Origin of the sequence: Arthrobacter oryzae (assembly GCF_037911235.1) — a bacterium.
In the GTDB taxonomy this organism is placed as follows: domain Bacteria; phylum Actinomycetota; class Actinomycetes; order Actinomycetales; family Micrococcaceae; genus Arthrobacter; species Arthrobacter oryzae_E.
The window spans coordinates 55,432-113,102 of sequence record NZ_JBBLYW010000021.1 but is presented as its reverse complement, the minus strand read 5'-3'; the positions used below and the strand labels follow the sequence as shown (position 1 = coordinate 113,102).

The following is a 57,671-nucleotide window of genomic DNA, read 5'->3' as shown; positions in this document are numbered from 1 at the left end:
GTTGTCAGATATGAAAAGACCAAGAAAGTCCCGGGGCGCCCCTCCAAAGAACGCTGCCCGGGCTCACTATGATCAGCTGATGAAGCGGGGAATGGGCAATTCCGAAGCGTGCCGGATCGTAGGAATCAGCCGTAGTTCGGGCACTCGCTGGCGGCACGGCCACACGGTCGTTCTGAAGTCCGGAGACATCAAGAAGTACGCTCCCATCTCCCATCAGAGGCCGGCCGTGATCTCCGCCCGATTTCTCTCCGAGTCGGAACGGATAACAATCGCGGACCTGTTGCATGACCGGCGCAGCATCCGTGCCATTGCCCTGGAGCTGGGGCGTAGTCTGTCTACCGTGAGCAGGGAGATCCGCCGGAACATCCACGAACTCTCTGGCAGCTACCGTCCGCGGACGGCCCAGCGCAATGCCGAGCGCAGACGGAGCCGTCACCGAAACGGGAAGATCGCGAGCAACCCGGAGCTGCGGGAGTTCGTGCGCGAACACTGAAACAACGCTGGAGCCCCCGCCAGATCAGCAACCGACTACGCACCGACTTCCCGGGACAACCAGAAATGCACATCGTGCCTGAGACGGTCTACCAAGCCCTCTACGGGCGCGGAAGCCTGGACCTAGCGGTGGATCCGGCCGTCTCCCTGCGCAGCGGACGGACCGGTCGCCGGCCACGCCGCCGGAAGGAACACCGGACCAGGCGCTTCCCCGACATGGTCATGATCCGGGACAGACCTGCAGAAGTGATTGGCAGATTGGTACCAGGGCATTGGGAAGGTGACTTAATCATTGGAAAGGGCAGCCGCTCGGCCATCGCCACGCTGGTCGAACGGACCGCGCGCTTCATCATCCTCGTGCATCTGGCGGGAAACCGCGGTGCTGAGAACCTGCGCGACCGGCTGGCAGAAACGATGATCCCGCTCCCGGCCCATCTGCGTCGTTCCCTTACTTGGGATCAGGGCACTGAAATGGCTTGCCGCCAGGATTTTACGCGGCAAACGCTGATCCCGGTGTACTTCTGTGACCCCGCCAGCCCCTGGCAGCGCGGTTCAAACGAGAACACCAATGGCCTACTCCGGCAGTACTTCCCGAAAGGCACCGACCTGGGCGCCCACAGCCCCGAACACCTCGCCAGGGTCGCCGCTGAACTCAACCGGCGACCCCGGGAAATCCTAGGTTGGCAGAGTCCCATGGAGCACCTGGCTAGACTGGCTTCACCCTCGACGGAACCATAAACCGTTGCAACGACCGCTGAATTCCGCCCCCACGAAACGGCTCAGTTTTCGACCATCGCTGACACGCACCACAGGTGGAGCCCACCGAAGCCAATATTCAGGCAGCGGGCAGCATCCCGTCGGGTTGCTCAGAGAGGAGGGTCAGAATTTGGGCGGTGAACGGGCTCTTGGGTTCTGAACATAGTAAATAGTTTCACGCCGCAGAGTTGGAGCCCGTCCGACGGCATCGCAAAGCGGTCATGAATCGCGCCGGTGTACTCCAACCCGCAGGTTTCTGATCTCCCGAGAGGGGAAGCTGCTGGAGCGCGCGCTAACCACTTTCTTCAGCCTGCTCGGGACATACTCGGCCATTTCGCTTTCCGCCCCGTCGACTTGACTTCCCGACGCCGTTGCCGAATCATGGCCGATTCGACGCTGTTGTCACGCACCTCAGCTGGAAAAGGTCGCTCAGTTTCGTCCTGTGACCGCACCAGAGGCCCCGCATGCAGCGCCACCGCGCCTATTGTGCAACGATCCGGAACCGTGCACGGGCCTCCTCAAGAACGTCGTCGAAAAAGCCTGGGCACGTCTGGTCGCCCACCAGAAGCTTGCGGTCCAGAAACACATTCCCGGTTTCGCATGAAGTTTCGGACACGAGTGAGCAGCCGTGGCATGCAGCTAGGTTGAGAGCGTTCATGCCCTGGCCCCGGCTCTCTCGGCAGACGGGATCATTGGAGCAGAGGTCCGCGCTCTCGATCGACTTGAGGAGGATTCGGCCAAGAGAATCCTTATTGGCGAGCCGGACCAGTCCCCCGAGTGTTCCCTGCGAGTCCCCAGACGCCGTGTAGATCAAGAGCCCGGCCTGCGGGTCAGCTGTTCCAGGGAGGGCATAGATTCGTTCGCGCAGGGATGCTGCAGAGTAGCCACTTGAGAATTCCAGCTGTCTCATGAGTAGGTGAGCCAGCGTATGAAGCAGAATGTACCGCGTAGATGCTTCGGGCCGGCGAGGTTTCAAACTCAGGTTCAGAGACCGTCGGGAGATCTGTGCCACCCGGCTGACGACGCGAGAGTCACTTTCCCACGCCGCAATGTGCTCTTCATTGAAGGTGATGAAGATTCCTTCGCCGAACTGCTCGATGGCTGGGTACCAGTCAAGGGCCGGGATTTTGCCGAGATCAACTCTAACGATCGTTGATTCCTGTTTATAGCGCCTGAAACCCCTCATCGCTCTGACTTCTCGGAGCCGTCGCGCACCCGCCACGTGTTCGATTCTGGCTGTTAACGCCGAGGTCGCTTCAAAGCTGTTGGCAAACTCCTCATTTACGACGTCGAAGTCAGGATGGGGTTCGTGCCCGTGGTCCAGGATGGCGTTTTCGAACGCCGCCCATTCGCCGACGAGTAGGTTTGCGGTAGCCTCTTGGAGGGTGGGGTTTGCCCCTTCGCGGCTCAACGAAAGGACCAGTGCCTTCGTTGCACCGGTGGCCTCGGCGATCAAAGTCGCGATGTGTTCTTCTGCAGGTCCGCCGTCGAGTCCAGCGAGAGAAGCGAACATAGGATGCTCACGGACCTGGTCCCTTGTTTGCTCCGACCGAGATGCTTCTTCAGGGATATCAAGTGCGGTGACAATCTCCGGTACGTGAAGGCTCGTGGAACCTCGCTGAACTGCCCGAAGTTCCTCAGAGCAAAACGTGTCATCGGTGGAGTACTCCCAGGGCTGTGTTCCCCGGCATCTGTAGCCCTCATTAACGAGGGCCTTCTCGCCTGAGAGCAGGCCGAGGTCTCGTTCAGCCCCGCAGGCCTGACATGAAATGTGGGTCTGACTTAGCGATTCGCCACGTCCAGACGAGGTCTTGAAGTAGAGCCTCTTTTTGTCCCGGCATTGCTTTTGCTCATCCGTTTTCGCGCGTCGATGGGTCCACGAGCGCCATTCCACGTCTTGAACATGGCCTCCCGTCGCGCACACAGCCACGAAACGCATCGGGACCATCCCTTTGCCGCATGATTGACAGGTATTCCGGGCGATCCCTTGCACCCAGTTCATCGAATCGCTCATCAGCAGGCACGACTGGCAGAACCGCCACTTGGGGAAGCGCCAATAGTCCAGGGACGGTGCTTGTTTGCCGATCCCCGAAGGTTGCACGGGTGCTGTCCTGAAGCCGCGGACGCCCAGCTCCCGTTCGAGGCGGATGCACCTGAGAGGCTGAGAACCTACCTTGGGCCAATTGGTGATGTCAGGGGCTATGAATGATTCGCCCAAGATATCAACAATGGCGCCAGGGCCGAATGGGTAAATCGTCTCGTGGAGACGCAGCACTCTATCTTTGTCTCTCACTGTGCTTCCTTCTCTCTGGCCACCGTTATTCGAACTGCACTATCGACGTTCCGCATCGAGTTGATAATTGGCCATCCCACTCGGTCCTCGCCGAAAGATTTGGTGAGCGACGGGGCTTCCTTATCCGCGTAATGCAACTCATCGGCAGCAGCACGATCGGAGACAGCACGCTCCTCCCATTCGCGGGTCAGCAGCGACAGCATTGCTTTGGTCTCTTTGGCTTCGCTGCTGTCAGCCTTGCGAACAACTTCCAGGATGCTCTCCACAGCACGCTGTACCGGGACATAGTCTCTGCGGAACTCGGCAGCTGATTCGTTGGCTTGCAGCCGAGTTGCCTGCCTCACGAACGCCACGAGCACGCTTGGCAAGGTGCGTTTGCGCGACGACAGCGACCACGGAGTAACGCTGGTCGGTTCGACATGGCGGTACAGGGCTTGGTGATAGGCACGAAAGCTCTCGTAGTGGGAGCGATCTCGAGGCTTCCCAGCCCGGTACAGCGTAACGATGATTCCTGGGACATCGCCTCGACCCACCCTGCTGGTGGCCTGGATATACTCGGACGTGGTCTTCGGCTGACCATTCATGAACATCGACGCCAGCCGCGGTACGTCGATCCCTACAGAAAGCATGTTAGTACTCGCAACGACGTCGACCGCATCGGGCCGGTCGTAGGGCAGCGCAAGTCTGGACAAGGATTTCGGTAGATCATCTGCCGCGACTTGGCCGGTTAGTTCTGCCAGACCATCGCTTCTTAAAGCCCGGGTGGCCGCTAGAGATGAGGAGCGAGCCTTAAGGAGCGATTGAATGTCATCTCGCACTATGGTGACTGTGCGCCCCAATTCCCGCAAGCTGTTGTGGTAGGCCACAACAGTCCAATACGCATCCAGATCCCGGTCGTCTGCAGAGGACAAGGCATAGGGGGCTTCCAAGAGAGGCGTCATGCCTCGTACCGTCGACGTGGCCTGCGTAAAAGCCTGCGGCATCAGCCCGAGGTATATGCGCCCTGGACTTTCCTTATTGGGGACAGCGAAATAGCTGTTGTCCTCGTTGATGCCCGAGGGCGGGAACAATTGTACGTCTCGCGCCATCAGTCCCTTAACTTGATCTTCCGCAGCCCGAATCGTTGCCGTTGATGCGACAATTTTGGGCGTCGCACCGGTGGATTCGATGATTCCCATCACGGCAGCATCGAAAATGCCCACGGTTGTTCCCAGCGGGCCCGAGAGCAGATGCAGCTCGTCCTGAATGATGAGGGATGGGGCGTCATAGGCGCCCCTGCCTAAGAGCACGCCTGCTTCGGGAACTGCCGCCAGACGGGCGAGTTTGTCCACAGTGGCAAGAAGAATCGTTGGCGGATTCCGGTAAATTCTTTCATCAATGACTTCGACTGGAAGTTCAACGCTGAACGGGCATTCCGGGGAGGGGCACCGCAGCAGAATCGCCCCTGCAGAGACGCTGACTCCGTAGTCGGATTTTCGAGCAGATTTTCGAGCTGGCATGATCCTGTGACCACACCAGGGGCATGACTCGAGCTGGAAAGGATTATCGGGATATTGCTTGGTAAGCGTTTCCTCAAACCGAGAGATCGCGACCTTTTCCGTGCCAGGGGTTGTTTCGTTGCCGACCCACAGCCCGATTGAAAAAGGTGCCATGCCCCTTACCCTCGGGTCGTCGCGTCGCATCAGCTCCATGGCGCAGACTAACGTCGCAGCGCGCTGAAACTGTTGCGTCGTGAGAAGGCGAAGCGTATATCGCGTCAGAACAGCTGTGCCAGCACCCTTGTAACTGCGCGTGATTCTACGCCAGAAGATCTCAATCGCTGCGAGCCCTAGGTAGGCTTCTGTCTTTCCGCCACCTGTCGGGAACCAGATCAGGTCGACGAGCTTGCGCTCTTGAGGGCTGTTTTCAATAAGTGACTTGACACATAGAAGGATGAAGCCCAACTGGAACGGACGCCAGCTAGGCTCCTTTTGGGCTTCAACGCTCTCAGGCTCCCACGAACGCGCTTGCACCGACGTGGATTGGAGCATTTGGCCGCGCATGGCAACCATGGCGAGCGAGAAGGCCCGTTGGAGATCAGGGTTACATGCCAAGAGTTCGACGCCTTCCCGCATGCGTTTAACGGCGATGCCCTGTCGTTCAAGGAGCCGGGCGGCAGCATCCTTATGTCTGTTTTCTAGCCCCGTCGCACTTTCCTCCTGCCACCTAGTCCACGATTCATAGTCTTCGACAAACTGCGCCAGTCCTTGAATAACCGTGGTCGGTTCCTCCTCCAATCGTGCGAGGGTTCCCAACTTGAAAATCGCGGCATTTGATTTTCGTGCATCCAGCACGGGCACCGTAAATGCCGGCAACGGATCCATGCGAATGGTGACAGGGCCGGCAGCAGGATTGGTCCAATCCACGGAGATGCCGTGTCCGACCGCAAATATTTCCTTGTCCCTGTACCGGAGGGCCAGTTCTTCCTCCTCTTCGTTCAAGTTAAGTTCCGCAGTCGATTCATACGGCAGAATTGACCCATTGAGTGCCGCTACATCACAAGCAACCTGATACACGGCATCTTCGGTCTTGGTGGCATCGCTCAGATCCCGACCGATTTTCGCGTTGGACACCGACAAAGTAACCAGCCATTTCCCGCCCAAGTGCCTCCAGCGCGACGAGACGCGAACAGTGTAGTCGGAGCTGCTAGGTGCGCTCCAGGTGGATTTAGTGCTCCCAAGGGGAAACGTAAATGGGCCATGCTGGGTGCGTCGCCATGAGCGAGACTCCGAGCCCTCGTCCTTTGCTTCAGTCGCATAGGTGCCGAAGGAGATAGTGCATTCGACGCCGTCACCGTCATGGATAAACGACAAGGAAGCCGACGATGGTTTCCACGAATTCGAAGTCTCAATCGTCGGGTCGTCAGGATCGTCCAACTCGAGCTCGTCGATCGGACCCGTAGAGGCATCAGGAGCCAAGATTGCAGGATCGCTGGTCGGGTAGAGAGTCCCGACCAGATAAGTCCGGTCTGGCCGCGACGAGGTTACTTCTGCTGGGCCATCAAAAGGCCCAACGTAACTCTTCTTCAGGAATTCGACTACAAGTTGTTGCCGATTAGTTGCATCCATCATTTTACTATCCTCGATATCTGTTCAACTGCCGTGGACTGCATGACGTCCCAAGCTTTGTTTCCAACAGCAACCCAAAGAGAAACGCTTGCCCGGGTTAGGGCGACGTAAGCCCGAGCAACCGCCTCGGACGAGTCCAAAGCGTCAAGGTCAACTACGAGTACGTGCTTTGCTTCCAGGCCCTTAATCTGGAGTGGCGTCGCAACAGTAATAGGTCCGATCCGTGAATTAAAGGCGACGGTGGATCCCTTAAACGAGAACTGCAAAGCACTCTGTTGGGGGCAAGCAGCGCAAGTGATGATCAGCATGTTTTCGTTGGTGACCCCTTCACGGCTCAAATACTTCAGCCGTTCTTCGACCGCGTGGGCCGTCCGTGCGTCATCATTGGAGCGGACACGAATACTCGTGACCTTTGGCCCCGCGCCGATACGAGCAGTGCCGAGGTCGGACCCCAAGTGGAGCTGCACCCATCCAATAATTGGACCGGTATTACGCACGTTGTCGCGTAACTTCGCAGATACAGGTGCCCATTCCCGCAGAATCGAGTACGAGTCGACGTCAAAAGAACCGTCAACATGGGCCTGATTGTTGTTGTCGAGGAACATCCACCAAGTTCCACCCTCTAGACCGCCTCTAAGCCCCTCGTCCAGGAAGCCGAGATCGTCTGAATTGACCAAATCCTGTCCTTCATCAATGACCAGTGCATCGAACGGTCCCTCTTCAGACAGTCGTTCGGGTGCAAGAACAAAGACCTTCGACTCTAAAAGCGATCGCGCCGCATAGTCCCTGAGTTTTGACGACTTACACGTGAATGCCGTTCGATGGCCGGAATCGGAAAAGCGGCGTGCCCACTCGATGCCCAACAACGTCTTCCCGGTACCCGCTCCGCCTTCGACGCGCACACGCTGATGCTCGGAGAGCATTTCCATCGTCCGGGCTTGGTCCCCGAAAAGCTCTGCCATTTCGTTCCCTATGCGGCCTTCTTCGTCGATGAGCCTCCGCATCCTGTCGAAATCGCGTCGCAGAACAGTCCGAATTCCGTCCAGCCTCCGCTCTGGATGCAGGTGACCGTCGCGCGGATTCGTTCGAGCTCTCAGGGCTGATCGATCCAGTACGCGCCTGAAGGATTCGGGGGTCTTGACATCACCCGGCCCTGCCCACTCCCAGCTGCCCCACTCTGGATCGCTGTGCATTTCCTGGTCCGGCGTCACCACCAATGCAATGTCATTTACGAAGTCATCCACGTGCTCGGTGATGGTCTTACGCAGGGCAAACATGGCCCCCTGGGCCTGCTGCCACGGCGATTCGGGCTTCTCGTTTGTCTCTCCGAATCTGTTAGTGTGGCGCCACACACCATTCTCGCGGCTGACACGGCCTCCTTTTACTTCGAGGACGATAACAGCGCCTTTCCATAGGACCACGAAGTCTGCTTCCGCCATCCGTTTGGTCTCGTGCTCTGGGAGGTGAACAGAGTGGTAAGCAACTGCGTCATCGTTTGGAATCTTGTCCAGCAACTCCGCGATGCGCCGCTCAGCTCTGCTGTTCCTGGGATTGATGAACTCTAACGGAGGAATTAGTCGCATTAGGACACCCCGTCCCAAAACTGCTCATAGTCACGGTAGGCGAGACTCCGACCCAAGTTTGTGATGCTGTCCTGAAGATCCACGATGAGGCACTCCTCAGAACCGCCATTGCGGGGACCTCTGAGCCCGCGACCGACCATCTGCATATAGGCTCCAGGGCTGAGCGTCGGACGCGCGATGTAGAGGGCCCTCACTGACGGCGCATCAAATCCCTGGGAGAGGACATCGCAATTAACAAGAACCCGGAGGCCTCCCTGTTTGAAGCTGTTAATGATCCTTCGGCGCTCATGTCGTCGGGTTGTCCCGCTGATCGATGCCGCAGGGACGTTCATAGACCTCAGCAATGCTGCGACAATTTGTGCGGAAAGCACCGAAGACGTAAAGATCAGGACCGGCCAGTCGGCTGGAAGCTGTAGTACGTGGTCAATGATGCGCTTGGTTCGCTGCTCATCTGTGGCAATGCGTGTCAATACGGTTGCTGACAGGCGATTGAACTTATCCGCCTCATTCAGCTCGTTTTGATCCAGTTCAACGCTTGTTCCATCAAGCACTTCGCGGGTGACGCGGGCGAGAACGTCTCGCTTTTGCAGCTCCGCGATGGGGTCTGCACCCAGAGAGTTGACTAGATTACGACCGAACCGTGCGGCCAGCGTCTCTGTGGCAACGGCGCTGCGGCCTTTAAACGGGGTCGCCGACAGCCCTAAGAGCGGACGCTCGTTATGGCGGCCATCAACTCCAAGCCAGTTGAAGATTCTCGTGTAGCGCCGGGAAACGGCGGCAACGTGTGCCTCGTCCACCACAACCGCTGTGGGATTCGACAACCATTCGTAGTTGGGGCTACCGATTATTGATGTATCCAGCTTCGCGTCCGTTGCAACGATGACGCTTAGGTCGGTATCGGGCTCGCTGAGTTCGTGCTTGTTCCACAGCCGGCCAATAAGAAGCGCACGCTCATCTGAAAATTCCCTCCAAACCTCGTTCCAGGACTGGACAGCTTGCTCGCAGAGTTCTTCGGACTGGGCGATCCATAAAACCGGGCCCTCGATCTCGTCGGCGAGGAAGGACCTGACGATTGATTCGACTGCGACACGAGTCTTGCCAGCACCTGTGGGAAGTTCAATCATGGCCTTACCGGCCACACCACGCGCGGAGAGGAGTACCTTTCGGATTTCATCCGAGGCCGCCTCCTGGTAATCATGCAGGGGTTTGAGACCTGGCCGGCCCAAGACCAACTCCGAGTCGGGGATTGAAGCGGCACGTTCCCCGGCGAATCGTGAGTGGAATCCGAGGTCCTTGACGAATCTCGTTGCACCAGAAGAACCAGCCCAGTTTTGCGGGATGATCAGCGATCGGGCTGCTAGTTCGTTGGAGAGCTCCCTCAGGGAGTCAGAGCCATGCACATCCAGGAAGATCCTAGGGATCGCAGCATCACTGGTGTCTGCTCCTAGAGCATCTAGTGCAGGAAGCAGACCAGAGGGCAACTTCGCGCGTAGTTTCTTGATACCCACAAGAAGTTCAAGTTTGCCCTCATCGGAAGCACATGCGCGACAGGCTGTCTTCAGTTCGTGGACTGCCGCTTCGTCCCGCTGGCGCAGAATGTCATCAATGTCGCGAGAAGTGAGCCGAGCTTCGAACTCCAGGCCGATCGATTCGAGCACCTCGTGGTCGCTTGCTCCTTCTGCCACGTAGAGCACGCCGTTTTCGAGTGCACTACGGACGGGCTTGTCTTTGGTTCCGTCAGGAGTGATCACCCTGCGGGCAAGTCCAGCACATCGCACCAGGTCCGTCTCTAGAACGGACCTTTGCACGTAGTCTCGAAGGCCGAGAAACGCGTCACCGATAGCCTCAGGGTCGCTGGGTTCGCTGACATTCAGAGCGAATGAGATTGCCTCGCTGGCGAGGTGGCAATCCGACCGAGCCATAATCGATTCGAGGTCTTGGGGATCCAAACAGTAGATGTATGGACGTTCCCCTGCTTCCAGGTATTCAAGCTCCTCGGCCTCACGAGCGACGTAGATATCTGATGACCGACAGGGCCGAACTGCGCCACCTACGACGGCAGGTATCAACGAGGAACGTTTCCCGCTATTTGCAGCAGCCAATAAGGCCTTAGAAATCAGTTTGCATAGCGTGGCGTGTTGGCGGTCACCACTCAGCTTTACCGGATGAGCGCGCTCAAGGAACTCGAGCCATACTTCACGCGGGATATCATCCAGGTTCTCGATGAGGTCAAGCTTTCGGGCAGTGGGTTCAAGCGACACGGGCAGGTAAGCAACATACTCGTTCAGCACTGGCGACAAGGCGTCCGAAGGACGACGCGGACCCCAGCCCGTATTGACCAGTCCGTATGTCTTGGCTGCCCAGAGATGCGGAGCGAGGACCATCGCTGCCGGTGCATCGCTGGCGTAGCGAAACGGCCACTTTTCGGCGTTTGTTGCCACCTTGAGGACTCGCGCAGTCCAATCCGTGAGGGCTTCGGCATCATTAGCTGGATCGAACTCCAAAAAGATGGAGATTGGTCCAGGAGCATATTCGTAGGCAAATCGCGCCTCCAGCGACTCGGACGCCGACCTGTTGGAGAGCTGGGAACGGTACTCCGTTTCTGCCCAAGCTCGATACGCCGGGAACAGCTCTTCTTCGATTACCGGGTACTTGTTATCGACTCCAGTCACAACTCCTGCAGCCTGGGCCAGCGCGCGGCTGTGGAAGCTCGCGTCGAGTGCGCGCGCTGAGTCTCTCATGACAACGCCTGTGACTTCGGAATTCACTACGTCCTCAGCCCGCCGCCATTCGCCCGCCAGCGTCATTACTCTGATTGGGCCGCCACCGCCGACGTGGCGGCTAAGAATGTCCAGGGATTGCCGCTCGGGGACGTCCAAGAACATATCCCAAAGTTGTTCCCACTTCTCGGGAGGAGAGTCCTCTTCGCACTGGGATAGCAGTGCCCCGAGCGCGGATTCGGGGGCAATTTCATGGAAACCGAGTTTCTTCAGAACCCCAGCGTTGTCAGCGTTCTTTAGGAATTCCGGAGATACGGTCGTAATGCCATCGATTGCTGGATGGTTCGGGGAGGGCAAGAAAACGGTCTTGCTCTGCGCCACCTTCGTGAATCCCTGGTCGGTCGGGACGACCCTCGCTTCTAAGCCTCTCTGGCGAGCTGCCGTATCCGGGATGTTGCTCAGTATCCGAAGCGCATCACCGGCGTACTCCAGGTCGCCTTCTTTAGCACCAAGTTCCGTAAGCCAAGTAGCTACACCTATGAATTCGACGTCCCGGTACGTCTCACGGCTGTCCGGGTCGAGGGCGGCCGCTTCGTCCAGGAAGAGTTCACGCAGACGTAGATACCGTGTCTGAGTCTTAAAGCATGTCCAGTGTGGGACCTGCGTGTCCGTGTGGGGGGCTTTTTGCCAGATACGGTGCATCTCGGCGCTAGGATCCCGGCCCTGCCATGCTTCATCAAAGGAGAGCGCGCGCAGCGAGGAGGCGTTGACCAGGGATCCCTGACTGTTCGGAATCAGGGCGGCGCTTCGGGATCGAAACGGCACTTTTGTGGTCAATATTTGGTCACCGTAACCACGGAACTCCCGCGCGCGGCTTGGAAGGTAATCCAAATGACGGGCCGGATCTGATCCGCTGCGGAAGCGCGGAACGGCATCCAGGAAAATCTCAACGAAAACGTCCAAAATCTCTTCGTTGTACATGTTGTACAACATGCTTGTTCTGTCATCGTTGACTGCCCAAGGGGCGTTAAAGATTCCCCACGCCGTCGTCTTTTCCTCCAGCGGATAGTAAGCCCAGAAGGATCCCAGTCGGCCGGTCATTGATACATCGAGGGGCGCCGCATAGGCGATTTTGACTTGATCCCTGGCGATGGTTTCAGCAACGGCCTCGAGGGCGGCGCTGCTTGGATTGTGCATGTGTTCGACAACCAACCATCGCTCTGATTGCTTGGACGGACGATGGAGAGTGAACTCGTTGTTTTCCATCTTTTCGCAAAGATGTTCGTGCAAATACGGATCCGCCGTCGTGCGCCGGTCTTCCATAGTGAGCGCGCTGACGGTGTTGGCGAAGAGAAGAAACTCTGTTGGAAATTCTCTGATCTGATCACCCAGACGCTCATGGCCGCCTGTCAGCGGCATTTTGATGATTGTAGACGCCCAGCCAGCAAGCTCGGCAAGGACACCGTCAGCACGGATTTCTCCCGGAGCATCCACAACGGTGGGGATCCTAAACTGGGGAGAACGCTCTGCCAACGCCGAAACACGGGCGAGGGCTCGCTGCGCCTGAATGGAGTTAAATTCGAAGGAAACTGACCGACTGAAAACTTGAGCATTGCTGGTGATTGCGAGAATGGACTTAAATCCCAGCCCGAATCTCCCGATTTCGTCACCACGCTTGTCGCTAATGTAGGCGTGGGTCACTGCATCGATTCCAGCTTCGTCGAACGGCCTACCTTCGTTGGCGCAGTACAGCGCATCGTCAGTCAGGACTACTGCGACGTGTCCCCGACAATCGCCTCGCAGCAGAGCATCGGCCGCGTTCTGTACGAGTTCGAGGACTTGGCGCTTTGCATATCCGCCTGCACGAAAGGACTCTTCCTGGTTGGCATGTTCCCGGAGAAGTTTCGGGTCGGCCCTGTACGCTGAAACGGCTGCCTTGAGCTGATTTTCGATCTGTTCGACCAGCACGCTGCTGGCCTCGAGCCACTCCGTGCCGACACTCTCCCGACCATCCCCAACACCGTCAGTCAGTTCCGCGATCACAACGAATTCCCCCTTGCTCTGTCGTCCATGACAGATTCGATACTTGTGGGTATTTCTATCAGCAAGGCACGACAGTAATGGGGAGGACTCGAGAATTCGCGCGGATGTCGCAGCCTGCGGCGTTAGGAGCGCGCCTTCATGGTTTGTCGGCATGGTTCTGGGATCGCTGCCTAGGACTGAGTGGGCGCGCATGTCGATATGAGTCGCTCTCTCTGCTCACACATATCGTCCTCCGGACTTGAGATTGTCCGACGCTGCACGGCGATCGCTCTCTGCCACACCAATTAGGCAACTAGCATCTACATACTCGAGACGAGCTGGTGCCCAGCGCCCGCGGAGGCGCTTTCACCGGGCAGGTCTTGCCTCTATTTACTCCACGTGCGGGGTAGGCGTCCTGGCGTCAGTCCCTCCGGTTTACGCTGTCTGGCCAACGTCCACGAAGTGCGAGAGGCCATTCATTGAGGGCATTACGGCGAAGATGTCGCGCCGCGCTCCGCGCGCTGAACGAATATGACTGATCGGCCGGCTAGAATCGTAGCCATGACTAATCCCCTTCGCCTGATCGATCTCTTTGCTGGCGCTGGCGGAATGACCGAGGGATTCGAGTCCACTGGCCGCTTTAAGACGCTGGTCGCGGTCGAGCATGACAAGTACGCGGCGGCCACGTACTCCTTAAACCACTCCGCGGATCGCGTGTACGCGGGTGGCATCGAGGACTGGCTGGCCGAAAGTAGCGTGCCCGAAGCGGACGTAATCATTGGCGGACCTCCGTGCCAAGGATTCTCTGCGCTCGGCAAGCAGGACGTCCTCGACGAGCGCAACTTTCTCTGGAAGAAGTACGCAGAAACAATAATCGCAGCCAAGCCTAAATACTTCATTCTTGAAAACGTCCGCCAATTCCTAGCATCTCCGCAGTTCAAAGAGCTGGAACAGTGGACGCACCCAGGTGGACCTTTGGATACATACGCCCTCCAGCCATATCTTCTAAATGCCGCCGACTTCGGTTCATTCCAAGCCCGCGTCCGAACCATCGTGATCGGAAGGTTGCGAGAGCTCCCGCCGGTTCCGGAACCGGTGGGCCCTTTCCGGGACAACCACAGGACGGTAGAGCAGGCATTCGAAGGAATCGACCCTCGTACGGACGCCATCGATTTCCCACAGTCCGCTTTCGAGTTTGAGGGATCGCCGATGGCCGGTCCTTATAAAACGACGCAGCTCCACACCACACGAAACTACACGCAGCTCTCCCTGGAACGATTCGAATCAATCCCCCCTGGGGGGAATAGATTCGACATCCCATTTGACCTGCTAGCCCCATGCTGGAAGAAACACAAAACCGGCTCGGGCGATGTCATGGGACGGCTCCGCTGGGAGAAACCGTCTGTCACTATCCGGACAGAGTTCTTCAAGCCAGAAAAGGGGAGATACCTCCACCCGGAAGAAGACAGAGCGATCACCCACCGGGAAGCAGCCAGGCTGCAAGGGTTCCCGGATGACTACCTTTGGGCTGGCAACAAGACGGCCATAGCCAGGCAGATCGGAAACGCAGTGCCCGTTGAACTAGCCAAGTACCTGGCTGACCTCATTGCAGATCACAACGCGCAGACCTCAGCGCTCCCAGCATCGCTGCCGGCGGCACTCTCGCAGACCAATCCAGGATGTATTTGAAGCACAACGGTTTGAGGTTTTCAGGCGAGGGTCGCCAGTCGGAATTAGTCTGTCGCAGGAGCGGGCTACCTCAGCGCCTGCAGGCCCTCACGAATAGCGAAGAGCGCGCCCGGCGATAGCCGGACGCGCTCTTCGTGTTTACGGAACGCATGAAGTGGTTCCGATCGGCTCTTTACGGTTCGTGGTGAAACAATTCTGTATCTTGAAAGCTGAAGGACTCGTCAGCCCTGCTGTGATGGATGTTCTCTGCGCATTCATCAAGAGTCAGGAGCTACGAGCCTTGATCGAGCCTACTTCCCCGCGCCCCGATGCTGCCACCGCGACTTTTCAACCTGCCCGACTATCGCGTCACCGATTCTGAAATCCTCGCCTTCGGGCAGGGGCAGTCAGTATCGCAGCCCACCGCCTCGGCCGGCTGCCCATCGTGCGGCGTGATCAGCACCCGTGTGCATTCCCGCCGGCCCCAACGACTGCGTGACATCCCCGTCGCCGGTCCGATCGAAGTGGTCTGGGCCAAGCGGAGATTCTTCTGCAACTAGTACCTGTGCCTCCGCCAGACATTCACCGAGGAAACCCTCCAAGTCCCTCGCCAGGCACGATCCCACCCGCTAGCTCCGTGACGCCCTTGTCGCCGCAGGCTAGAACTCTGTGATTGTTAAGCACTCACCCTGATATTGCTCCTCTAACGCGGTTCCATTGTCGCCCCTTCCAATTAGTAAGTCTTGATCAATGAAGAATGCGGCCTAGCAGCCTCCATAAGGGCTCCTATGCGGCACTCCTCTTGTGAAGATTTCTAAGCCCTCAAATCGCGCCGGAGCGATATAGACCTGCTGCTGCCCATTGGGGCCGCTGGAGGAGCATAACGCTGCGCAGGTCCAGACGAGGGCAGGGTTACAACGCTTCTTCAACAGCGGCAGTGGGAACGTACTCTAATAACTACTTCTTAAGCTTCTGGTCAGCCTTTAAGATTCTCTTCTCGCGGCTATGAAGATCAACGCGCATGGCGTAGGATAGCTCAGTCATCTTTGCCGCATACTGCTTTTCCATGCTGTCAGTGGGAACACCATCGCGGATAGCTCGGGAAAAGGTCTTAGCACTCTCAAGAGCGTTTATGGCCCTCTCGCAGATGTCCTCAGGCGCAAAGAGCTGGAGACGATGAAATGCAGCCCGCTGCCTTGCGATTGCTTCTGGGGAAATCACCGATCCATCCGAAATGGAGCCGTAGTTAGCGATGCCGGTGTCCTCGGGAAAACTCGCATACGCTTTTTGTCGCTCATTGCGCCGCCATTGACGATGCTCGTTTCTGCTGCCCCAGAGAGCACCGAGGTAGCCCGCCGTGACTGCAACACTGCCTGAGATCAATGCCGTCCAGATTGCGATGTCCATGGGCCGACAATAAGGGCAATGTGCTTCCGCTACTGAGCAGACTCGCTGAGATAATCTCAGTACCCTCACCGTTCACCAAAAGGCAGCTTGTAGAGATCGATCCTCATCGCAAAGGTCATCCGGCTGACTGCCAGAGACTATCCGGCACTAAGGGTTCCAATGCCGCAGGCTTGTCTTCTCAGCTATACCGGCACGCGCGCGTGTAATCTCATCGGCTCTACTGCACAGAAGCCGAAGATAGCGCCATGAGACACACGGCTGCCACAGGGAACGGAGAACGCAAGAGTTCCCGGCGTAGCTATCGAGACCTGGGCACTTCCTTTCGGAGCGATTGCACAGCGGAGGTGAAATAATCGTTTCGTATCATCTCCGCCTCGCCTCTACAAGACATTGCAAGCGCCGCCGCGTCAAAGGCGTCGCGACCCGAAGCCGGGCTGGTCCAGCTGATCAGAGGAGACTCTGTCCGCGGCCGAAAAGTACCTTACGAGTGCCTCGCCTTGCGAAACCAATGGCAAAATGATCCCAAGAGTTGCCTCTGGTTCTATGACTTCCGGACGATCTGCAGGGCGATCGAGCTGGCCGCGGAGGCCGAGTCCTCGAACACTCCCCCGGGGTGGACCAGCTGGGTCACGTAGGACACGGTCACGAAGATGCCGCCGCCGATCAGGGCGATGAGCATGATGGCGCGGGGCATGTTCTTGCGCGGTTCGACGGTCTCCTCGGTGAGGGTGGTGACGGCGTCGAACCCGAGGAACGAGTAGGCGGCGATTGCGGCACCGGCGGAGATGGTGGCGAAGCTGGACGTGTCGTTGAAGAACGGCTGCCCGCTGGCCAGTCCCCCGGCGCCCTGCGTGGACACCACGTTGCCGATGGAGAGAACCACAAAGTACACGATGACCAGCAGCTGGAACGCCGTCAGCACGTAGTTGGCTTTGTCCGCCACCTTGATGCCCAGGATGTTCAGGAGCGTGGTGATGAGGATGAAGCCTACAATCCACACTCCAATGGGGATTCCGGGGAACTGCGCTACCTGCCCCGTCGAGTGGCGGTCAGTCAGGCCACTAACCTCCGAACACTAGGCCCTGACCCTTTCAAAGGCGGCATCCTGGATCTCTCTCGACGGACCGCACCAGACGGCAGTGATTGCTTCCCCAATAGACCTGGATCGTTCTTTGATGTGGGCTTCTGTCCAGCCGTCAGTGTGGCCGTGGACTAATCTTCTGTTGAGCACTAAAAGGCTGAAAGCTTCGAGCAGTGTTCGTTTACCTTTGCCGGGCTCACCGCCCTCAGTGAGTCCCGTAGCTTCTTCGTCTGACCAGGGGCGATTGGACAGAGAACCGTTGAGCGACTTTGTCACAAGCGTGAGATTGCCAATAGTGTTCACGAATCGGTCACGACGAGCCGCCTCTTCAGGCGTAAGTTTTGGCGACGAATCCCAGTGGGCTCGCCAGCCTTGCGGCATGACGTGCTCGATCTCCAATCCTTTAGGAAGGCCAACTGCCTCATGCATACTGCTCTGGTCGCGAAGTTGTTGTTCCACAGCACCTAGGACTACACGCAAGCGCAACTGACGGATGTTACCGTACAGCTTTAACTCGGGAAGTGCCGTCAGCATCTCCTGATCGGACGGCCAGTAGCGGGTCTCGGCCGTCTGTTCGGAAAGGAATTCTCTGATTGCAGTGCCAGCTTCATGAGACTCAACGCCCACAAGCGACTTGAGAATGGCGACCATAAAGCGGTTGACATCCTTGGCGGTCTTCCTGAGGAGCGTTCGTCGGATAACCCAGCTCTCGATGGCATCAAGGGCAATCCGGAGCTGATCGCGAGGAACCGAGTGGTTCTCGGAGAGGAGCCAGAGCAAGACGGGAGTGGTGGCTGCAAGCTCCATCGCGCCTATGACACGAGAGCGAAATCGTCCTTCGGGTGTCCCAACGTCGAGTTGGCCGAGACTCCGGTAAGTGTCGGCGTCCTGTCGCAGCTCCCTTAGCAAGGCCTCCGCACCGTCGAGGGTAGCCAGTTCCGGCTCTGCGTAATCCGCGAAAACTCGGAACACTAACTCCGCTTTAACTTCTTCCTGCAAACGCATCGTCAGCCAATATTGTAGGAAGATGTCCACACGAGACCGGATATGGCGGCCTTGGGAGAGCTCCTCCCGCCACCATTCGGCATCGAAGTCCGACCAGTGCGTCCTGGACCACTTGTCCACGTCCGCACCAACTTGCTGGCCCTTTCGGAATACCCAGTTCTTGATGAGGTCCGCCTTCAGCAGTGGCGTGCCCCTGTCGTTCAGAGTTTCAAAGATCAACTGCGAGTCTTCATGCCCCGACAAGTCGATGGCGACGACGACCAGTCGATGTTCAAGTGTTGAGCAGAGTTCGTCGGCGCGGAGCACTTCGGTACCGGGCGGGACGACCCCATCGTCATCTGGTACTCCCGATAGCCACCGCTCTACCTCGCCGCGAAAAAAATCGTGGGCCTCAACAACACGGTGCTCCCCCACCCTCGGCTCTTCTGGATCCATGGCATGGGCGAATGCGGAACGATCCGCCTGGGATGGCCAGAGCTTGAATCGCTCGACGCGGCCCTTAAAGGTTGACGCCTTGTTCAGTATCAGTTCTTCAAGCTTCTCCGCTTCCTCCTCGTGTCCACGCTCGGAAACGACTTGATGCACGGCATCAAGTAACAGCTGTAGCGTCGTCATACGCTGTTGGCCGTCGATGACGTGGTGTCGCGTCACGTCGCCGGAGGATGCTTTTTTCGACTCATAAACCACCGCGCCTAGAAAGTGGTTTGGAATGGGAGGCTTGCCACCATCAGAAAGGTGGCTTTCAGCAACGCGGACTACATCGTTCCACAGCGGTGCCCACTGGTTCTCCTCGTCCCAAACATAAGGGCGTTGGAACGCGGGAATCTCATAATGTCGCCGGCCCTCGAAAAGATCACGCGGGCTCCTGGGATGAGATTCCATTATTTGCACCTTCCGAATTCAAGATTTTTTGTATTGCGCACCATGAGCAAATTTATATAGCTAGAACGTGGGCAGCATCTGCGTGCGTTCATTGAGCAAACTGCGAATGCTTCAACACCATCATCTACTTCGACGTTATCGCTGCGGGAACAGCGCCGTGTGGTGCCTAAACGCGGCGAACGTAATGCAAGTGCACCTCTTTAGTCAGGCGCACTAGGGCCTGGAGTTTCTCATCCTCCGTTGGTTTCCTGGGCATCTTTCCGAGTTCAGCAGCAAGCTTGTAGAAACCTGCGCCCTCATCGTTTGAGCCCCTGTGGGTGACGAGCGCCGAGGGTATAACACCGTGATCCGCGTTAGTCTTGACAGAGATTTCACCCAGCATCCGTCCAATTGCTGCCCGATCCGACTCCAGCCCATAATCGAAGGGCCTCAATCCCGTTTGCTCCGAGATTGCGCGGTTCAGAGAGCTGTAGTCCGTCATGCCAGCCTTCTCTGCCACAGTGATAAGAAAGCTCTCCGCTGTATCCCGCATCTCCTCCCATTCATCTTTAGCGCGTCCGTAAAGACTGTCTACGCTGTTCACCTTGTCCCCCCATATTCATCACATTCGTGATCGTAACCTGCCCGGCGCTACGATGCTTTTCCTGACGCACCGGGAGACACCTCCCACGTCAACATCTCCAGCCGCTGCTGCCGGCCAGCAACCTTGCACCCAAACGCAGATTCCTCAAGGGCTCCCCCTCTCAAGCGGCCGGAACCGGCAGCCTCGCTACTGGTTGATTCGTGCGTGCCCACAGCGTTAGCGCAATTGGCACAAACCTAGAACGTACTAAGAGCCCGCGTCACGGCGGCAGCACAGCCTTTCCTGTCCGCTCAACAGGTGTGTCAGGTTTGCTGCAGGAAGCGCTGACCAGCAGCTGGGACGCCATCAGCACGTAGTTGGCCTGTTCGCCGCCTTGATGCCCAGGATGTTCGGCAGCGTGGTCATGACTTGAAGAGGCGCCGCCCGGGGTCTCATCGCCCGTTGCAGGATGCTGACCCTGGCTCCCAGTAAGCTCCTCGTATGGAACTGAACAGAGCCCTTGAGCAGCACATTGCAGTGTTTGGCGAGAGCGGAAGCGGCAAAACAGTCATGCTCTCCTCGTTTTACGGGGCCACTCAGGAGCCCCAGTACCTGCAGAAAAGTCTGTTTCATGTCCTACCGGGCGATATTGGTCAAGGCAACAGACTTCACAGAAATTACTTGGGCATGAGAAATTCAGCCCGGTTGCCACCGTCCGACCGTTTCGCTGCTACGTCATATTCATTCTCACTCAAATTCAAGGATGGCTCTGATGGTAATGGGCTAAATGCCAGACCGTTCGACGCCCTGCGTTTGGTCTGGCATGACTACCCGGGAGAGTGGTTCGAGGAGGATGTTAGCGGGCCCGAGGAGGCACAGCGGCGAATCGACACGTTCAAAGCCTTGTTACGTTCGGATGTGGCCCTGCTGCTGGTGGACGGTCAGCGGTTACTCGACAATGCCGGAGAGGAGGAACGTTACTTGAAGTCCTTATTCGGCAACTTCCGAAATGGGCTGCTGACGCTGAAAGATGACCTGCTCGAAGATGGAAAACCTCTTGTCGACTTTCCACGGATCTGGATAATCGCGCTGTCAAAGTCAGATCTTTTGCCGAACCTTAACGTGTTCAAGTTTCGGGATCTTCTAATCGAGAAGGCTTCCGATGACATAGACGAGCTTCGCAAGGTGATAGCTGGGTTTGTGGAGGCCAGCAACGCGCTGTCCGTCGGTGAGGACTTTGTGCTGTTCTCCTCAGCGAAGTTCGACACCGACAAGATTGAAGTGGCCGAGCGCGTTGGCCTGGACCTTGTCCTCCCTTTGGCCGCCGTACTCCCGTTCGAGCGTCATGCCCGGTGGGCCGAAGCGATGCATCTCCCGGGGAAACTGGTAGAGAATCTACTTCGCGGCGCAGGCTCTCTTGCTGCCAGCCTCCTCGGCAGGGCCCGCATGTCCGGCCCACTAGGGCTGCTGCTTAACTTTGTCGGCCCAGACGTAGTGCAAGAAGCGGCCAATATGGCTGAAGACAAACTCAAAGACATCAATGCGCAGGCAATGGCCAAACGCGACTTTATAACGGCCACATTGACCGGCTTCAGGATGGACTTAGTTAAAGGCGAAGAGGCGGAGACCCTCCTCAGGAGCCGTAGATGAAGCTCATCTGGGCCACCCGTGGCCGGATGTGGGGTTTCCGATTTCTTCATGATGGGGGATTTCCGGATCCGCTCGTGGAATACGACAAAGCTTTCTCGGGCGTTGAGGGCGAGCCGGAAGTTTGTCGCCAAGTCGGCGAGATAGTGGCATTGCGTTTCCCAGATCCTTCTGGCAGGCACGACAGGGCCGGTCGAATCATCCAACATGATTTTGTTGTCTTCCCGCCCACGGCCATTGGTGTCGGCTCGGTCGGCGACGGGATCCGCGATGTTTGGCCCCTTGTGGCCGACAAATACGAAGAAGTGTGGAATCTGCCCAAGGCTCCCCCGGCCTGACAGCGAATGGCGCAACTACAAATTTCGCCGGCCAACACCTAAGTACATGCACGGGTGGCCAGCCGACATGAATAGCGAAGGGCGCGTCCGGCCATGCCGGACGCGCCCCTCGTCTGCCCTGAACCCTCGAAGTGGTTCAAACGCCGATCTAGTCGATGAGCACCGGCTGCTTCGCCTCATCCGAAGTCTCGACAACCAGCGCAACCTTCCCGCTCCGGTGGTGCAGCCAGTTTGCCACCGCCAACAGCGCCACAAGCGCGAAGGTGCTGAGGAGCTGGGGACGGGAGTCCTCGCCGATGAAGCCCACCGTGAAGATCGCCGCGAGGATGACCAGACCAAACACCGTGAGCCACGGGAAGCCGGGCATCCGCAGGGGAAGCTCGGTCCCCTCGCGGTCGGCGCGGAGGCGCAGCGCGAGCTGGGCCAGGAGTGCGGACGTCCACACCAGCAGGCAGGTGGAACCCACAATGTTGAGCAGGACGCCAAGCACCATCTCGGGGAAAGCCAGCTCCAGCACAACCGTGACAACGCCGAAGGCGACGCTGGCCAGGACCGCGACTACCGGGACCCGGGCCTTGGACACCGAAGCGAGCAGGCGGGGTGCCTCACCCCGCTCGGCGAGGGAGTACGCCATCCGCGAGGCGCCGTAGAGGTTGGCGTTGAGGGCGGAGAGCAGCGCTGCGACGGCCACCAGGGTGATGGCAGTGGCAGCACCGGGCATGCCGGCCGCATCCAAGACCGCCGCGAACGGGCTCTTCAGCCCCGCCGAACCTACGGGAACAACAGCCGCGATCACGAAGATGGCACCGATGTAGAACACCAGGATGCGCCACAGCACAGTCCGGACTGCCTTCTTCACGCTACGGGCCGGCTCCGCGGTCTCAGCTGCCGCCACGGAGACGATCTCGGTGCCGCCGAACGCAAACGCCACCACGAACAGTGCCGTGGCAATCCCGGCGAAACCACTCGGGGCAAAGCCGTCGCCCATGAAGTTGGACAGACCCGGCGACTGCACGCCCGGCAGCCAGCCGAAGAGCAGGGCAGCGCCCACAGCCAGGAACGCCACGATTGCCGCCACCTTCAGCAGCGCGAACCAGAACTCGAACTCGCCGAAGTTCTTCACGCTGGTGAGGTTCACGGCGGTGAGCACCACGATGAACACGAAAGCCATCAGCCACACCGGCAGGACCGGGAAGATGGTGGCCAGCAGGCCCGCCGCACCCAGCGCCTCGGCCGCGATCACGACGACCAGCTGAATCCACCACAGCCAGCCCACCGTGGCACCGGCCACCGGCCCGTAGGCCTTAGCGGTATAGACGGAGAAGGCCCCGCTGTCCGGATTGGCGGCGGCCATCTCGCCGAGCGCCCACATCACCAGGATGATGAGCGTGCCGGCCACAAGGTAGGAGATCAGCACGGCGGGGCCGGCAGCCTGGATGCCCGCGCCGGAGCCGATGAACAGGCCGGCGCCGATGGCGCTTCCCAGGCCCATCATGGTGAGCTGGCGGGGTTTAAGGGCCGCGCCGAGGGCGCGGGCAGACGTCTTTGTCTGTTGTTCCATGGGAATTCCTCTGGTTGTAGGCGGAACGGGTTGGTAAAAGGTCAGTCGATTGTCGAGGCTGCGTGCGCTTCCAAAAGCCGGAGCACGCGGTCGTTGGAGGCGGGATCGGCAACGGTGATCCGCACGCCGTCGCCCTGGTACGCGCGGACCATGACGCCGGCGGCGTCAAACGCGTCCACCAGCCTTGCCAGGAGGCGGTCATCCGCACGGATCCACAGGAAATTGCCCTGGCTCGGCTGCAGTTTCCAGCCCTGGGCTTCCAGCTGCGCGGCCATCCGGGCGCGCTCCTGCCTGACGGCGGCCACCCGCGCTTCCATCTCCTCCCCCGCGTCCAGCGACGCGATGGCCGCCTTCTGGGCCAGCGCGCTCACCGAGAAGGGAAGGGCGGTCCGGCGCAGTCCCTCGGCGATGTCCGGCGCCGCCACGGCGTATCCCACGCGCAGGCCGGCGAGCCCGTAGGCCTTGGAGAAGGTGCGCAGGACGCAGACGTTCGGGTACTCGCGGTAGAGCGCCAGGGAATCGGGGCCGCTGCCCGCTTCGGCGTATTCCACGTACGCCTCGTCGATCACCACGAGGATGTCCGAGCGGACGGATTGCAGGAAGGCCTCGATGCGGTCGTGGCTGATCGGCACGCCGGTCGGGTTGTTGGGGGTGCACAGCAGGATGACCTTCGCGCGGGCAGTGACGGCCGCGGCCATGGCCTCAAGGTCGTGGCCCTCAGCGTCGTCCAGCGGAACGCGGACCGGCCGGGCGCCTGCCAGCTCAACCAGGATGGGGTAGGCCTCGAAGGAGCGCCACGCGAAGATCACTTCATCGCCGGCGTCGCACAGTCCGGTGATGATCTGCTGGAGGACGCCCACGCTGCCGGGTCCCACCGCGACCTCCCCGGCGGTGACGCCCAGGTGACCGGCGAGCCGTTCACGGAGTTCGACGGCGGCACTGTCGGGGTAGCGGTTCATCGTACCGGCCGCTGCGGCCACCGCAGCGGCGGCAGCGGGCAGAGGCTCGTAGTGGCTTTCGTTGCTGGCGAGGGCTGCGATGTCCGCGCCGGCGCTGCGCCGTCCCGGGACATAGGGCGGAAGTCCGGCCACCGCGCCACGAAGGGTGGGGAGCGCGGTGTCCGGCCTTGTCAGGAGTTGATCAGGGGTCATGAGGACCGATCATGGTTGTGACCCCGCCCACAATGCAAGATACCCTCAACCCATTGGGACTTCTGCTCAACTTCAACAGTCTGTGGTGAAAATATGACCATCCCGAACCCCCGCGCCCTGGATTCCCTCGATGGCAGGATCATCCTGGCCCTCGACAAGGATCCCGAAGCCAGCGCCCTGGCACTCTCCCGGACGCTCGGCGTCGCGCGCAACACGGTCCATGCCCGGCTGGCCCGGCTCGAGCACAGCGGCGCCCTCCGCTCCTTCAGCCGCAGGCTGGACCCCGCCGCGCTGGGCTATGACCTCATGGCCTTCCTCTCGCTGTCCATCAGCCAGACGCGGACAGGTGCGGTGGAAGACGGACTCGCCGCTATTCCGGAGGTTATCGAGGTGCACGCCACCACCGGGGACGCGGACCTCATGGCCAAGGTGGTGGCCCGCAGCACGGCCGATCTCTACCGCATCACCAACGAGATCCTGGAAATCGAAGGGATCCAACGGACCAGCACGGCCATTTCCGTCCTGGAACTCATGCCGCCCCGATACGACGGCCTCCTGAGCCGGCTCTCCGAACAGGAATCCCGCCCTTCGCACTAAGCTGGGGTGATGCGCGCCACAAGTGAGCATATTTTCACTTCTGCCTGCCAGCGGCTGCCAAATATCCCAATCAAATCCGCCCCTCTTGCCAACCTGTGAACCAGCCCACATGATTCCTGCATGACTTCACTTACCGTCTCCGGCCGCGTGGCGCAGGTTCTCAGCAGCTACCTCAGCGACGTCTTCGGCGTCATGGGCAACGGAAATGTCTACTTCCTGGACGCCGCGGAAAAGCTGGGCCTCCGCTTCTCCGCCGTCCGCCATGAAGGCGCCGCCATCGCCGCGGCCGACGCCTACTACCGGACGTCAGGACGCCTCGCAGCGGGCACCACCACCTACGGCCCCGGCTACACCAATGCACTCACCGCCCTCGCCGAAGCGGTCCAGGCGCAGATCCCCGTGGTGCTGGTCACCGGCGACGCTCCGAGCAGCGGCGCCCGGCCCCAGGACGTGGACCAGGCAGCCATCGCCGCGGGCCTCGGAGCGGCCACCTTCACCGTCACCCGCGACGCCGCGGGCTCCATCACGCAGCAGGCGGTGGAGTACGCACTCACCAAGCGCACCGCCGTCGTGATTGCCATCCCCTACGACCTTGCTGCCCTCGAGGCCGGGGACGAAGAGCTTCCGGCGCCGCTGGCAGCGGCGGTGATTGACGACGTCGACGGCGGCCTTGGTCAGGTGGCCCGCCTGCTCGCCGAGGCGAAGCGGCCGCTGATCCTGGCCGGGCGCGGTGCGCACCTCGCCGGTGCTGGCCCGGAGCTCCGCGAGCTTGCCGACCGGCTGGGCGCGCTGACCGCCGGAACCGCCCTGGCGCTCAACCTCCTCCAGGGCGAGGGATACGTCGGCGTCGCGGGCGGGTTCGGCACGGACACCGCGGCCGGGCTTATGGGTGAGGCCGATGTGGTCCTCGTGGCCGGGGCAAGCCTGAGCCCCTTCACCCTGCGCTTCGGGCACCTGCTCGGCCCGGACAGCACCGTCATCCAGATCGACACCGCCCTGCAGCCGACGCACCCCCGGGTGGACACATTCGTCAGCGCGGACGTGAAGTCTGCTGCGGGACGCATCCTCCGGATGCTGGACGGCGAGGCTTCAGCAGAAGCGTGGCGGGCGGAAGCCCGCAAGCGTCTGGCGGAGGGACCGGGCCACGAGGCAGGCTCCGCGGAGACGCCCGACGGCCGGCTGGACCCGCGCGCCCTTGCCACAGCACTGGATGCTGTGCTGCCGGAGCGCCGCACGGTGGTCCAGGACGGCGGGCACTTCCTCGGCTGGGCTCCCATGTACTGGAACATCCCGCGGCCGCAGGACCTGGTCATGGTGGGCACGGCCTTCCAGACCATCGGGCTGGGCCTTGCCAGCGCCGTCGGGGCAGCCCGCGCAGTGGAGGACGGGCGCACCCTGGTGCTGGCCTCCGGCGACGGCGGTTTCCTGATGGGCCTGTCCGACCTCGAATCGCTGATCGGTGCGGCGAGCAGCGCTGTCGTCGTGATCTACAACGATGCCGCCTACGGAGCCGAAATCCACCAGTACGGCTCCCAGGGCCTGACCGAGAAGCCCATGCTGATCCCTGAGGTGGACTTCAGCGGCGTCGCCCGTGCGCTCGGTGCCGAGTCGGCGATCATCCGCTCGCTGGCGGACCTTTCCGCGCTCCAGGAGTGGATCGACGCCGGCGCCAGGGGAACCTTTGTGGCCGACTGCCGCATCACGTCGAGCGTCCGGGCACCGTGGATGAGCGAGTGGATGGCGGCCAAGCAGGAGGCGAAGGCAGCGGTGGCGGGGTAGCTGCCCGGCTGGCACGAAAAAGGAGGCCGACGACGACACCCAGTGTCGCCGTCGGCCCCCTTTATGCCCGCGCGGTGCTGTTTTCCCGCAGGGCGCTGGACGCTAGGCCGCCGTTGGAAACGTGACGTAGCTGCCCTCGACGGCACTGGCGGCAACAACGGGAGTGCCGCCTACTGTGACATAGCTGCCACGGGTGACGGGAGGCAGGTTTCGCGCGCCATCGACGGTGACGTAACTGCCCTCAACGCCGACGGGGACGCTGCCGGCCGGGAGAGTCACGTAGCTGCCGCCGCGCACTGCGTTGTCAGCGACAGGCGTCCCAGTAGCCGCCTTGACGGTGGTTTCGGTGGTGGATGAGGAGGTTGCGGGGCGTTCGGTCAGCAAAGTCATGGGTTCTCCGTGGGGTTTCGGGGTGAGGGCCATACAGGTTCTAGTGCCGCTCAAGCAGGAGGGCGGTTGCGTTGTGTCGCTTGCCCCGCTGGCCCGGGTGTCTTCACCGGTGCGGTACTCAAGGGCTACGGCGGCCTGTACCTAACTTTACAGGCTTATCGTGAGTTACTCAGAATAAGGTGGGAAGGCTCACGTTTACGCAAGGCTCCTACGACATTGCCTGCTGCAGCGGGACCCTGCAGACGACGCCGTTGGTTCACCGTTACGGGCGGCTGAAACACGACGTCGTTCATTCGCGTTCAGGGCCTGCCGGCCCGGACCTGCATGTCCACCCACACCAGGCGGTGGTCGCTGCTGGGGAACGGATAGACGCCGGTCAACCGCGAGAGGGGTTCAGCCTGGGTGGGCCAGAACACGCCGGAATCGAGCACCCGGATCTCTCGTGAAGGCAACACGTAGTCAGCCCGCAGGTTCCCCGGCGCGGCGTCGGCGAAGTCTGCAGTGTCGTAGCGGGGGTCGCCTCCATGGGTGGCGTTGGCTCCGCCCTGCAGGGCCGCCGCCTCCACGGCACCATCGGAGGCCGGCAACGGGTCCACGATCTGCTTCGAATCAAGGAGCTGGTTGATCGCGGCATCCACGGAGTCGCCGTCGAGCGGGTCGGCGTTCTGGTCGCCCACGACGACGAACGGTTCGCTGGGCAGGAGCCCGCGCTCCTTACCTTCATCGTCCACGATGTACGCCGACTTGCCCGGGGTGACGTAGTCAGCCCAGAACCGGATCTCATCGTGGTTGCGGCGGCCGTTCCGGTCCTCAGGACCGTCAAAGGTTGGCGGTGTGGGGTGCGAGGCGAGCACGTGCACCGTTTCGCGGCCCACCTTCACCGGTACATCCCAGTGCGACTTGCTTGACAGGCGCACCACCTCGAGCTCCTCCGGGGAAAACCAGTCCGCCGGTTCGGGCGTCGCCGGGTTGTCCGGCAACAGCGCCCCTGGCATGTCTGTCCACAGGAAGTTCTGGAACGTCCTCACGTTCTCCGTGTCGATGGGGTACTTCGACAGGATGGCCATGCCGTATTGACCCTCGAATGCACCGAACCCGAAGGCGTCGTCTCCGCCTGCGACCTGGCCGTTGTTGTTGAGATCGAACCCGCTGGCGATCCCCGTGTTCGACGGCGCTACGTAGGCGTAGGGGTAGTCGACCGGATCAGCCCCGCCCTGCCCGATCGCCAGGTAATTGTCACGGAACAGATCAGCGGCACGCATGTTGGGCACGTAGTCGAACTCGTTCAGCAGGACGACGTCCGGGGTCGCACGCTGGATGACCTCGGCAACGGTGCGGGCCTGCTGGTCGTCCGGAGTGCTCAGATCGGCCTCAAGTTCGCCGGCGGTGGCCCGGTTGAGCGACAGGTTGTAGGTGGCCACCCGCAGGTCCACCGCGTGGTCCTTAGTGGGCTCGACTTTCGGCTCGGCGGCGGCCGGACCCCCGCCGAATCCAACGGCGATGCTGCCGAGAACAGCAGCGGTGACGGCAGCGGTGAATGGGCGTCTGGTGGACATGGGACTCCTTGGCAGCGAAAAAGTGGCGGAAGAACGAAATTGCGTTCAACCTAAGCCTCCAAAATGACCACCAGGCGTACCGCAGGCGAACGGAGATGGCACGGAGCTAAAGCTCCGGGAGCCCTTGCCGCTCCCAAATGAGTAGATCGCCACCGACGCCATAGGAAACCCACAGGTCCGCGGCCTAACATGGCCCACATGAAATCTGCCCGGGACGCCCGCTCTGCCGCCGTCGTCATTAACGCCGGATCACGCCGAGGGGCGGCACATGAACTTGCCGTGGACACGATGCGAAATGCAGGCGTGCCCATCTCCGCGGTGCATCCCGTGCTGTCCGGGGCAGACCTGGCTGCGACGCTTGACCTGGTGCTTGCGGACGGGCACGACCTGGTGGTTGTCGGCGGCGGCGACGGGACAGTGTCCTACGCCGCCGGCCGGGTTGCCGGCACCAACGTTGTGCTCGGTGTTCTTCCGCTGGGCACCGCCAACGACTTCGCCCGCACGCTGGAGATACCGAACAATCTGGCCGAGGCGTGCGCCACCATCGCCGAAGGCAAGGTGGTGGACATCGACCTCGGCCGGGCCAACGGTGAACCCTTCCTCAACGTCGCGTCCGTGGGCCTGTCCGTGGCTGTCACCGAGGCGCTCAGTCCCCGCCTGAAGCGGTACATCGGGCCATTGGCGTACAGCATCGCCACGCTAACGGCTTATGCCCGGCACAAGCCGTTCCGGGCCCGCCTCGAGTTCCCGGAAGGGGACCACGAGCCGCTGGAGCTCGACAACCTGCTGCAGGTAGCCGTCGGCAACGGCCGGCACTACGGCGGCGGCAACACGGTCTCCCCCACGGCAGGGATCGACGACCACACCCTGGACATCTACGCCATCCTGGCGGGGCCGCTTCGGGAGCACGTGAGCATCGCACGGCTGCTCAAGGACGGCAGCTTCATCGAACACGACAAGGTGTACCACCTGACCAGCCGGAGTGTCCGGCTGGTCACCGAACGGCCGCTGCCGGTGAACCTCGACGGCGAAATCACGACCACCACGCCCACCGACTTCACCGTCCAGCGCAACGCAGTCCACGTCGTCGTACCCCAAAGCAGCACCAGCGCGTTGTTCGACGGACCGGGCGCCGCGAACTGGCCGCCGTCGTGATTCCCGACGGCGGAAGGCTGTGACTATCGGGGAACAAGCCGCCACAGGGACGTGACCTCGGCCGTGCGCGCTTCGAACAGAGGATCGTCCCGGTCCGACGCCTTCGGATGCGTCGGCTTGGTGTCGAGCCGTTCCATCACCTTCAGCCCGGCCGCCTCGATGGCGGCCAGCAGATCCTCACGCGACCGCAGGCCAAGGTGCTCGGCCAGGTCGGAGAGGACCAGCCAGCCCTCCCCGCCCGGCTCCAGATGGTCGGCGAGGCCGTTCAGGAAGCGGAACAGCATTCTGCTTCCGGGGTCGTAGACTGCGCTGTCCAGGCTGGAATGCGGAGTGGCCGGAATCCAGGGCGGGTTGCACACGATCAGCGGCGCCCGTCCGGGCGGGAACATGTCGGTCAGGACGGCCTCAGCACGGTCCTGGACGCCGAGGTTCCGGAAATTCTCACCGGCGCAGGCGATGGCACGCGGTTCATTGTCAGTCGCCACTACGCGGTGGACGCCACGGCGCGCGAGGACGGCAGCGAGCACCCCGGTGCCGGTTCCGACGTCGAACGCCAGCGTGTCAGAGGGCAGCGCAGCGGCGGCCACGAGGTCCACATACTCACTCCGGGTGGGGAAGAACGTGCCATACTGCGGGTGGATGCGGCCCTGCAGGGCATCGACGTAGACGCCATTACGCCGCCACTCGTGGGCGCCAATGGCCCCGACAAGCTCATGCAGGGACACAACGGAGGATTCGCCGATATCACCGTACGCTTCAGCAGCGGCCTGCCGGATGTCCGGTGCGCGGCGCAGCGGCACCACCGGGCCCGGATCCAGAGGTATCAGCAGCAGGCCGAGAACGCGTGCACGGTGCGAGCGGGACTGGCGGTGCCGATAGAACTTATCGGCCGGAGTTCCTGCGATCGTCTTTCCGGCACCTATCCGCCGGTCCAGGGCGTTGAGGATCTGCCGTGCGTTGTGGAAGTCACCGTGCCAGAGCATCGCGATCCCTTGTGACGCCATCCGGTTCGCCTCATCGGCCGTGAGGGAGTCGTCGACCACTTCGACGCGCGTCGGCGCCGGTCTGCCGTTCGCCGAACGCCACCGCGCGGTGATGCTCTTACCAGCCTCAACCCAGGTCACGACGGCGGGATCATCCACCGCGACTCCGCGTGAGGGCTTGAAGACAGGCGTCGGGATTCCCACGGGAGCTGGCGTGTCGGTAGTGATAAAGGTCCATTCCAAGCGTCAGAGGAGCCGATCGGCGACTGACGACTGCGGCGGTGATCCACGACGTGGAAGGCGACGGCCCAGGATTCCGGACCGTCATCCGGCCGCGAACCGAGCGTGATTGATGGCCGCTGTAGCCATTCAACCTGCATTGTCAGGATACAGGTGTGCCGTGGCGGCTCCACCGCGGCCCGACCAAACCAGGACGGCTCCCAGGACCCCGGCTGATCCCTCGAGGTGTACTTCAGCGGCATCGCCCGTGCGCTCGGTGCCGAGTCGGCGATCATCCGGTCACTGGCGGATCTTCGGTCACCTGTGCGATGTTGTCGAAGTTCGACTGGCGCTGCAACCCGATCGCGTCAGGGACCTACCGAATCGCCCAGTAAACACGGGTCTTATCGTTGAATGACATGGACTGCTCAACGAAGATTTTGCCGCCTTCAATGGCGGCTGTCGGCACGTCCATGCAGAGCTGGTAGGAGGCGCTGCCGCCGTTCTCCAGCGTAGGGACATCCATAACCCCTTGGTCAACGGAAGCATCGCAATCGGATGCGTCGTATTGCCTGGCGTCTGTGCCGACGAAGGTTTCGGACAAATCTATCCAGGGAGTGCCTTCTTGGGTTCCGACGTAAGTGACGGTCAACCCTACGAGAACGTATTGCCCCGTTGGTGCGTCATTGAACCGATTAGCAGCCAGCACATCCGCATTGGCGTCCAACTTCACCGAAGTAACGGCGACCTGGTATTCCTTTCCTACAGTCGCAACCGTGCCGACAGCGAGCGGTTGGCTGACCGAGCCTGCGGCTGTGCTGGGAGTCGGGGCCGTTGCAGGGCCTGAGCCGGACGATGACGTCTCCACAGCCTTAGATACGTTCTCGTCGGATCCGGTGGCCGCATCCGAGACACCATCCAGCATCGAGCTGTAGAGCGCTTGGGTAGAAAGTACCCCGACAAGCGAAAAAACGCCGACAATCAGCGATGCTATAGCCATTCCCCGCATCGTCGAGCGCCCCCGAACTGTAATTACCAGAGCGATGACGGCGAGGACTACGGCGATGAAGCCTAGGAAGAACACCGCGTTATTCACGATAGGGACCCAGCAGAGAAGCAGAGCGACTCCAGCAAGAATTAGGGCGGTAATCGTGACAGCCTTTCCACGCTGCTCTGGGTGCGGGTCCTCCGGTGGCTGATCGACCCAAAATTGATGATTCGGAGGCGCGGGGCCCCAGCTGGGGTCGGGCTGCCAGTCGGGAGGCGGCTGCCATCCGGTCGGCGGAGCGGGCCAGTTACTCGGAGGGTTATAGCGCTGCATGTTTGTCCCCTATCAACCAATGCCGGTCACCGCTCCATCGCGGACGAGCCTTTTAAGTAGGAGCATATAGCTCAAGTTGGCATTTTTAGCTCAAGAATTCCCTTGGTTTTACTCAAGGTCTGCAGATTGTCCGTGCGCCCGGTTATGCTTCGGCTGTATCAGGATTCAATTCCAATAAAGAGAGAGAGTTGTCTTTCAGTTTTTCCTTCGACTATCAGAAAACTCAACGTTGAGCTTCCTACCGAGAAAACTGCAGTCTTGAGCTCACACCCGTCTCCGAGTATTGGAATAATTTCCGGCTACGCAGATTCACGTTCATTCACTGAGGCACACAAGGGGGACACCATGTCCGGTCAGCACCAAAACCCGACTTTCACGGATCAGTCAGGGACACAACAGGCGTATCAACCAACGGGTTACGCTCCACTACCACAACCGAAGCAGGGCAATGGGCTGGGTGTAGCAGCCTTGGTCGTCGGCATTGTTGCCGCAGTCCTGAGCATCATTCCTCTGATCGGCATGGCTGCTTTTTTTCTGGGACCAGTCGCGATCCTGCTCGGCGTCATTGCTTTCTTTCTGAAGAACAGGAAGAAAGGAATGGCAATTGCGGGCGCCATTCTTGGCATCATTAGCCTCATCATTGCCGGAGTCATGACAGCAGCAATAGGAGCCGGTGTGCAGGCGGTCGATGCTGAACTAAATGCAGAACACACAGTTGAATATGTCGTCACAACCTCGGGCCCTGCAAGTATCACCTACTGGACTCCCGGCGGTTCATCATCCGAAAAAATCACAGCTGACTGGACAAAATCGGTAACGTCCAAGGAATTCAATATTGCCAGTTTGAGCGTTTCGGGCGATTTCAGCGACCCGAACGCTTCTGTTAGCTGCGACATCCTTATTGACGGAAAGAGCGCGGGCAAGAACACAGGCTCTGGAGCGGGCGCGCACGCAAACTGCTCCGGCAGTACCTGGAGTAAGTAATACCCTGAGCACTGATGGCGGGGTGTGCAAGCTGATGCGCTTGGCCACCCCGCCATTCTGCTGTCCGTGCGCGTAGATGCTCCCATTGCAGACGCTTAGGCCCTAAAGTCATCAATGACTGCGTGGCGAGCGCCCGCAGCAGCCCTAATCTCCGGCGCAGCGCCGACGGTCTACCTCGACGTCGTGCGCGCGTGGTCGGTTCCCCGCTAAATCGGGCGCTGGCGGTGAGGCACGGTCCGGCGTATAGGTGACCCGTGCAGAGGAACAGCACCGAGGCCCTACGTTATCCCTAAGAAATTCTTGCAACTTTCCAGAATGCGGAGATGCGTCAATCTACTCGAAAATCCCGCGCTTTCCAGTAGCGAATCGCGTGCCAGCCTGTATCTGGCCCTTGGTCCAACCACCCACCTAAGGCGGCTGCTGCCTCGACCTGCGAATCACCCTTGGCCCGATAGACGGGGACGCGCATCAGTGACGCCGTCCTCTGCAGGGAATTCTGTGTCGACGGAATTCCCTGCAGAGATCTGCCGCTTGACCTGCTCAAGCTCATCTTTGAGCAGGTCAACGGTGGCACGGTATTCTTCGAAGTCAGCCGCCCGGCGCCTGGCCATGGCAAAACTGATGACGGCGGCGAGAACGGCAAGCGGGAACGAGAGCAGCAGGGCCCAGCCGGACACGGCAAGGAAGTCCAGCGCTACGGGAAGTGCCTGCTTGAATGCCAGGAAATCGTTCACCCCACCCACCACTCCCTGCAGAGCGGAGTCCAGGGGGCCAAGGTACTGCCCCACGATAGGCGTCTCGGAAAACGACGGAGCGCTCAACGGCGGTTCTCCCCCCGCCGACCAGCGCGAATCACGGAAAGTGTTCAGGACGTAGATCCCTGCACCCGCGTTGAGGGCCGCGAAGAGCAGAACGGCTCCAAGCGCAGTCCAATGGAGCCTGCGCCAACGCCAAAGGCCGGCCACGAGTGCGAAGACTATGGCCGCAGCCCAGGAAAAGTTGCGGAGTTCGTCGCGGCTCAGGCCGCTCAGCAGATCCAAAGTATTCCCCACCCTTTGCAGTTGATGCTTGTTCCGGTCCCAAGCAATGCCTGTTCAGGTCCCAAGGGAGCCTATCCCAGTCATCCCGAGCATGCCGCGGTAGTTACGGGCGCAGGGCAAGGCCGTTCGGCCCTATCAACCTGCGGCAACCGCCCCAAAGCTTAAAACAGATAGGCGCTGGGGCGGACGCCCGCGGGCCCCGCACCGAGCCTTGCCAGACCGCGGGCTCTGAGGACATCCGGACATGTCAATCGACAAGCCCCGGCTCCCGCTGCGCAGGCGGGCCGCGACGCAGGAAAGCCAGCGCCGTGACGTGACTCGCAAGGCCCTTCTCGCCGCAGGACCGCTGTCTTCGCTGCTGTACGTGGTTGCCACCGACGTGGTGGCAGCATCCCAATGGGACGGGTACCGCCGTTCCGAACAGATGGTGAGCGAACTCTTCGCCGTCGGCTCCCCCGGCCGGGACGTCCTGGTGCCCTTCACCTGGCTCTACACGGTGCTGTTTACAGCGTTCGGCGTAGGGGTCTGGAACTCCGTGCGCGGCAACCGCGCCCTGCGCATCGCCGGCGGCCTGCTCACCGGCTACGGGCTGTGGAACATCATGGGCGCCCTCTACCCGCTGACACTGGGGGACGATGCTTCCATTCCCATGCATATCCTCGCCACCAACATCCAGCTCGCCCTCATGGTCGCGGCCATGTGTTCTGTGGCCGCAGGGTTCCACGGCCGGATGCGCGCGTATTCGATCGTCTCGCTCGCGACTTCTGCGGTGATGGGCATGGTGGCGTTCATGGCGGCCCCGGGACCGAACCTCGTGCTGGGCATCGGCGAAAGAATCAGCATTGGTGCGTTCCTGCTCTGGGTCGCGGTCCTGGCCGTCGCGCTGTGGAAGCGGCCCGCGGCCGACAGAACGCCACAGTTTTAGGTGCCGATCCTGACTTCAGCTCCTCCGGAGGCTCCTTTCCGAGACCGGACCTAAGTCCCTGACCTGACCGCCAGCGACAGGCGTACGCTGGCCGCATGAAGCGTGTCGTCGTCGACCATTTCGGCGGTCCAGAGGTCCTGAAAGTGGTGGAGGCCGACGATCCCCGGCCGGGTCCGGGCGAGGTCCGGGTCAGGGTTCTGGCATCTGGCGTGTCATTCACCGACTCCCTACTGCGCGCCGGCACATATTTCGGCGTGCCGAAGCCGCCGTTCACTCCCGGCTACGAGCTGGTCGGCGTCGTCGACCAGTTGGGCCAGGGCTGCACCAGGCTGCGAGAGGGCCAACGCATCGGCGCACTGACAGTATGGGGCGCGAACGCGGAGCTCGTCTGCGTTCCCGAGAAGTACGCGGTGGAGGTGCCCGAGGACCTCGACGCGGCTGAGGTTGTGAGCCTCGTATTCCCTTACATGACCGCCTACCAGCTGATACACCGCGTGGCGATCGCCAAGAGCGGGGAAACTTTGCTTGTGCACGGCGCAGCTGGCAGGGTAGGCACTGCGGTCCTCGAGCTCGGAACGCTGGCCGGTCTTCGCCTCTACGGCACCGCTTCAGCCAGCGACCGCGCCGCTGTGGAGCGGCTCGGCGCAGTCGCGATCGACTACCAGAACGAGGATTTCGTCACGCGTGTGCGCGAATTGACCGGCGAAGGCGTCGATGTTGCCCTTGACGGGCTCGGCGGCGCACTGTCGCTGCGCTCCTTCCGCGCGCTGCGGCCCGGGGGAAGGCTCGTCGTGTTCGGCCACTACTCCACCCTCGTTCACGGGCGGAAGAGCTGGCGGGGGTGGGTCGAGTGGTGGGCGGCCACCGTCGGCGTCGCGCTCTGGGGGCTGCTCTCACCCCGCCGGCGGGTGCTCTCCTACCGGGTCCAGAAGCTGCGCATTCGCCACCAGGACTGGTTCCGGGAGGACTTCCGCGTCCTGCTCGAAATGCTCCGCCGCGGCGAGATCCACCCGGTCGTGGCTGAGCGTCTGCCGCTGTCCGATGCCCGTCGCGCTCACGAAATGCTCGAGTCCTCGGCTGCCACGGGAAAAATCGTGCTCGTGCCGTAAGCGCACCTGACACCTCCACCTGACACCTTCATGGAGTAGCCAACGATGCTCGAAACTGCATTTACCACCAGGACCGACGGACGCCGCGACCTGCTCACCGTACTCCTGGGCCTGTGGCTGGTGCTGGCCGTCTTCCTGGACGGCTGGGCGCACCTGAACCTTCCCAGCCTGGAGACGTTCTTCACCCCGTGGCACGCCGCCCTCTACTCCGGCATGCTGGCGACGGCGGCGTGGACCGCCGTCGTGATCTGGCGGAACCGGACACCGGGGCAGCCGCTGGTGCAGGCCATCCCGGCCGGCTACCGGGGAACCCTGGTGGGGCTCATCCTCTTTGCCATTGCCGGCGGCCTGGACCTGCTGTGGCACGAGCTCCTGGGCATCGAGGTCTCGCTGGATGCCCTGGTCAGCCCCACCCACCTGCTGCTGGGCTTCAGCCTCTTCCTCATCCTCGGCACGGCGGTCCGGAGCGCCCGGGCCAGTCATTCAGCCGGCCCCGACGATCACCCGGCCCTGACACCGGCGGCGCTGTTCGCCGTCGTACTCATGACCGGGCTGGGGGCGTTCTTCCTCATTTATGTCTCCGCCTTCGTCCGGCCGGGGCCAACGGCCCTCTTTGTTCCAACGCCGTTCGGCAGCCCCGGGCGCGTCCAATCGGAGATGCCGGTGGTCATCACCCTGGCCAGCTACCTGCTGACCACCGCGCTGATCATGGCCCCCTTGCTCTTCACGCTCTCCGCGGCGAAGCGTCCGGCCCGCGGGGTTGTCACCCTGCTGGTGGCCGCTGCAGCATGGCTGCCCGTCGCCATGCTGGGCTTCCGCACGTATTCAGTTGCGGGAGCCGCGGGCGCCACCATTGCCGCCGTCGTGGCCGACCTGCTGCTGGCCCGGATTCCGGAAATCTGGCTGGGCAGGCGGCTGCCCGCGGTCATGGGAGGAATCGCGGCTGTCCTGTGGACGGGACAGCTCGTTGCGTTCGCGGTGACAGACGCGATCCGCTGGCCCGTCTCGCTCTGGCTGGGCGCAGTGGTTCTCAGCGCCGCAGTGGCCGCGGGCCTCGCCCTCCTCGCCTCCTGGGGTCCGGCGGGTTCGGCAACCTAAGCCGGCGTGCGCACCGCCACCGACGACCGTTCGACGGCGGGGCACATCATCTTCACCGCGGCGTCGCCGGGGGCTTCGTCCAGGCCCAGCAGGATGCGGACTCCTGCCGCCCCGAGCTCGTAGTGGGGCAGGGACACTGTGGACAGCGGAGGCCGAAGGTGGGCGGCGATAACTTCCTGGTTGTCAAAGCCCACAACAGCCATGTCATCCGGAAGGGACAACCCGTTTTCCCGCAGGCCGTCGTAAAGTCCCATCGCCATCCGGTCGTTGTAGCAGAACACAGCGGTGACGTGGCGCTTGAGCAACTCTTCGGTAGCGCCGTATCCGCCTTCCTGATCCGGGTAGGCTTCCAGCACCAGCTCCGGGTCGAACGGAATTCCGGCAGCCTCCAGCGCATCCTTGTAACCCTGGAGCCGTCCATCCCTGGCGGGCGCGGGGGTGGTGGCGTTGATGAAGGCGATGCGCCGATGGCCGCCGCGGAGCAGGATTTCCGTCGCTGACCGCCCTCCCTGCTCTTCGTCGGGTACCACAGCACGGGCCGCGCCGGGCTCCGGAGAGAAGCAGTTGACCAGGACGAAGTCCGCCTCCCGCAGCGTTTCGGGGACGACAGTGGGACGGTGGAACCATGTCGAGTACAGGATGCCGCGCACCTTGTACTCCAGCATCATGGCGATCGCGTCCTTTTCCAGGTCGCGGTTTCTCTCGGTGTTGGCGATCAGCAGTGCGTAGCCGTGTTTCCAGGCTTCGTCCTGCGCTCCGTGGATGATCTGACCCGCGAACGGGGTGGTGGCTACGCCGTCTGCGACGAGGCCGATGAACTTTGAGGTGCCGCTGACCAGCGTCTTGGCCATGGCGTTGGGGCGGTACCCGAGCTGCCGGATCGCATCCTTGACGCGCTGGCGCGTCTGCTCCGCAATGCGGGCGTTCTTCTTCTTGTTGATCACCAGCGACACCGTGGCAGTGGACACACCGGCTGCTTCAGCCACTTCGCGGAGAGTCACCGGCTGGGCACGGCTTTTCCTCACAGGAACGTCGGGGGTGGCCGCGCTGCCTGAATTTTTCTCCTGCGAAATCATCTGTCCTCCATCAGGAGTATATCCATCCGCCCTGGCCGTCATCCCTTCGTCGCCCCGCTTTCCAAGCCCTGGATCATGGCCTTGTTCAGGACCAGGAAGACCAGGAGCAGGGGCGTGATGGTGACGCACACAGCAGCGAAGGTGGCAGTCCAATCCACCTTGCCCATGGCGCCGATGTAGTTCTGCAGGCCCAAGGGGATTGTTTTCAGATCCTCGGAGAGCACGAACGTGTTGGCGAAGATGAAGTCGTTCCAGATGAAGATGCTGTTGACCAGCACCACGGTGACCACCGTGTTCAGCGACAGCGGCAGCGTAATCAGTCCGAAGATCCGGTACGGGCCGGCGCCGTCCAGGGAGGCGGCTTCGTAGGTTTCCCGGGGGATGTATTCGAAGAACGAGGAGAACAGGTAGATGGACATGGGCAGTGCGAAGCCGGCCAGCGGGATGATCATCGACTGGTAGGTGTCCAGCAGGTTCACCGTTGAGTAATCGATGAACAGCGGGACCAGGGCGATCTGGACGGGAACGATGATTCCGATCAGGAAGAGCCCTCGGACAAACCTGCTCAGGCGGAAACCCAGGACCTGGATGGCGTAGGCGGCCATCATGCCAAACAGGACGATCAGCACGTTGGCACCCATGGTGACGACGAAGCTGTTCAGGATATACCTGCCGAGATCGCCCGTTTCGAACGCCCGCGCGTAGTTCTCCCACGTCAGCGAGCTCGGCAGTGCGAACGGGTCACCGGTGGCAAAGTCCTGCTCGGTGCGCAGGCTGGTCAGGAACAGCCAGGCGAGCGGGTAGACCTGGACGATCACGATCAGCATGATCAGCACCCGCGACAAGGTCCGCTGAAGGCTGGGCTTCCGGCGTCGCCTTGTGATGGCGGGCTTTGGGGGCACGACGGCGGTGGGTGGAGTGACCGGGGCTGTTTGGGTGATCATGAGTCTGCCTTCCGCTTGAGCATGAACAGGATGAGGCCGACGGCGACGAGGCACTCGATCACAATGAACACGGAGATGGTGCTGGCGTACCCGAAGTCCGTACTGGTGAATGCTGTTTTATACATGTACGTGGTGAGCAGTTCCGAGGATTGGCCGGGGCCGCCGTTGGTCATGAGGTAGGGGATGTCGAAGCCGCGCAGGCCGTAGGTGGTGGCCATGATGGTGGTGGTGATCCACACCGGCCGGATGTACGGGAAGCGGATCTTCGTGAAGAGCGTCCACTTCGAGGCGCCGTCCAGAACGGCAGCTTCTTCCAGCTCCTTGGGCACGGCTATCAGCGCGGCGTAAATGATGAGCATGTACAGACCGGTGAATCGCCAGCCCTCGGGAGCGGAGACCGCAGCAAGTACCGTGTTGACGTCGGACAGCCAGGCGCGTTCCAAGCTGCCGAGCCCGATCCAGTGCAGCAGCTGGTTGAGCAGCCCGACCGGGTCGATGGAGTAGATGCGCACGAAGAGGAACGCGATCGCCACCGTGGAGATCACGGCCGGCAGCAGGTAGAGGGTCTTGATGAGCTCCCGTCCCCGGCGGAGGGACGTGAGCAGGCTGGCCACCACCAGGGCGCCGCCGAGCTGCAGGACCAGGCAGATGGCCAGGTACAGGAGCGCGTTGAAGAACGAGCGCCAGAAGATGTCATCGGCGGTGAGCATCCGGACGTAGTTGTCCAGCCCGACGAACTCCATGTCGCTGATGCCGTTCCAGGAAAAGAAGCTGAGGAACAACGATTGAAGAATCGGGAAGAGTACGGCTGCGCAGTAGAGCAGCAAGGGTGGAAGCAGGAAAACCAGGACTGAGGTCCTCGACCTGTTGGGAAGCATGGCTGGGCCTTTCGGGCGGGGGACCTTTCGATCCCCCGCCGCTGCGGTTTACTTGAAGAACTTGGGGGCGTTCTGCTTGATGGTGTTGTCCATGGTGCTGGTGAATTGCTCAGGCGTGATGTTGCCCTGCACCAGGAGCACGAGTTCCTGCTGAAGCCTGCCGTTGGTGGTGGGGTCCAGCTGGGTGTCCCACGGCATGGCCTGCTTTGCCCCGAGGGTGTCCGCCGTTTGCAGGGCCTTCTTGTACAGCGGGGTGGCGTTGGCCGGGACCGTGGTCTCCACGTTGGTGGTGGGTGAGAGGGCACCGGTGGCCGCGTACTCGGCAGGGTACTTCTCCAGGGCAAACTTCAGGAAGTCACTCACCAACGGATCGTAGGTCTTGGAGTTGACTGCCATTCCGATGCCCGACGGCGAGACGAACTCGTTGGCCGACGTCACCGAACCAGCTGTCATTGGCAGGGTGAAGAAATCGATGTCGTCCCGGACCTCGGAATTCAGTTTGTCCGTGGCCAGGCTGGGCAGCTCCCACGTGCCGATGTTGTACATCGCCGCCTGGCCGGACGTGAACTGGTTCTGCGCGTCGGAGTAGCCCTGGGCGGAGAAGCCGTCCTGGAAGCACTTGGCCTTGCCGAGCTCGGCCATCCATTCAACGGTCTTCTGCCCTGCAGGATCGGCGAACGTGGCCTCGCCCTTCTTCAGCTTCTGGACGAACTCCGGGCCGGCTTCCCGGAACGGCTGATAGGCCACATAGCGTTCCAGGGGCCACTGGTCCTGGCCGTCGATGGCGATCGGGGTGATCCCCGCACTGCGCAGCGCCGTGCACATCGCCGGGATGTCATCGAGGGACTTCGGCACCGTGACGCCGGCCTTTTCCAGCAGTGCCTTGTTGTACCAGAAATATTCCAGCTCGAACTGGAACGGGATCATGTACAACGAGCCGTCGTCAAAGCGCTGGTAGTCCAGCGCCCCGGGCCGGTAGTCATCGTAGATGTCCAGAGACTTCAGGAGCTTCCCGGCGTCGACCATTTTGCCCTGCTTTGCCAGCTGCTGGGCGAAGGGCGTGGCGTCCGTGTCGAAGAGCTCAGGGAGCTTGTTGGCCGCCGCCAGGGTCTCCAGCTTCTGGATGTAGGAGGGGCGGTCCGGGGTGGTGATGAGGTTCAGTTCGAAGCCCGGGTGGTCCTTGGCATAGTCGTCAGCGAGCTTCTTCATGATGTTGATGACTGCACCGTCGGCCGGACGGGATAGCAGCCACGAAATTTCACGGGGTTTGATCTCCCCGGTGGGGCTGACGTTGGCCGGGTCGCTGGAAGCTCCTACGCCACCGCAGGCCGACAAAGCCAGGGCTGCGGCGGCTGCGACGGCGGCAGCACGGAATAGTTTTTTCATTGCGGCAATCTCCCTTGATTGGAACAGAGGTTGGGGTGGGGACGTTCAGTTTTCGGTGCGCGTGCGTATCTCAAGTTCGGTGACGGTGGCGGATCCTTCACCGCTAAAAAGGCCGATCCGTCCCGCGGTCAGGTCGTAGATCCGGGTGCTGAGCGCCACCTGCCGGTCGACGACGGCGACGCACAGGTCGCCGTCGACGATCACTTCCAAAGTGTGTGGGCCGGGGGCGAGCTCGCAGGGGCGCTCCAGTTCGACGTCGTATGGGACGTCCCCGGACACGTGCCATTGGGCATCTCCGGTGATAGCCCGTGGCCAGCGGTCGAAGACGAGCCGGCCACGCTTCGGTTCCAGGCGCAGGATGTACGAGTGGTCCCCGTCCTGGCTGGAACGCAGCAGCAGCCCGCATTCGGTGGTGTCAGGGGCGATGTCCAGCACAGCCTTGGCGTAGAACTGGCTGGGCAGTTCCTCGTCGGATACGACGACGGTGTATCCGTCCGGCGCGTCCAGTCGCGTGGGCAGCCCGCTTGTCAGTGAAACGGCGACGTCGTCCCAGAAGCTGTCCACGAGTTCGTCCGCGAAGCCGAACGCGAGCGTCCCGTCCGGGTTCTGGCGGGCCTCCAGTACGGACATGGTGCCGGCCCACTGCCAGGGGCCGTGGTCGGTGTTGCCTTCCTTGCTGGCGATCCATCCGAAGAAGAAGCGGCGGCCGTCCCGTTCGGCTGTCTTTGAGGCGTAGAACGCCCGGCCGTCGATGCTGTCCCGGTCCGGGACCGTCCACGGCCCGTCGGGGCTCTTGGCCATGCGGTACCGGGTGGTAAACGATTCGGAGAACTCGGAGTAGACCATGTACCACCAGTCGCCCCAGGCGAAGACGTCCGGGCATTCGTGCGTGATGTAGCGGCGCGGATCCCAGAACGGCTCCGCGTACTCCCAGGTCATCAGGTCGGTGGAGACGCACTGGGCGATGACGCCGCGGCGCCGTTCCGGTCCGGCGGAGTGCCGGGCCGCCAGCAGCATCCGCCACCGGCCTGTGCTGTCATCCCGGAACACGAAGGGATCCCGCCAGTCCCCGGACTCGAAGCCGTGGGGAGCGCCGAAGGTGAGTTCTGGATGTTTGGTCCAGGTCTGCATTCCGTCGGTGCTGGTGGCGTGCATGACCAGCTGGAGGGGAGCACCGTCCGCTCCCAGGTTGCGCGGGTTCTGCCCGGTGTAGAACAGGTGGTGGATTCCGGTTTCATCGACGACGACGCTGCCCGTGTAGGCATTGAAGTCCAGATCGTCCTCCGTGCCGTGCTGCAGGGCCACTCCGTGGTCCTCGAACTGGGTGAGGTCCTTTGTGGTGACGAGGTTCCATGACGTGCCGGGTTTCGGGTCCGACCGTACTTCGTGGAGGTAGAAGAGCCAGAACTCTCCGTCCTTCTCGAAGGGGATAAGGTCACCAACCCATCCATCGGTGGGCTGGAAGAAGACTGAGCGTTTCATCTGCGCTGATGTCCATTCTGCTAAAGCGTTTGATCACCATGAACCTAGCGTCAATGTACGGGATGATCAAGCGTTTTAGCAGAATTAGTTTCTTCCGTCGATTGTGACCCGTTTCCGGGGCTGGGATGGCGGCAACCCCACTTTGATTAAACGCTTGACCAAAGCCCGTGGATCACACTATCGTCCTGCGTAGCCGGTGATAGTCGGCGCCCCTCAACGGTGAGGAATCCACTTCATGACGCACGACATTTCACGACGCGCTGCCCTGCAAGGCGCAGGCGTCGGGGCTCTTACGCTTTTCGCCGGCAGCGCCGTACCCGCTGCAGCGCACGCCCGGTCATCCCTGCGGGCCGTCTTTCATATGACTCCCCCGTCGGGCTGGCTGTGCGACCCGCAGCGCCCCGTCTATACCAACGGCGCCCACCAGCTCTACTACCTGCACTCCGGGCAGAACAACGGCCCGGGCGGATGGGACCACGCGACCACCAGCGATGGCGTGTCGTTCACCCACCACGGCACGGTGATGCCCTTGCAGCCCGATTTCCCGGTGTGGTCCGGATCCGCCGTCGTCGACGCCGACAACACCGCCGGCTTCGGCGCGGGGGCGGTGATCGCACTCTCAACACAGCCCACCGGCGGGATCCGCAAGTACCAGGAGCAGTACCTCTACTGGTCCGCCGACGGCGGCTACACCTTCACGGCGCTCCCCGACCCGGTGATCGTCAACCCCGACGGCCGCACGGCCACCACACCCGCAGAGATCGAAAACGCAGAGTGGTTCCGCGACCCCAAGATCCACTGGGACGCGGTTCGCAGCGAATGGGTGTGCGTGATCGGGCGGGCGCGCTACGCGGCCTTTTACACCTCGCCGAACCTGCGGGACTGGCAGTGGAAATCCAACTTCGACTTCCCGAACCATGCCCTCGGCGGGATCGAGTGCCCCGACCTGTTCGAGATGACCGCCGGCGACGGCACACGGCACTGGGTGCTCGGTGCGAGCATGGATGCCTACAGTGTGGGCCTGCCGATGACCTTCGCATATTGGACAGGCACCTGGAACGGCACGGCGTTCATCACCGGCAACCTCACACCGCAGTGGCTCGACTGGGGCTGGGACTGGTACGCCGCCGTGACGTGGCCATCGGTCCAGGCGCCGGAGACAAAGCGCCTTGCCATCGCCTGGATGAACAACTGGAAGTACGCGGCCCGCGACGTGCCCACCGATGCGTCCGACGGGTACAACGGGCAGAACTCGATCGTGCGGGAACTGCGGCTGGAGCACCAGCCGGGCGGCTGGTACAGCCTGCTCAGCACCCCCGTCGAAGCGCTTTCGGGCTACGTCACCGCGACCACCACACTCCCCGACCGCACGGTCAGCGGCAGCTCCGTGCTGCCGCGGAGCGGGCGCGCTTACGAGCTGGAGCTCGACATCTCCTGGGACGTGGCGACGAACGTTGGCGTCTCGGTGGGCCGCTCCTCGGACGGCCGGCGTCATACCAACGTCGGCAAGTACGGCGGCGAGCTGTACGTCGACCGCGCGCCCTCGGACCAGAGCCGCTACTCGCTTGCGCCCTACTCGCGTGCTGCCGCGCCCATCGACGCCAACGCGCGATCGGTGCACCTGCGCATCTTCGTCGATACGCAGAGCGTCGAAGTGTTCGTGAACGCCGGGCACACGGTGCTTTCACAGCAAGTGCATTTCGCCGACGGCGACACCGGCATCTCGCTTTACGCCGACGGCGGTCCGGCAAACTTCACCGGAATAACGATCCGCGAGTTCGGCAGCCCCATCTAGCTGCTGAGCCCGGGACCGCGGCAAAGCCGCGCGCCGCCGTCGGAATTCCCGACGGCGGCGCGTTACCAGGGCGATTGCTGCCCGTCCGTTAGCGGGCCGAGGCGACGTTCTCGTCGTCGTCCGCCCGGGCAGTCCCATCTGCCGGAACTTCCTCGCCGGGCAGCGGAATCTGGTCCATTTCGATGCCGGCTGTTTCCGGGATGAACCTGATGGTCACCAAGGTGGCGATGGCCAGGACCACGATGTAGAGCGAGAAGACCCAGCCGAGTTGCATGGAGCTCAGCCACGTGTAGAGGTACGGCGCCGTACCGCCGGAGACTGCCGCTCCCACCGAGGTCCAGATCCCCACGCTGGTGGCCCTGGCTTCCGTGGGCGCCTGCTCCGCCATGATCGTGGAATGGATGGAGGACTGGATGGCCCAGACCAGCAGCGAGATGCCCTGCGAAACGAAGAGCGTCCAAGGCTCGGAGGTCAGGATCGCGCTGATGGGGAACACCACCACGATGACTGCGACGGCCCAGATGGTGAGCTGCTTGCGGCGCCCGATCCGGTCCGAGAGCCAGCCCATGAACGGCAGCGCAATGAACGCCAGGGTCTGGGCCGCGAAGGTGGCGATGTACGCGCCGTTGGGGTCCATGCCCTTGCCGGAGATGGCGAAGGAAGACGCAAAACTCACCCACGTGTAGTACAGGACGTTGGTCAGCAGGGACAGCATCAGGATCCGGACGGCGATGATGGTCAGCTGGCGCTTGGTGACGGTCCTGGCCGTGCCGTGCGTGGCCTTGGCTTCGACGAAGAAGCCTGATTCGACCGCCTGGCTGCGCAGATAGAGGGCGAAGATCGCCAGCAGCGCGCCTGCGGCGAAGGCGTAACGCCAGCCGTACTCCAGCATCTCCGCCTTCGGGAACACCGACGTCAGCAGGATGCTGAGGGCCGTTGCCGCCATGATGCCCAGCAGCATGGTCATCATGATGCTGCTGCCCCACAGGCCGCGCTTCTTCGCCGGAGCAATCTCGGCCAGGTAGGTGTAGGCGTTCCCGCTTTCGCCGCCGTGCGCGATCCCCTGCGCGAGGCGCGCGGTCAGCAGCAGAACCGAAGCCCAGACCCCGATGGATTCATAGGAGGGGATCAAGGCGATCATGAGGCTGCCGGCACCCATGAGCAGCATGCAGATAACCAGCGAAGCCTTCCGGCCCAACTTGTCCCCCACCACGCCGAAGATCAGGCCGCCCAGCGGCCGGGCCAGGAAGCCGCCCGCGAAGACGGCCAACGTGGACAGCACCGCCGACTGCGGATCGCCGCTGTTGAAGAAGTTGGCAGCGAGGTACGTGGTCAGGAGGGCGTAGAGGGTCCAGTCGAACCACTCAAGGAAGTTGCCGGCCACCACCGCAATCAGCGACTTCCGCTGGGCGTTGGGGAGAAGACGTGCACGCTGTGGAACGGCTGCGTCGTCGCGGCCGGTGTTGAGTGTGGACATGGAGTACCAATCGGACAGAAGGATGGAAACGTCTGGGGTCGCGTCCCGTAGTGGCGCAACGTACGTAGGCTTTCATATGCCATGCGGTTCAATCCACTTCGCTGCGATACCTATTTGTCATAGGTCGCGGGGCGGATAGGTATCAGTCCTCGGGACCGCCGGAGCTTCTCGGTCGCCGTATATAGACTGCTGGGGTACGTGTCCCTCGACTTATTAGGAGAAGTTCATGAGCTACAGCGGAAGTCCGTCCGAGAAGCCGGTGGCAGCCGGTGACCTGGACCGCAGCCATATCGGTCAGACTGTGAGCTTTCAATCGAACGACTTCACGGTTGTTTTCGGAACACTCGCCGGCATTGCCCGGACGGACGCTCTGGTGTACCTGTCCCTTCAGGGAGTGGGCGGCGGCACCCATCTGAAGGACGAGTACGACGTGCCTGTCAGCCAGAACGTCTACCTTCAGATGGATCCCCTGAGCAGCGCCGGGAAAACCCTCTCGGAAGCGGAGCGGGTCATCAAGGAGAAATTCGACGAGATCAAGAAGAACCTCCGGGACCGGGAACAGAAACCCGATTCCGAGTAACCCGCATCCAGCCAGTGACGAACCCCGCAGTGCCCGGCACTGCGGGGTTCGCCTGTTTTCACTGTGCCCAGGGCGCCGCCCATAAGATGAGGCATGGACTTCGAGGACACGCTCTGGACGGTTTTGGGCGCCGGGCTGGTTCTGCTGATGCTCGTTGACGTCTTTCGTACGCTCCTGTATCCGCACGGTTCCGGTCCTGTGGGCCGGGCGATCATGCGCGGATTCTGGCTGGTATCGAGAAAACTGCGGGGCCGGGGCTCCTTCATCGCGGCACCTTTGGCCATGGCCGCTGTTATCGGCGCCTGGGCAGGCTTGGCGGCGATCGGCTGGGCCCTGCTTTATCTGCCCCATCTGCCGGCCGGCTTTGTCCACGGAGCCGGGGTTCCACAGCGGGGCGACTTCGCCGAAGCGCTCTACATCTCCCTGGTCACTCTCTCCACCGTAGGGTTCGGCGAAATTGTGCCGGGGCATCCGGTGCTCAGGCTGGTTGTGGCCCTCCAGGCCGTCACCGGTTTCGGGTTGCTGACAGCCACGGTTACCTGGATCCTGCAGACGTACCCGGCCCTGAACCGCCGCCGGGCCCTTGCCCACCAGTTAAATCTGTTCAGGGAGGCTGCAGGTCCGGCGGGTGTCTCGTCGCTGGATCCCCAGCATGCTGCCGGGCTGCTGGAGTCGATGGCCGGAAACGTTGCTTCAGTGAGCATTGACCTGCTGGCGTTCCATGAAACCTACTACTTCCGTGAAATCGAGCAGCGCGGCTCCCTGCCGGCCACGGTGGCCTACGCCCAGGAGCTGGCATCCCAGGCCCGGCGGAGCGAGAGCCCTGAACTCCAGTTCGCCGGACGGATGCTCCACGCGGCACTGGACGGACTCGCGGACGTCCTCCGCGGCAAATTCGGCCATTCAGGAACCACGTCTTCCGATGTCTTCGACAGCTACGAACTGCACCACAGACACCTGCGGCGGGGACAACAGGACACCAACTAGCGCACGTAACCTTGCACTCTCGCCGGCTGGCCGGTTGAAGGACGTCCACGATAACCCACAACTGTGCGCGGTCACAGTTAATGCACATCAGGTTGCACTAATTAGTTCCAAAAGGCCTATCCACAAGCGATTAGTGTGTGCTAAAACTGGGAGCGCGCACGGTCTTAAGTCCCGTTTCGGTCCGTTCTGGTCCGCTAGCACCCATTACCACTCATTCCGTCAGGGAGGACGACATGAAAAGGCACCACCCAAAAGCCCACCACCCAAGAAACAGCAAACGACGCTCTGCGGTGGTGGCAGCTTCGCTCCTTGCGGTTGTCTCGCTGCCCGTCGGACTTGGGCCGGCCGTAGCGGAAAGCCCCGGCACCCGGGCGGAAGGCGCCGTTGTCAACGGTGATTTTTCGCTCGGGCTGGACGGCTGGAAGGTCACGGGCGACCCCGCATTCTCCACCGCTGTGGCGGAGGCGGGAAATGCCCAACTAAAGCAACAACTCGGCGCCGACGGCACGGTGAATCTTCGCCAGAAGACCGGCGCCCTGGCCGAGGGCTGGTGGACCGTCTCGGCACGCGTGAAGGCTGAAGGCACTCTCGGCGCTTCACGGATCGCGTTGAAGAACTGCGGCGTCGACGGCGAGACCGTGCTGCCCTCCACGGCCCAGGACGGCGCCTGGCTGCAGATCTCGGCCGACGCGTACGTCACGAAGAATTCGTGCGAGATCGTGCTCGAAACCCGCGGCACCACCGGTGACTGGGCCGCCGTCGACGACGTCACGCTCACCCCCGGATCCGTCCAGCGGGCAGTCAGGGGCGCTGACCTCTCCAACCTGGCCAAGAACGAGGACATGGGCGCTGTTTACTTTGACTCGAACGGACGGCAGGTGGACGCGGTGGACGCCTTCGCAGATGCCGGGGCGAACATGGTGCGGCTCAAGGTATGGGTCAACCCCGCTGACGGCTACAACACCACCGATGAAGTAGTGGCCACGGCCAAGCGTGCCAAGGCTGCCGGCATGAAGGTCCTGGTCGACTTCCACTACAGCGACCGCTGGACCGACCCCGGCGCCCAGGGGATGCCGGCCGCCTGGGTTGGCCTGAGCCCGCAAGGAGTGGCGGACGCTGTGTATGCCCACACGTTCGAGGTGCTGACCGCGCTGAAGGACGCCGGCGCGACCGCGGACTCGGTGCAGGTGGGCAACGAAATCAACCCGGGCATGCTGTGGCCGCTGGGCCAGACCTGGGACGTCAACCCCAGGGACGACGTCAAGGGCGCGCAGTGGGACAACCTGGCACTGTTCCTCTCCGCCGGCTCCCGCGCCACCAAGGATGTCGACGCCGGGACGGACGTCATCCTGCACCTGACCAACATCAACAACGGCATCGGCGGCCTGACCTGGTGGTACGACGAGGTCACCAAGCGGGGCGTCCAGTTCGACACCATCGGGCTGTCCTACTACGGCTTCTGGCACGGCTCCATGGCCGACCTGCAGCACGCCATCACCACACTGTCCGCCCGCTACGACCGCGACGTCATCGTCGTCGAAAACTCCTACCCGTTCACGCTCGAAGACGACACGGTAGATACGTGGGAGAACGTCATAGCCCGCGAAAACCAGCTCATCCCCGGCTACCCGGCCACCCCGGAGGGGCAGGCCGCGAACTTCCGGGCCGTCCAGGACGTCGTGGCATCTGCACCGGGCGGGCGCGGACTCGGCGTCGTATCCTGGGAACCTGCCTGGACCGCCGTTCCGGGCAACGGCTGGGATCCTGCCGACCCCACCACCGGTAACGCGTGGGAGAACCAGGCCATGTTCGATTTCGACGGCCGGGCCCTACCTGCCCTGCAGGAATACGCACCGGATCCGGAGAGCAAGCACTAATCACGACGACGCCGGGGCCGCGCCCTCCTCATTGGTGGGTGCGGCTCCGCCCCGACATGTCAGTACTCATAACCCGCCTGGCTCAAAGCGCGCCACATCAATCCAGTAGCGCCGAAAATACCGCCCGTTCCCGCCCATCCTCACATCTTCGAGCAGGCCTCCGCAGCGCTCGATGGTCTTGGCGGACGCTGTATTTGCATCATCGCAGGTCAGAAGAACGCGATCAGGCTCTCCCTGCGCAGCCAGACCAGCACACACTTCATGCAGGGCCCACGACGCCGCCCCTCGCCCACGGTCGGACGGTCGAACCCCGTATCCGATATGCCCGCCCGAGTTCAAGAGGGCCGGGGTGAGGTAGTGGCGGAAAGCAATCGCTCCCACATACCGCTGGCCCCCTGTGATCCAGCGATAGCTGCAAGGAACAATGCCGCCTACCTCGGCAACTCCTTCAGCACCCGCCAGCCTGCGGACCCAGGCAGCGAACCCCTCCGGGCTGGTGATGTCGTCATCCGGCAACAGCCCGGCACCGTCTTGATGGGCGCCGCCCCACTCGCGGTGGGACTCGGCAAACGACGGGTAGAAGGACGCATCCGGGACAACAAGTTCAAACATGCACACGACCCTACGTGTTGCCAGTGCGCTAGCCCGGTTCATTGACACCGGTCGCGGGGCGGGAAAAGCCGTGGATACCTCCGGAAAAGAAGGTACCCACGGCTTTTCACTGCGCCTGAACCTATTTATCGCACCCGACGCCGTCGCCGTCCCGATCGAGATGCTTGCCATAACCAGGCGCACCGGCATAAATCGGTGCGGCTCCGGCTGCACGCGCCGCAGTGCAGTTGGCGTACTGGACCGAGGAAGGCGCCGGAGCAACCGGCACCTGCGGGGCCGCCTGTTGCACCGGCGCCTGCGGGACGGCCTGCTGCGCCGCCGCTTGTTCGGCCGCCAACTTCGCGGCAGCAGCATCTGCCGCAGCCTTGTCCGCAGCCGCCTTCTCAGCCGCAGCCTTGTCCCCAGTCACCTTCTCAGCCGCCGCCTTATCAGCGGAAGCCTTGTCAGCGGCAGCCTTTTCCGCCGCGATCTTTTCGAGGCTCTTGACGCCGAGGTGCACGGTGGAGTCCTTAGCCACCTGCGCCCCTTCCGCGGTGTCCTGGGACGTCACCTGCCAGTTCTTCTTTGAAAAGATCGACTTGTCGTCGACGGTGTCCTTAGCCTTGACCTCAAGCCCGAGGTCTTCCAGTTGTTCCGTGGCTTTATCCAAGGTCAGGCCCAGCACGCTTGGGACCGTGACGGTATCAGCAACCGCTGCAACAGCGGTCGCGGTTGCAGTTCCGGTAGCAGTCGCTGTCGACTGCTTGCCGCCGCAGCCGGTCAGCATGAGCACGGTGAGCACAACAAGTGCCAGTGTCTTCTTCATTTTTCCCCCTTGGAAAGTTTGAAACTGTGGAGTGATGGAAATTTGGTCTAGCCTTCGCAGGCGATGCCGTCGGAGTCGCGATCCAGCGCCGGCCGGTAACCCGCTGACCCGGCGTACAGCGGGGCGGCACCTGCGGCTTTCGCCGCCGCGCAGTTGGCGTAGTAGGCGGCAGCCGGGGCCGGCGCAACAGGAACAGGAACAGGAACAGGAACCACCGGAGCCGGGGCCACCGGCGCGGGGGCAACAGGCGCGGGAGCCGGGGCAATGACAGCGGGAGCGGGCGCTGCCGGGGCAGGCACCGCCACAAAGGGGGCGGGCTCAGCGGCGGCCGGTGCCGGCGCGGCAGCAACGGGAGCCTGCTCATTCGTCGGCGCCAACTGGCCCGAGCAGTCGGCCAGGATCCTGGCCATCGCATCATGTTCGGCCTGGGTGACCCACAGGCTGTACGTAGCCTTCACGGAAATCTGCCGGGCAACGTATTCGCAGCGGAAGGACTTGTTCGGCGGCAGCCAGGTGGCGGCGTCGCCGGCCCCCTTCTTGATATTGGTGGGGCCGTCGGTCGCCTGCAGGTTCAGCGGATCGTTGGCAAAGGCCGTCCGCTGTTCCGTGGTCAGCTGCTGTGCGCCTTTCTGCCAGGCGTCGCTGAGGGCCACAACATGGTCGATCTGGACGGCGCTGCTGGTGGCACTCCCCCGCAGGAACTTGATGGTGGTGCCGGTGTACGGGTCCGCCAGCGTTCCGGACTGCACCTTGCAGGGCACGCTGTTGGTGTAGGTGATGCCCGTCAGGTCGCGCTTGAGAGTGTCGTTCCGGGTGTCGCAGCCGTTGCGGTCAACGTCCGCCCAGGCCTGCCCGAACAGTGCCCGGTCATAGCCCGTCTTCGGTGCCCTGCCCTTGATGGGAAGGGTGGCCAGCAAGTCAATCGCCTTTGTGGCGAAGGCGGGCTGCGTCTTCGGAGCCGTCACGCTGGCACCCTGCGCCAACAGGTAGGGGCTATCGGGGTCCAGCGGGGCGCCCGTCTCCTGGACGGCGGGAGCGGGCGACGGCGTCACTGTCGCTTCCGCCGTCGGGCTCGCCGCCGCTGTGGCTGGCGAAGCCGCGGTGCCCGATGAGGCGGCCTCAACGTTCCATTCAGAAGTACGCGGCGTCGCGGCGGCACCCGCGATAAAGAGGGCGAAGGAGACGGCCAGCGCAACCGCCCCCGCCTTCCGCTTGGCCGGGAGCCATGCCCAGGAACGGCGGCCGGTCGCCAGGACGTAGAGGCCGGTGAGCGCCAAGGAAATGGCCAGGAATACCAGCGCGCCCCCTAAACCGCTGCTGAACCACCCGATGACCATAAGCAGCGCCGTAAGACCTCCCACCACGAAAGTGGAAGCCCGCGGCTTGCGCGGCGGCCTCGGGCCGGGGCCCGCGCTGGTAGGTGCCGGACCGAAAAGGGTCTGGTAATTCGACAATGTTGCCCCCATAAATTAAGGCCCGGCGATGGCCGGGCCTTTTTCTCAAGCCGAAATGTTGCTCACCAGAAGCGTATTTCTCACCGTGCTAGGGAAAACGAAATCTGCGCCGATCCTCACATAACGTTGATTGAGTCTTGATCCAGCCTTGAGATTGCTTGTCATACTGCCGATTCCGGGCTTCATGATCCGGCCCACACGCCGCTGCAGATCATCAGCGTGCTTGTTAACCTCCCAGCCAACTCCCCGCACACCCCGCGCCATCTGGCCTCCGTAACGTGGCCGGGTCAGCCGGCGCAGCGCCGGCACCGGTCTCATCCAGGAGGAACCATTCCCATGCGCACAGTCCTGACTGCAGCGGCAGCCGCCGCCCTGATCGCCGCCATGGCGAGCCCCGCCGTCGCCGCCCCTACAAACAGTGGCGCAGGCACGGAACCCGGCACGCCGTCGTCGAACGCTGCCGGAACCGCTACTTCAGCCCTGAGGACCAATGAGAGCAATGGCTCCTTTGACCTGCAGTCCCACCGCGGCGGCCGCGGCGAATGGACCGAAGAGTCCCTGGCGGCCTTCGGCAACTCGCTGAAGCTCGGGGTGACCACCCTGGAGCTGGACACACACCTGACCGAGGACGGCAAGGTGATCATCTGGCATGACGACACCATCCAGGCCAACAAGTGCACCGACACCGCCCCCGCCACCGCCGGCGACCCCGAATTCCCGTACGTGGGCGACCGGGTGGCCGAGCTGTCGCTGGCCCAGGTCAAGACGCTGAACTGCGGCTTCACCCAGCTGCCCGGCTACCCGGAGCAGCAGGTCATCGAGGACAACCGGATCGCCGAGCTCAAGGACGTCTACCAGCTGGCCCGCGACCACGACGCCGAGAAGGTCCGCTTCAACGTGGAGACCAAGGTGAAGAGCAGCGAGATCGGCGGCGGAGGCATGGTTGCCCTGACCGAGGCCGTGGTGGCCGAGATCCGGGCGTCAGGCATGGCGGACCGGACCACCGTGCAGTCCTTCGACTGGTCCTCGCTGAACCTGACCAGGAAGATCGCCCCGGAGCTGCCCCTGGTGGCACTCTCCAGCGGCGATGCCTGGCTCCAAGTGGGCCAGGCCGGCGCCAGCCCCAACCTCGGCGGCATCGACATCGACACCTACGGCGGTTCCCTGGCAAAAGCCGCCAAGGCCCAGGGCTACGACGTCATCTCCCCCGCGTTCCGCTCCGTCACGCCCCAGATGATCGCCGAAGCCCACGAACTCGGCCTGCCCGTCATCCCCTGGACCGTCAACACCACGGCCGACATGGCACGCCTGATGGACCTCGGCGTGGACGGCATCATCACCGACTACCCCACCCGCCTGCGCACCCTCATGGAGCAGCGCGGCCTGAAGCTCCCGAAGGCGTACGCGCTGACCAGCTAAATCTTCAGTCCCCGGTATCGCGCAAAAAAGGGAGGGAGGCGGCAAGCCGCCTCCCTCCCTTGGTTGTTCCTCGTTACGGATCCTTGAAGATCCAGAGGCCGCTGTCCCTGTCGCTCGCGAGGACATAGGTCATGCCGTCCTCGCCGACGAACGTTTCCACACCCCAGAAGTCATTTCCTGCCGGGTCGAGGTATCCGCCGACTTCCACCAGTTCACAGGTGGCAGTGTCAGCAGGGTTGCTGCACTGGATCTGGACTGCCCGGAGGCCGCCGGAGTAGTACGACAGGTACGCCAGGGACGGGTCCTGGGGGTCCACGGCTACCTCGTGGACGCTCAGGTCCCCGAAGCCAAAGGCAAATGCCGGGTCATGGGCTTCCGGGATGGCATAGGTGTCCAATTCCTCCAGCGTGTTGGCGTCCAGAAGGTGGACGTAGCCCCAGCCGTCAAAGACCGAACCCACTTCAATGTCCGCGCCTACGGTCCCGATGGCCAGGTTTTCAGGGTAGGTCCATGGCGCGTCCAGGGGTGCCAGGTCGAAGAGCCGGTGGAAGGCCGCATGGGTGGTGCAGACGGCGACGATCTCGTCAACGAAGGCGCCTGAGCCGCAGAACGGCTCCCCTGACAAAGCCTCACCGCTGTGATGGTTCACGAAGAGCACGGCGTCCCAGCCCGCAAGCGCTGCCTCATGTGCCTTCTCGCCGGGGAAGCAGGCTGCTTCCGTGGCACCAGAGTCGCCGACGGGACCTCTCTGGAGCACAAGGGTGGTTTCCTCACCGGGTTCCAAGGATTCCACGTACCCCGGGATGCTCGCTGGAGTGGGAATGGCTGCAGAGTCCGGGCAGCCGTAGCCGCCATAGACCACGGGGCCGTTCAGGGTCAGGTCGTCCAGAACGGCCGGGGCTTGACCGCCGGAAACAATCGCCGAGGGATAGGTGCCCTGATGGGCGCCGCTGGTGATAGTGAAATCGTCGGTACGGTAAGGGGCGAAGTCCTCGTCCGTGCTGATGATGAACCGGTTGTCGGCCGTAAACTCCCCCTGATGGGCGTTGCCCTCAGGGGTGAGGGACACTCCCAAGGATTCAAGCAGCTCGGGGTCAACGGCGGCGAACTCCGAGTCGCCAAGGAACACGGCATTCGCGGGATCATCGACGTTCAGGAGAACGTAGCCACCGTCCCAGTACGAGAGCAGCATGATGAACTGACCGTTGATTTCCTTGACCACCATGTCATGCAGGAAGGAATCGGTAAGTCCAAGTTCGGGTTGCTGCACGTCGAAATCGTTGAGGTCGTATTCCGCGATAAGACGTGGCCGGTGCGGGTTGGTGATGTCCAGAATGTCAACATCCGTGAACTCTTCGTTGTCAGTGACCACCACGTAGGCGTTGTCCCCTGCGTCCCAGGCAAAGGCGCTGTGGATCTCGTTGGAATCACTGCTGCGCGGTTCGTGGTCGCCGAAATTCTCGGACAATTTCTTAGGATTCAGCGGGTCCGTAACGTCATAGAGGGAAACCCCGCCTTTGCCATTCTTGCCGCACGCTTCGTTGTTCACCACCAGGACTTCACCGCTGAAGTTCGCAGTAGTGACTTCCACTACCTGCAGGCCCTCTCCCGGGCGGGTGTCCTGGTGCGACGGGATAAACCCGATCTGTTTCGGTTCCGATCCTGCGGGCGCGGCCTGGTCCACGCTGGTGATGTCAACGATGTAGACGCCGGCATCCGGGCTGGTTTGTCCGCCGGTTTCCGGCCCTGCACAGTCGGGCTCGCCCCAGTTGGCGAGAAAGGCGGTGTTGCCGTCCGGCGAGACACTGACGTCTGCGATCAAATCGGGAGTGTCTGTCAGGTCGACGACATCCACGAGTTCAATTTTGCCGGACGCCCCGGTCCCGATGAGATGTCCGTCGTCCATACCGTGCTGGCCGTCCGGATGCGCTGTCGCGCCTGTCAGCCCTAATGCTGATAGCGCCAAAGTTGTTAATGCTGAAAAAAAGACCAATCTGCTGCATTGTGGCATGCTTCGCCTCCAGCTGAGTTTTTTATTGGGCCCCCCAATGGCGCTCAGCCTAAACCTGCGTTTATCCAATGTCTAGAGAATTCCCAGCCTCTTCTCAGGTTCTTGAGGTATGAACCACTGTCCGCTGTCCGATTCTCCGCCTACCAACCTCAGCGCACCTGCGGACGCCGCGTTATGCTGGACCCCTCGGCTGAAGACGCCCGGCCGTCGGATCGCACCCCCACGGAGCTGCCATCATGACCGAGGCCCCCGCCGTCCCTGCTGACACCGTCCCCTCTGAGCCTGTCCTGCGCACTGACACGGCCCCCGACCCCGACGCCGGCCTCCGCCAGCTCGCGGCGGACACCTTCGGGCTCCCGCACCTCCGCGCCGGCCAGCTCGCCGGCATGGGTGCCGCCGTCAGCGGCAGGGATGTCCTCGCCGTGATGCCCACCGGCTACGGCAAGTCCGCCATCTACCAGGTGGCGGCCCTGCACCTGCACCGAAACGGCGCAAGGCGCGCTCCCGCCGTCGTGGTTTCCCCACTCATCGCCCTGCAGGAGGACCAGCTGGACGGCCTGCTGGAGACGCTCGGCGGCGGGGCCGCCGTCGCCATCAACTCCGGCCATAGCGATGCCGAAAACAACGAGGCCTGGGCAGCCGCCGAAAACGGCGACGCTGCCTTCGTCTTCCTCGCCCCCGAACAGCTCGCCAAGACGGAAACCGTGGAACGGCTCGCAGCGCTGGACGTCCCGCTGTTCGTGGTGGACGAGGCGCACTGCGTCTCCTCCTGGGGCCACGACTTCCGCCCCGACTACCTGCGCCTCGGCGAGGTCCGCGAGCAGCTGGGCAACCCGCCCGTCGTCGGCCTCACCGCCACCGCCTCTCCCCCGGTGCGCGACGAAATCCAGCAGCGACTGCGCATGACGGACCCGCTGGTGCTGGTGCACGGCTTCGACCGGCCCAACATCCGGCTGGAGGTCATCCGCCACCACACGGACAAGGACAAGCGCCGCGCCGTGATCCAGCAGGTGGCCGCGCTCAAAGGCCCCGGACTGCTGTACGCCGCCACCCGCAAGGACACCGAGGCCTACGCCGCCAAGCTCACCGGCCTGGGCCTCCGTGCCGAGGCCTACCACGCCGGCCGGAAGCAGAGCGAGCGGGACCACGTCCACGAGCAGTTCCTCGACGACGAGCTGGACGTGGTGGTGGCCACCACCGCCTTCGGCATGGGCATCGACAAACCCAACGTCCGCTTCGTCATCCACGCCGACATCCCTGATTCGCTGGATAGCTACTACCAGGAGATCGGCCGGTCCGGGCGCGACGGCCAACCCGCCTCCGCCGTGCTCCACTACCGCTCCGAGGACCTGGGCCTGCGCAAGTTCTTCGGCACCCACTCCCCGGACGAGGAATCCCTCCTGGCCGTCCTCCAGGCACTGCGCGCCGCCGGCGGGCCGGTGAAGCAGAAGGCCCTC

General features: G+C 62.2%; 42 protein-coding genes and 1 pseudogene (1 of these 43 running past the window's edge). 18 read left to right on the top strand and 25 right to left on the bottom strand.

Features of this window, described 5'->3' with window-relative positions:
• Nucleotides 1-91: 91 nt before the first annotated feature.
• Nucleotides 92-1,230: pseudogene (locus WMN78_RS06805) on the top strand (IS30 family transposase).
• 499 nt (nucleotides 1,231-1,729) lie between these two features.
• On the opposite strand, the gene WMN78_RS06800 reads toward WMN78_RS06805, so the two are convergent.
• The 4 genes from WMN78_RS06800 to WMN78_RS06785 are packed head-to-tail and all read right to left on the bottom strand — an operon-like array spanning nucleotide 1,730 to nucleotide 12,994.
• A complete protein-coding gene (locus tag WMN78_RS06800) occupies nucleotides 1,730-3,541 on the bottom strand; it encodes a DUF1998 domain-containing protein (protein WP_340532806.1) in 1,812 nt (603 codons plus the stop codon).
• Nucleotides 3,538-6,651, bottom strand: a complete 3,114-nt coding sequence (locus tag WMN78_RS06795) for a helicase-related protein (RefSeq protein ID WP_340532805.1) — start codon at nucleotides 6,649-6,651, stop codon at nucleotides 3,538-3,540. Before WMN78_RS06795 ends, WMN78_RS06800 begins: the two co-directional genes overlap by 4 nt.
• The gene (locus WMN78_RS06790; protein WP_340532804.1) at nucleotides 6,648-8,231 is read right to left on the bottom strand and encodes an NERD domain-containing protein; all 1,584 of its coding nucleotides are present in this window, start codon (nucleotides 8,229-8,231) and stop codon (nucleotides 6,648-6,650) included. The genes WMN78_RS06795 and WMN78_RS06790 overlap by 4 nt, the downstream gene beginning before the upstream one ends.
• Nucleotides 8,231-12,994 (bottom strand): DEAD/DEAH box helicase, encoded by a 4,764-nt coding sequence (locus WMN78_RS06785; RefSeq protein WP_340532803.1) that lies wholly within the window; start codon nucleotides 12,992-12,994, stop codon nucleotides 8,231-8,233. Before WMN78_RS06785 ends, WMN78_RS06790 begins: the two co-directional genes overlap by 1 nt.
• Nucleotides 12,995-13,534: 540 nt before the next feature.
• Here WMN78_RS06785 and WMN78_RS06780 point away from each other — a divergent pair.
• Entirely contained in the window at nucleotides 13,535-14,662 is a 1,128-nt protein-coding gene (locus WMN78_RS06780) for a DNA cytosine methyltransferase (RefSeq protein WP_340532802.1), read from the top strand.
• Nucleotides 14,663-14,970: 308 nt separating this feature from the next.
• Nucleotides 14,971-15,201 carry a transposase family protein gene (locus WMN78_RS21115; RefSeq protein WP_425341125.1) on the top strand — a complete coding sequence of 77 codons (231 nt, stop codon included), beginning with the start codon at nucleotides 14,971-14,973 and terminating at the stop codon, nucleotides 15,199-15,201.
• 397 nt (nucleotides 15,202-15,598) lie between these two features.
• On the opposite strand, the gene WMN78_RS06775 is transcribed toward WMN78_RS21115, so the two are convergent.
• The 4 genes from WMN78_RS06775 to WMN78_RS06760 form a co-directional block, all read right to left on the bottom strand.
• Nucleotides 15,599-16,048 (bottom strand): hypothetical protein, encoded by a 450-nt coding sequence (locus WMN78_RS06775; protein ID WP_340532801.1) that lies wholly within the window; start codon nucleotides 16,046-16,048, stop codon nucleotides 15,599-15,601.
• A gap of 541 nt (nucleotides 16,049-16,589) precedes the next feature.
• The gene (locus WMN78_RS06770) at nucleotides 16,590-17,060 is read right to left on the bottom strand and encodes an APC family permease (RefSeq protein ID WP_425341127.1); all 471 of its coding nucleotides are present in this window, start codon (nucleotides 17,058-17,060) and stop codon (nucleotides 16,590-16,592) included.
• Nucleotides 17,061-17,123: 63 nt separating this feature from the next.
• Complete coding sequence (locus WMN78_RS06765) at nucleotides 17,124-19,016, bottom strand: DUF262 domain-containing HNH endonuclease family protein (protein ID WP_340532797.1); 1,893 nt, start codon at nucleotides 19,014-19,016, stop codon at nucleotides 17,124-17,126.
• A gap of 166 nt (nucleotides 19,017-19,182) precedes the next feature.
• The gene (locus tag WMN78_RS06760; RefSeq protein ID WP_340532795.1) at nucleotides 19,183-19,599 is read right to left on the bottom strand and encodes a hypothetical protein; all 417 of its coding nucleotides are present in this window, start codon (nucleotides 19,597-19,599) and stop codon (nucleotides 19,183-19,185) included.
• Nucleotides 19,600-20,079: 480 nt separating this feature from the next.
• Between WMN78_RS06760 and WMN78_RS06755 the strand changes: the two genes are divergently transcribed.
• Both WMN78_RS06755 and WMN78_RS06750 read left to right on the top strand, forming a co-directional pair.
• Nucleotides 20,080-21,228: an ATP/GTP-binding protein gene (locus tag WMN78_RS06755; protein ID WP_340532793.1), complete on the top strand. Its 1,149-nt coding sequence runs from the start codon at nucleotides 20,080-20,082 to the stop codon at nucleotides 21,226-21,228.
• Nucleotides 21,225-21,563 (top strand): hypothetical protein, encoded by a 339-nt coding sequence (locus WMN78_RS06750; protein WP_340532792.1) that lies wholly within the window; start codon nucleotides 21,225-21,227, stop codon nucleotides 21,561-21,563. Before WMN78_RS06755 ends, WMN78_RS06750 begins: the two co-directional genes overlap by 4 nt.
• 148 nt (nucleotides 21,564-21,711) lie before the next feature.
• On the opposite strand, the gene WMN78_RS06745 is transcribed toward WMN78_RS06750, so the two are convergent.
• Together WMN78_RS06745 and hisC are read right to left on the bottom strand one after the other, a co-directional pair.
• A complete protein-coding gene (locus tag WMN78_RS06745; RefSeq protein WP_340532791.1) occupies nucleotides 21,712-23,124 on the bottom strand; it encodes an amino acid permease in 1,413 nt (470 codons plus the stop codon).
• 41 nt (nucleotides 23,125-23,165) lie between these two features.
• A complete protein-coding gene (gene hisC / locus WMN78_RS06740; RefSeq protein ID WP_340532790.1) occupies nucleotides 23,166-24,275 on the bottom strand; it encodes a histidinol-phosphate transaminase in 1,110 nt (369 codons plus the stop codon).
• A 93-nt stretch (nucleotides 24,276-24,368) separates the two neighbouring features.
• Here hisC and WMN78_RS06735 point away from each other — a divergent pair, with 93 nt between their 5' ends.
• Together WMN78_RS06735 and WMN78_RS06730 are read left to right on the top strand one after the other, a co-directional pair.
• Nucleotides 24,369-24,872, top strand: a complete 504-nt coding sequence (locus tag WMN78_RS06735) for an Lrp/AsnC family transcriptional regulator (protein ID WP_340532789.1) — start codon at nucleotides 24,369-24,371, stop codon at nucleotides 24,870-24,872.
• 120 nt (nucleotides 24,873-24,992) lie between these two features.
• Entirely contained in the window at nucleotides 24,993-26,651 is a 1,659-nt protein-coding gene (locus tag WMN78_RS06730) for a thiamine pyrophosphate-binding protein (protein WP_340532788.1), read from the top strand.
• Nucleotides 26,652-26,753: 102 nt separating this feature from the next.
• Here WMN78_RS06730 and WMN78_RS06725 read toward each other — a convergent pair whose 3' ends face one another.
• Nucleotides 26,754-27,041, bottom strand: a complete 288-nt coding sequence (locus WMN78_RS06725; protein ID WP_340532786.1) for a hypothetical protein — start codon at nucleotides 27,039-27,041, stop codon at nucleotides 26,754-26,756.
• Nucleotides 27,042-27,340: 299 nt separating this feature from the next.
• Nucleotides 27,341-28,597 carry an endonuclease/exonuclease/phosphatase family protein gene (locus tag WMN78_RS06720; protein WP_340532785.1) on the bottom strand — a complete coding sequence of 419 codons (1,257 nt, stop codon included), beginning with the start codon at nucleotides 28,595-28,597 and terminating at the stop codon, nucleotides 27,341-27,343.
• A 198-nt stretch (nucleotides 28,598-28,795) separates the two neighbouring features.
• Between WMN78_RS06720 and WMN78_RS06715 the strand changes: the two genes are divergently transcribed.
• A complete protein-coding gene (locus WMN78_RS06715) occupies nucleotides 28,796-29,752 on the top strand; it encodes a lipid kinase (RefSeq protein ID WP_340532784.1) in 957 nt (318 codons plus the stop codon).
• Between the two features lie 23 nt (nucleotides 29,753-29,775).
• On the opposite strand, the gene WMN78_RS06710 is transcribed toward WMN78_RS06715, so the two are convergent.
• Nucleotides 29,776-30,876, bottom strand: a complete 1,101-nt coding sequence (locus WMN78_RS06710) for a methyltransferase (protein WP_425341126.1) — start codon at nucleotides 30,874-30,876, stop codon at nucleotides 29,776-29,778.
• A 454-nt stretch (nucleotides 30,877-31,330) separates the two neighbouring features.
• A complete protein-coding gene (locus WMN78_RS06705) occupies nucleotides 31,331-32,050 on the bottom strand; it encodes a DUF4190 domain-containing protein (protein WP_340532782.1) in 720 nt (239 codons plus the stop codon).
• A gap of 570 nt (nucleotides 32,051-32,620) precedes the next feature.
• Here WMN78_RS06705 and WMN78_RS06700 point away from each other — a divergent pair.
• Nucleotides 32,621-33,259 carry a DUF4190 domain-containing protein gene (locus WMN78_RS06700; RefSeq protein ID WP_340532781.1) on the top strand — a complete coding sequence of 213 codons (639 nt, stop codon included), beginning with the start codon at nucleotides 32,621-32,623 and terminating at the stop codon, nucleotides 33,257-33,259.
• Nucleotides 33,260-33,696: 437 nt separating this feature from the next.
• Here the strand turns inward: WMN78_RS06700 and WMN78_RS06695 are convergent, their stop codons facing one another.
• Nucleotides 33,697-34,311: a hypothetical protein gene (locus WMN78_RS06695; protein WP_340532780.1), complete on the bottom strand. Its 615-nt coding sequence runs from the start codon at nucleotides 34,309-34,311 to the stop codon at nucleotides 33,697-33,699.
• A 232-nt stretch (nucleotides 34,312-34,543) separates the two neighbouring features.
• Here WMN78_RS06695 and WMN78_RS06690 point away from each other — a divergent pair, with 232 nt between their 5' ends.
• From WMN78_RS06690 to WMN78_RS06680, 3 genes are all read left to right on the top strand, one after another.
• Nucleotides 34,544-35,224, top strand: coding sequence for a DUF998 domain-containing protein (locus WMN78_RS06690; RefSeq protein WP_340532779.1), 681 nt, complete (start codon nucleotides 34,544-34,546; stop codon nucleotides 35,222-35,224).
• Nucleotides 35,225-35,319: 95 nt separating this feature from the next.
• Nucleotides 35,320-36,333 (top strand): medium chain dehydrogenase/reductase family protein, encoded by a 1,014-nt coding sequence (locus WMN78_RS06685; RefSeq protein WP_340532778.1) that lies wholly within the window; start codon nucleotides 35,320-35,322, stop codon nucleotides 36,331-36,333.
• 45 nt (nucleotides 36,334-36,378) lie between these two features.
• A complete protein-coding gene (locus WMN78_RS06680) occupies nucleotides 36,379-37,431 on the top strand; it encodes a hypothetical protein (protein WP_340532777.1) in 1,053 nt (350 codons plus the stop codon).
• On the opposite strand, the gene WMN78_RS06675 is transcribed toward WMN78_RS06680, so the two are convergent.
• The 5 genes from WMN78_RS06675 to WMN78_RS06655 are packed head-to-tail and all read right to left on the bottom strand — an operon-like array spanning nucleotide 37,428 to nucleotide 43,197.
• Nucleotides 37,428-38,507 carry a LacI family DNA-binding transcriptional regulator gene (locus WMN78_RS06675; protein WP_340532776.1) on the bottom strand — a complete coding sequence of 360 codons (1,080 nt, stop codon included), beginning with the start codon at nucleotides 38,505-38,507 and terminating at the stop codon, nucleotides 37,428-37,430. The genes WMN78_RS06680 and WMN78_RS06675 overlap by 4 nt on opposite strands.
• Nucleotides 38,508-38,545: 38 nt before the next feature.
• Nucleotides 38,546-39,451, bottom strand: coding sequence for a carbohydrate ABC transporter permease (locus tag WMN78_RS06670; RefSeq protein ID WP_340532775.1), 906 nt, complete (start codon nucleotides 39,449-39,451; stop codon nucleotides 38,546-38,548).
• Complete coding sequence (locus WMN78_RS06665; protein ID WP_340532774.1) at nucleotides 39,448-40,329, bottom strand: sugar ABC transporter permease; 882 nt, start codon at nucleotides 40,327-40,329, stop codon at nucleotides 39,448-39,450. Before WMN78_RS06665 ends, WMN78_RS06670 begins: the two co-directional genes overlap by 4 nt.
• Before the next feature lie 48 nt (nucleotides 40,330-40,377).
• Nucleotides 40,378-41,715, bottom strand: coding sequence for an ABC transporter substrate-binding protein (locus tag WMN78_RS06660; RefSeq protein ID WP_340532773.1), 1,338 nt, complete (start codon nucleotides 41,713-41,715; stop codon nucleotides 40,378-40,380).
• A gap of 45 nt (nucleotides 41,716-41,760) precedes the next feature.
• Nucleotides 41,761-43,197, bottom strand: coding sequence for a GH32 C-terminal domain-containing protein (locus WMN78_RS06655; protein WP_340532772.1), 1,437 nt, complete (start codon nucleotides 43,195-43,197; stop codon nucleotides 41,761-41,763).
• Between the two features lie 235 nt (nucleotides 43,198-43,432).
• Between WMN78_RS06655 and WMN78_RS06650 the strand changes: the two genes are divergently transcribed.
• Complete coding sequence (locus tag WMN78_RS06650; RefSeq protein WP_340532771.1) at nucleotides 43,433-44,992, top strand: glycoside hydrolase family 32 protein; 1,560 nt, start codon at nucleotides 43,433-43,435, stop codon at nucleotides 44,990-44,992.
• 88 nt (nucleotides 44,993-45,080) lie between these two features.
• On the opposite strand, the gene WMN78_RS06645 is transcribed toward WMN78_RS06650, so the two are convergent.
• Entirely contained in the window at nucleotides 45,081-46,469 is a 1,389-nt protein-coding gene (locus WMN78_RS06645; protein WP_340532770.1) for an MFS transporter, read from the bottom strand.
• A gap of 226 nt (nucleotides 46,470-46,695) precedes the next feature.
• On the opposite strand from WMN78_RS06645, the gene WMN78_RS06640 reads away from it, so the two are divergent.
• The 3 genes from WMN78_RS06640 (at nucleotide 46,696) to WMN78_RS06630 (ending at nucleotide 49,913) form a co-directional block, all read left to right on the top strand.
• Nucleotides 46,696-47,049: a hypothetical protein gene (locus tag WMN78_RS06640; RefSeq protein WP_340532769.1), complete on the top strand. Its 354-nt coding sequence runs from the start codon at nucleotides 46,696-46,698 to the stop codon at nucleotides 47,047-47,049.
• A 93-nt stretch (nucleotides 47,050-47,142) separates the two neighbouring features.
• Nucleotides 47,143-48,036, top strand: a complete 894-nt coding sequence (locus tag WMN78_RS06635; RefSeq protein ID WP_340532768.1) for a potassium channel family protein — start codon at nucleotides 47,143-47,145, stop codon at nucleotides 48,034-48,036.
• Between the two features lie 233 nt (nucleotides 48,037-48,269).
• Complete coding sequence (locus WMN78_RS06630) at nucleotides 48,270-49,913, top strand: arabinogalactan endo-1,4-beta-galactosidase (protein WP_340532767.1); 1,644 nt, start codon at nucleotides 48,270-48,272, stop codon at nucleotides 49,911-49,913.
• Between the two features lie 66 nt (nucleotides 49,914-49,979).
• Here the strand turns inward: WMN78_RS06630 and WMN78_RS06625 are convergent, their stop codons facing one another.
• The 3 genes from WMN78_RS06625 to WMN78_RS06615 all read right to left on the bottom strand — a co-directional run bounded on the left by WMN78_RS06625 (nucleotide 49,980) and on the right by WMN78_RS06615 (nucleotide 52,784).
• Nucleotides 49,980-50,525 carry a GNAT family N-acetyltransferase gene (locus tag WMN78_RS06625; protein WP_340532766.1) on the bottom strand — a complete coding sequence of 182 codons (546 nt, stop codon included), beginning with the start codon at nucleotides 50,523-50,525 and terminating at the stop codon, nucleotides 49,980-49,982.
• A gap of 121 nt (nucleotides 50,526-50,646) precedes the next feature.
• The gene (locus tag WMN78_RS06620) at nucleotides 50,647-51,330 is read right to left on the bottom strand and encodes an excalibur calcium-binding domain-containing protein (RefSeq protein ID WP_340532765.1); all 684 of its coding nucleotides are present in this window, start codon (nucleotides 51,328-51,330) and stop codon (nucleotides 50,647-50,649) included.
• Between the two features lie 47 nt (nucleotides 51,331-51,377).
• Nucleotides 51,378-52,784 (bottom strand): GmrSD restriction endonuclease domain-containing protein, encoded by a 1,407-nt coding sequence (locus tag WMN78_RS06615; protein WP_425341124.1) that lies wholly within the window; start codon nucleotides 52,782-52,784, stop codon nucleotides 51,378-51,380.
• A gap of 336 nt (nucleotides 52,785-53,120) precedes the next feature.
• Here WMN78_RS06615 and WMN78_RS06610 point away from each other — a divergent pair, with 336 nt between their 5' ends.
• Nucleotides 53,121-54,203, top strand: a complete 1,083-nt coding sequence (locus WMN78_RS06610; RefSeq protein ID WP_340532763.1) for a glycerophosphodiester phosphodiesterase family protein — start codon at nucleotides 53,121-53,123, stop codon at nucleotides 54,201-54,203.
• Between the two features lie 73 nt (nucleotides 54,204-54,276).
• Here the strand turns inward: WMN78_RS06610 and WMN78_RS06605 are convergent, their stop codons facing one another.
• The gene (locus WMN78_RS06605) at nucleotides 54,277-56,109 is read right to left on the bottom strand and encodes a hypothetical protein (protein WP_340532762.1); all 1,833 of its coding nucleotides are present in this window, start codon (nucleotides 56,107-56,109) and stop codon (nucleotides 54,277-54,279) included.
• Between the two features lie 341 nt (nucleotides 56,110-56,450).
• Between WMN78_RS06605 and WMN78_RS06600 the strand changes: the two genes are divergently transcribed.
• A protein-coding gene (locus WMN78_RS06600; protein WP_340532761.1) for a RecQ family ATP-dependent DNA helicase crosses the window boundary here: on the top strand, nucleotides 56,451-57,671 show its 5' portion. 513 nt of this gene lie beyond the right edge of the window; 1,221 of the gene's 1,734 nt are visible here — the first part of the coding sequence; it begins with the start codon at nucleotides 56,451-56,453; its stop codon lies beyond the right edge, outside the window.

Bases quoted from the DNA above. Each gene is read 5' to 3' on its own strand.
- WMN78_RS06795 (WP_340532805.1), bottom strand. From the start codon at position 6,651: ATGATGGATGCAACTAATCGGCAACAACTTGTAGTCGAATTCCTGAAG.
- WMN78_RS06790 (WP_340532804.1), bottom strand. From the start codon at position 8,231: ATGCGACTAATTCCTCCGTTAGAGTTCATCAATCCCAGGAACAGCAGA.
- WMN78_RS06780 (WP_340532802.1), top strand. From the start codon at position 13,535: ATGACTAATCCCCTTCGCCTGATCGATCTCTTTGCTGGCGCTGGCGGA.
- WMN78_RS21115 (WP_425341125.1), top strand. From the start codon at position 14,971: ATGCTGCCACCGCGACTTTTCAACCTGCCCGACTATCGCGTCACCGAT.
- WMN78_RS06775 (WP_340532801.1), bottom strand. From the start codon at position 16,048: ATGGACATCGCAATCTGGACGGCATTGATCTCAGGCAGTGTTGCAGTC.
- WMN78_RS06765 (WP_340532797.1), bottom strand. From the start codon at position 19,016: ATGGAATCTCATCCCAGGAGCCCGCGTGATCTTTTCGAGGGCCGGCGA.
- WMN78_RS06755 (WP_340532793.1), top strand. From the start codon at position 20,080: ATGGAACTGAACAGAGCCCTTGAGCAGCACATTGCAGTGTTTGGCGAG.
- WMN78_RS06750 (WP_340532792.1), top strand. From the start codon at position 21,225: ATGAAGCTCATCTGGGCCACCCGTGGCCGGATGTGGGGTTTCCGATTT.
- WMN78_RS06745 (WP_340532791.1), bottom strand. From the start codon at position 23,124: ATGGAACAACAGACAAAGACGTCTGCCCGCGCCCTCGGCGCGGCCCTT.
- hisC (WP_340532790.1), bottom strand. From the start codon at position 24,275: ATGACCCCTGATCAACTCCTGACAAGGCCGGACACCGCGCTCCCCACC.
- WMN78_RS06735 (WP_340532789.1), top strand. From the start codon at position 24,369: ATGACCATCCCGAACCCCCGCGCCCTGGATTCCCTCGATGGCAGGATC.
- WMN78_RS06730 (WP_340532788.1), top strand. From the start codon at position 24,993: ATGACTTCACTTACCGTCTCCGGCCGCGTGGCGCAGGTTCTCAGCAGC.
- WMN78_RS06725 (WP_340532786.1), bottom strand. From the start codon at position 27,041: ATGACTTTGCTGACCGAACGCCCCGCAACCTCCTCATCCACCACCGAA.
- WMN78_RS06720 (WP_340532785.1), bottom strand. From the start codon at position 28,597: ATGTCCACCAGACGCCCATTCACCGCTGCCGTCACCGCTGCTGTTCTC.
- WMN78_RS06715 (WP_340532784.1), top strand. From the start codon at position 28,796: ATGAAATCTGCCCGGGACGCCCGCTCTGCCGCCGTCGTCATTAACGCC.
- WMN78_RS06700 (WP_340532781.1), top strand. From the start codon at position 32,621: ATGTCCGGTCAGCACCAAAACCCGACTTTCACGGATCAGTCAGGGACA.
- WMN78_RS06690 (WP_340532779.1), top strand. From the start codon at position 34,544: ATGTCAATCGACAAGCCCCGGCTCCCGCTGCGCAGGCGGGCCGCGACG.
- WMN78_RS06685 (WP_340532778.1), top strand. From the start codon at position 35,320: ATGAAGCGTGTCGTCGTCGACCATTTCGGCGGTCCAGAGGTCCTGAAA.
- WMN78_RS06680 (WP_340532777.1), top strand. From the start codon at position 36,379: ATGCTCGAAACTGCATTTACCACCAGGACCGACGGACGCCGCGACCTG.
- WMN78_RS06675 (WP_340532776.1), bottom strand. From the start codon at position 38,507: ATGATTTCGCAGGAGAAAAATTCAGGCAGCGCGGCCACCCCCGACGTT.
- WMN78_RS06670 (WP_340532775.1), bottom strand. From the start codon at position 39,451: ATGATCACCCAAACAGCCCCGGTCACTCCACCCACCGCCGTCGTGCCC.
- WMN78_RS06665 (WP_340532774.1), bottom strand. From the start codon at position 40,329: ATGCTTCCCAACAGGTCGAGGACCTCAGTCCTGGTTTTCCTGCTTCCA.
- WMN78_RS06660 (WP_340532773.1), bottom strand. From the start codon at position 41,715: ATGAAAAAACTATTCCGTGCTGCCGCCGTCGCAGCCGCCGCAGCCCTG.
- WMN78_RS06655 (WP_340532772.1), bottom strand. From the start codon at position 43,197: ATGAAACGCTCAGTCTTCTTCCAGCCCACCGATGGATGGGTTGGTGAC.
- WMN78_RS06650 (WP_340532771.1), top strand. From the start codon at position 43,433: ATGACGCACGACATTTCACGACGCGCTGCCCTGCAAGGCGCAGGCGTC.
- WMN78_RS06645 (WP_340532770.1), bottom strand. From the start codon at position 46,469: ATGTCCACACTCAACACCGGCCGCGACGACGCAGCCGTTCCACAGCGT.
- WMN78_RS06640 (WP_340532769.1), top strand. From the start codon at position 46,696: ATGAGCTACAGCGGAAGTCCGTCCGAGAAGCCGGTGGCAGCCGGTGAC.
- WMN78_RS06635 (WP_340532768.1), top strand. From the start codon at position 47,143: ATGGACTTCGAGGACACGCTCTGGACGGTTTTGGGCGCCGGGCTGGTT.
- WMN78_RS06630 (WP_340532767.1), top strand. From the start codon at position 48,270: ATGAAAAGGCACCACCCAAAAGCCCACCACCCAAGAAACAGCAAACGA.
- WMN78_RS06625 (WP_340532766.1), bottom strand. From the start codon at position 50,525: ATGTTTGAACTTGTTGTCCCGGATGCGTCCTTCTACCCGTCGTTTGCC.
- WMN78_RS06620 (WP_340532765.1), bottom strand. From the start codon at position 51,330: ATGAAGAAGACACTGGCACTTGTTGTGCTCACCGTGCTCATGCTGACC.
- WMN78_RS06610 (WP_340532763.1), top strand. From the start codon at position 53,121: ATGCGCACAGTCCTGACTGCAGCGGCAGCCGCCGCCCTGATCGCCGCC.
- WMN78_RS06605 (WP_340532762.1), bottom strand. From the start codon at position 56,109: ATGGACGACGGACATCTCATCGGGACCGGGGCGTCCGGCAAAATTGAA.